The sequence below is a fragment of the Pseudoalteromonas sp. NCIMB 1079 genome (assembly GCF_040567695.1).
Taxonomy (GTDB): Bacteria; Pseudomonadota; Gammaproteobacteria; order Enterobacterales; family Alteromonadaceae; genus Pseudoalteromonas; species Pseudoalteromonas distincta.
Genome location: NZ_JBEWZA010000001.1, coordinates 1,787,817 through 1,845,487, shown reverse-complemented (window position 1 = coordinate 1,845,487; position 57,671 = coordinate 1,787,817). Strand labels below are relative to the sequence as shown.

Below are 57,671 nucleotides of genomic sequence, written 5' to 3'. Positions count from 1 at the left end.
TCGGGTTCCATATTGTCGGCAGCAAGCCTGCATGCTAAACCTTCAAGCGAGCTGCGAACTTGATAAACTTCAATCAAACGCTCAGCGGTAAGGGCAACTACGCGGCAACCTACGTTAGCTTTACGCTCAACAAGGTAGCAACTTTCTAAGCGATTTAACGCCTCTCTAAGCGTTGCACGGCTTACACCATAACGTTTGGCAAGCTCAGGCTCTGATATTTTACTGCCTTGAACTATACTGCCTTCAACAATCTCACGGCGCATATCTACAAATACTTGATCTGATGCGGTAGTTATAGGCGCTTCGTTTAAAAATGTGTGTGTCATAAGTTATTTTTTAGATTGTCGACAATTAGTGTGGTTACTATGGGCTTATTAAAAAATCATGTCAACCCTTAAATCTATCAAAATGGCTAAAAAACACGCTTATTGTCGACACTATTAACCTAAAGTCGCATGAAAATGGTTTTAAAATGGACTAAAACAATGAAGTGTCGACAGGCCAATAAATCAGATGTTATGTCTTTAAGCGCTGAAAATGCATTATATAAATGCTATTATCGCGCTTTATTTTTATAGTATGAGCTAACGCGTGAACGCCAACACTTTTATTCCTGAGCACTTTATTGATGACGTAAAAACCTATTTACCAGCGCATCTAAACTTAGATGACTTTTTAAATGCGTGTCGCAGGCCGCTCAGAAAATCTATCCGCGTTAATACATTAAAAATTAGCATCGAAGAATTTGTAAAACGTGCCACTGAAAAAAATTGGCTGCTAACCCCCATCCCTTGGTGCAGTGAAGGCTTTTGGTTAGAGCGCCCAAGCGATGAAGAGCAAAACCTAGCCCTTGGTAATACCGACTTACATCTAAGCGGTGCTATGTACGTACAAGAAGCAAGTTCAATGCTGCCCCCTATCGCATTAAAGCAAAGCATTGAACTCGCAGACTCTCAAAGTAACACCGTGCTTGATATGGCATCAGCACCAGGCTCTAAAACATCGCAACTGGCAGCGCTTATGGGTAACCAAGGCGTACTTGTTGCAAACGAGCTATCGTCGTCTCGTTTAAAAGTGCTTAGCGCAACGCTCAAACGTATGGGGGTTGGCAACTGTGCGCTCTCGCACTTTGATGGTATTATTTTTGGCAACTATATGTTTGAATGCTTTGACAGCATATTGCTAGACGCGCCCTGCTCTGGCGAAGGCACGGTACGTAAAGACGCCGACGCACTAAAAAATTGGTCCATAGAATCAAACATACAAATAGCCCAAGTCCAAAAAGACTTAATTAAAAGCGCTTTTTACGCATTAAAGCCAGGGGGCACGTTAGTGTATTCAACCTGCACACTTACCCCACTCGAAAATCAGCAAGTGTGCGATTATTTACTCAGTGAATTTGGCGACTATATAGCGCCTGAGTCACTCAGTGATTTATTTGAAGGTGCAAGCAAAGCAACAACAAGTGAAGGCTATTTGCATGTTTGGCCGCAAACATTCGATAGCGAAGGCTTTTTTATTGCAAAATTTAAAAAACACACAAGTTGCAACAATCCAAATCAAACAGTTAAAAAAGGCGCATTTCCGTTTAACGAGTTTGATAAAAAACAAAGTACCGCGTTTATGCAATCGCTTAAAAAGCACTTTGGGTTAACTAACCTACCTGGCAGCCTAATGCAACGCGACAAAGAGCTGTGGTTATTTCCTGAGGGGTTTGAAGCCATACAAAATAAAATTAAGTACGCACGTTTAGGTATTCAAATTGGCATTATTCATAAAAATGGCGTAAGACTAACGCACGAATTTGCTACTGTGTTTGGCAACGAGTGCAAAACGAATATTTACGCGTTAAATAACGAGCAAGCCAATGCTTATTTTCAAGGTAAAGATATACGCTTAGCTGAGGCAACTCAAACAATAGGTGAAGTAGTATTAACACTGTGTGGTTGCCCTATTGGGCTCGGGAAATGGCAAAAAAATAAGATTAAAAATTCTCTACCACGCGATCTAGTGCAAAATACGCAGTTAATAAGCTGGGGTTAAACTAAAGTACAAATTACGCATAATTAATCTAATCCTTTGTTATTAAATGTAACTAGGTGGCAAAATTAGTTATGCTTTATTGAGTAGCTTTACTATAGTTTTAAGTACTTTCTTCTTCTCCCTAACGAACCAGAAAGTTTTTAGTTAACGCTAGACTCAATTTAGAGTCATTTTATTGCCCAGAGGTTTTTTATAAACCTCTGGGCAATTTTTTGCGCAGTATAATAACAATTTAGCTTTACCAAAAAACAAGTATTCATAAAGAAGTTATGAGACGCTGCGCTTTTAGAGAAGTGATAAATCAGTTAATTGAATAGATCACTTGGTCTCTGCTCATTTACTCCTCATTCACTTCTCTTTGTGCAATTGGTTTTTCAGATTTAACTTTAACGTGAACCCGCTTCACGATTATAAGTAAGCACAATTCTCTTGTAGAGATACAAGACGCACAGGCAAGCTCACTGACTTCGATGTGATAAATGATAGCTAATCATTTATCAATGAGAGATACAAGACGCACTGCTTGCTGGCGTTTAAAAGCAAAGCTTTTACATTTGAATGCATTAGTAAACAAGTGATTTAATCACCACAGAGAGCACCGAGAAAAAAAGGAGTAGTTATTTTAGAGCTAGTAACTGCTAGCAAATTTAACTTAGCTTTTCTCTGTGTAGCGCAAAGCGCCTCTGTGCTCTCAGTGGTGGGATCCATTTTTAAGTAATAAGAAACTGCGCTTTTACGTTTATGAGTAACTTATTACTTATGCTCTAAATCAAACTCAGTTAAATGGCCATCGCCGTGTATTAACTGGTAGCGGGCTAAATTTCCTTGCTCTAGTGTTATTAAACTAATAGCTGAGTCACTTACTAAGTATTTTTGCCCTTCACCTTTAGTTTGGTGTTTATCTACTTCCATATGCCAGCGTTTAGTAAAAAAGTTTAAGGGACTTTTTGGGCCGTATAAAATTGAGTCGAGCTTATCGAGTATGTTTATTAATTTACGCGGGAACTCGTTTTTAATACCACTGGCGGTAAGTTGCCAAATTCGATTAGGATGATCGCCAAAACGCTTTTGTACCGAAAAGCAAAATGAGTAATGTACGTCTCCCGATAAAATAAGCGTTTCGTTAGGTGTGTCGGTTCGTCTAAATGTATCAAGTAGCTTTTTGGCTGAGCCTTCGTGCGCCATCCAGTTTTCTACGTCAACCATAAGAGGTTGCCCGCAAATATTAAACATGGCTTGAATGGCTTCTATTGATTTAACACCAAATACGGGGGCTGGCGATACAATAATAACCTGATCGTAGCTTAATAGGCTTTCTTCAAGCTCTGTTAAACGCTCCCAATCAAGTAGACCTGAAGGCTCATTAAAGTTTTGCTCATTTCGCCAACGGTGCGTACGTGTATCTAGCACCACTACTTTTGGGGTTGTTGTTAACTCATAATGCCAAAAACTAAAATCGTTTAGTGGTTTATCAAATGCTTTAAACTGCCATAAATTATTAGCAGTACGGCTTTGCTTAAAAGGTGTTAGTAACTCGCCTGTTTTATTTAGTGCATCGTTCCCCATTCCTTGAAAAAGCCAATAACTAATTAAGCCGTTATTGATGATCCGTTTACTACTTGGGTTTTCATTTATAGCTTGCTCCCACCCAGGGGTGAGGTTCCAATCATCAGTTACATCGTGATCGTCAAACATCATTAATGTCGATACATTGGCAAACAATCGCTCTACTTCACTTAATCCTTTTGCATAATCAATCAGTGCTGTTTTTTCAGCGTCAAAAATAGTTTTGTTTTGCTTGTTTTGACCTGAATACATTGTGTTTTGTATATCAACGCATTGCCAAGCAGCAGCACTAAAATTTAATAAATACAGTGCAATGTATTCTTCAAAATGAATAAGGTGATTGTAGGCTTTTACGCTTGAAAAATGAGGTTCGTCTTTTTTTAGCCAGTAACCAACACCTAACTTTGAGCGTTTTTGCCAAGGTGTTTTTGGTAAATATAAGTGGCGATTATAAAGTTGCTCATTTATATCATCCGGCAGCTCAATGGCAAGTGGTTGCTCTTTATAAATACCTAACGCTTTAATTAACTGATGAATAGCTAATAACATGGGGCCTGCTACATCATCGGCGTAAACCTGGTCACCACTCAGTAATAATAATTGTGCGCCTTGGCTATTATTACCGCGCTGAGTATTGTGCCAGTGACTTGCAGACACTAAGCTGTCTTTTGCTGGGTGATGTGCATTACGGCACGAGCCATGCAAAATATCACTGAGTTTATTAGGAATTACAAATGCAGGCGTTGTTTGATTGCTATAGCACCAAGGCGATAAATCGATTGCTGTATCGTCAATTACAAGCTCATAGCTTAATAAGCTATCTAGAGGAAGTTTATTGTCAATAGGCTTTATAATAACGAAATGCAGGTATAAATGTTCGCCCAAAGAAACAGTATGTTGATCGCTATAACACTCAACATTTAATAAGTTTATTTGGCAGTTTGCAGGCTTGGAGGTAGCAAACTGAATGCAGACTCCAGTTTGCTCTGCACGGCGCACCATTGGCCCCATTAGTAAAATAGGAAGGTTTGCCGTGTGAGTAATCATGTATTTAGCCTTTAGCTGCTAATTTAAATAAAGAATAAAAGTTCTCGGTAGTCGCTCTAGCTAGTTCATTAAAGCTAATGCCTTTAAGTTCGCTAATGTAATAAGCTACATCTTCTACGTACGCTGGCTGGTTTGTTTGCCCACGATACGGTACCGGTGCTAAATAAGGCGAGTCGGTTTCTATTAATAATCTATCTAGCGGTATTTGTTTTACTACTTCTTTTAGCTCAATAGCATTTTTAAAGGTAACAATGCCCGAAATAGAAATATAAAAACCCATATCAATCGCTTTTTTTGCCATATCCCAATCTTCGGTAAAGCAATGTAATACACCACCGCAGTTTTCGGCCTTATGCTCACGCATTAAATTAATGGTATCGCTACGGGCATCACGTGTATGAATAATTAACGGTTTTTGTAATTCGTTAGCCACTTCAATATGCCCAACAAAGCTGGCTTGCTGCACTGCGTGAGTATCTTTTGAGTAGTAGTAATCAAGACCCGTTTCGCCAATAGCTACAACTTTTTCGTGTGAAGCTAAGTCAATTAGTTGCTGTTTATTAAGGGCGTCTTTTTGATCAAGTGGATGTACACCACATGAGGCTGATACATCGTCGTAGTGCTTAATTTTATCAAGCATGCTCGGAAACTGATCAAGCGTTACGCTTACACATAAAAAGTGCTCTATTTGCTTTGCACGCGCTTTATCAAGAACTTGGTCAAGGTTTAAGTCTAGTTTATCAAAATCAAGACGATCTAAATGGCAATGAGAATCTACAATCACTATAAGGCCTGTAATATGTTCAGGGTTTAAATTTGTTCTTTTAATTTATTATGTTAGCAATTAAAAGAACCCAATATAGGGCGGCGTTAATCTCAATGAAAAACCAACCCTATAACTACATGGTATATGTTTGATCGCCTGAGTTTAACATAGTCCCAAGCAGCTTTTCGATTTTAGCGTTTAGGTTTGTTTTATCATCTAAAAAACTAATACCAATACCTGGAGGATTAGAGCTTTGTGCACCTTGTGGCGTGATCCACGACACTTTACCTGTCACTACGTCATCTTCTAAGGCATCGGGCAAAGTGACTCTAAGCGCTAATGAATGCCCTGCTTCGTAACGCATATTAGTGCGTACAAATAAGCCACCTTTTTTTAAGTAAGGCATATAACAACGGTATAACTCGTCTAAATCGTCTATGTCTACTAGTAGTTCTTGCATGATTAATCCTTTTAAGAATTTCGCAATGTGTATGCTAATCGTGATACAGCAAGCGGTAAATTAAGGCCAAGTACTTGTGTGTTATTTTGTAAAAACTCGCCTAATGCATTTTGCGCACTTTGATAAGCGTCAAAACTCATGCCTTGCAGTAATTGCTGCTTTAGTTGCACGCTTAAAAACAAAGTAAATATACGAACAAGTTCAGGCTGTTTATTTATTATATCGACTAACGCTTTGAAATTATGGCTTTGTTTAAACTCAGTTGCAAACTTATACAGTGTATCAATATTTTTTAGCTGGTCTTGCTGTTGCCAATGCTTTACTTGCAGCGGTTGGTTATAAAAAAGTGCTAACCAACTATAGTTAGGAATATCTAATGTCTCTAGCCATTGCTGAGCAAGTGCTGTATTAGTTATTTTTACATCACTTTTAGCGCATCGACTTAAAATAGTTGCAGGGAGCTGCTGTGGTTGGCTTGTGGTTAATATTAAAAAGCGGCTATTAGTTGGCTCTTCAAGTGTTTTTAATAATGCGTTAGCTGCTGCTGTGGTCATTTTTTCGCAATTTTCGATCATCGCGACTTTATTGCCATTTTGCGCTGCAGAGTGATTCATAAAATCACTAATACCACGAATATCATCTACACCAATACTTTGCCCATCAACTTGCGTTAAACGTTTGTCGGGGTGAGTGCCAGCCAGGGTAAGTAAACAGCTTTTACACTGTCCGCAAGGTTTTAGCATACTGTTTTGCGCAGCTACCTGCTTAGCTATATTTTGGCATAACAAAGCATTCCCAAGCTCATCACTTAACTCAAACTTACCTACGCCAACAGGCCCACAAAATAATTGCGCATGATGAAAACGCTCTGCGCGATAACTTTTCGCTAAACGTGCTTGAGTATCATGTAGCCAAGGCAATGGCATATTATTTTAAGCCTTCAAAAAATGAATGCAGTACATTGGTAATATCGCGATGTACTTTATCAATACTTTGGTTTGCATCAACGGTTTTAATTGTATTGTCGTCATTAGCAAGTTCAACATAACGCATACGTGTACGCTGAAAAAACTCAATGGCTTCTTGTTCAATACGGTCAAGCTCACCACGCCCTTTTGCACGCTCAAGACCTATTACTGGGTCAATATCAAGGTAAATAGTTAAATCAGGCTTTAAGCCTTTTAACACCATTGACGAAAGTGAAGCTAATGTATTTGAGCTAATGCCACGCCCACCACCTTGATACGCCTGAGATGATAAATCATGACGATCGGCAAGTACCCATTGGCCTTTATCAAGCGCTGGGGTAATAACATTGTGCATTAGCTGCGAGCGAGCTGCGTACATAATAAGCAACTCGGTTTCAAAGGCAATTTCTTCTTCATGCTCTGCTTTTACAAGCGTACGAAGTGATTCTGCCAATGGTGTGCCGCCAGGTTCACGGACGTTAATAAAGTCTATTTTTTGTTTGTTTAAAAAGTCTTGGCATAACGAAATAGCGGTTGATTTACCCGCGCCTTCTAGCCCTTCTATTACTATAAATTTTGGTTTCATAAAATATTAATTCTTTTTATTTAATATATACGTTTTAACTGCTGCGTTATGCTGTTTTAACGTGGTTGAAAATTGGTGGCTACCATCGCCTTTTGATACAAAGTAAACATATTCACTTTGCGGCGGATTAACTGCAGCTAAAATAGCGGCTTTTGATGGCATTGCAATCGGTGTTGGCGGTAAACCATTAATACGATACGTATTGTAAGGCGTATAATCGCGCAAATCTTTACGTTTAATATCACCATCAAAATCAGCGCCTAGCCCGTATATTACGGTTGGATCGGTTTGCAGGCGCATATTAGTGTTTAATCGATTAACAAACGCTGATGCAATTAACGGACGCTCACTGGCAAGGCCTGTTTCTTTTTCAATAATTGAAGCCATTATTAGTGCTTCGTATGCTGTTTTATAGGGTAGATTAGCAGCGCGCTGCTGCCAAGCATCATCTAATGTTTGCTGCATTTTTTGTGCTGCACGTTTTAATACACTGCTTGCAGTATCGTTATTATGATAATGGTAAGTGTCGGGGAATAACCAGCCTTCTAAGTGCGTGTCATTACCCAGTATTTGAGTACTTAGTTCGTCAGTTTTTAAATCGTTTTGTAAATTATCAGCTTTTTTAATAGCACTTAGTACTTCACGTAAGTTTTGACCTTCAATTATGGTAAAACTAAAACTAATTTGCTGACCTTGGTTAATTTTTTTTACGTTGTTAATAACGCTATCGGCTGTTAGCTCGTAAAGCCCCGCTTTTAAGTCGGTAAGTGTGGGATCTAATTTGGCAATTACCTGATAACGCCAACAACTTTCTACCCAGTTTTTAGCTTGCCATTGTTGGCATAACTTATTAAAGCCAGTGCCATGCTTAACTTCAAATTGTGTGTTTTGTGCTACCTTTAACGGGCTATTTATTGTTGCTTGTAATTGCTGGTAACCAACAGCAGTGGTTATAACAGCTAAAAAAAGTACCGATAAAATAACTTTTAACACTCAGCCTCCTTGGCTAATAATTTAGTTAGTAATGCGTGGCTGTCGTCTGTATTAAATACCTGTTGCTCAATACGTTTTACAGGTACTGCTCCCATTAAGCTATTACACACAAATACGGCGTCTGCTTGGGTTAAGTGTTCTACTTTCACGCGTTTAAATTCAACAGGCAATTTATCACATAACGATTGCAGATAAACGCCCTTAATTCCGCACTCATCAAGCAATGGCGTAAACACACACTTATTTTTAATCGCAAAAATATTAGCTGCAGAAGCTTCAATTACATTGTTATTGTAATCAAGCACTAACACATCGTCGCAGTTTTGCGTTTGCATTGCTTTTTTAACTAGTACTTGCTCAAGCCGGTTTAGTGTTTTAAGACCCGCTAAATAAGGCTGTGCTGCTAATTTAATTGGGCTTATTTCGAGATTTACACCCTTTTTAACAAGCGCTTCGTAATTACTAGGGTAATCTAATATGCTCAATAAAATAGTAATATTACACTCACTTGGCAGCCCATAACCACGTCCGCCTTCGCCTCGCGTTACAAGTATTTTAAGCACGTTGAGTGGTGCAGCTTTTATATGCAAAGCAATTTGGTTTTCAAGGCGATTAAAATCTAGCTCAGGAAAACCCAAACGCTGTGCGCATTCAATCAAACGCGCTTTATGATGAGCCCAATACTGTACTTGCCCATCAACAACTTTAGCCGTTGTAAAAAAGCCGTCACCGTAATTTAAGCCTCTGTCACGCGTGCTTAAAGTGCTGTTTTGATCTACTGCTATTATTGTTTGCATTTTATTTGGCATATAAAAAAAGCCCAGTTAAACAACTGAGCTCTTATAATTTGATTCGTTGTTAAAAAAGATTATACCTTTTTAAATAGCAACGAGCCATTAGTACCACCAAAACCGAACGAGTTACACAGTGCAAAGTCTAACTTTGCATCACGTGCAGTGTGAGCAATATAATCTAAGTCACACCCTTCGTCTGGGTTATCAAGGTTGATAGTTGGCGACACTTTTTGATCTGTCAGTGATAAAATCGAAATAATCGATTCAACCGAGCCTGCAGCACCTAACAAGTGACCCATCATCGATTTAGACGAGCCTACCATTACATCTTTAGCTGCATTACCAAAAATAGACTTAACAGCGGCAGTTTCTGCTTTATCGCCTGCATTTGTAGATGTACCGTGTGCGTTAATGTAACCAATTTGCTCAGCGTTTACTTGCGCATCATTTAGTGCGTTTTGCATTGCAAGGGCAGCACCCGCTCCATCTTCTGGTGGTGATGTCATGTGGTACGCATCGCCGCTCATACCAAAGCCTACAAGCTCAGCATAAATTTTAGCGCCACGTGCTTTAGCATGTTCGTACTCTTCAACTACAACAACACCTGCACCGTCAGAAAGCACAAAGCCATCGCGGTCTTTATCCCAAGGGCGAGAAGCCGCTTGTGGATCGTCATTGCGGGTTGAAAGTGCACGTGCAGCATTAAAGCCACCCATACCAATAGGCGTACAGGCTTTTTCTGCACCGCCAGCAACCATGGCATCTGCATCACCGTAGGCAATCATGCGCGCGGCATGGCCAATATTATGCAAACCAGTAGTACAGGCTGTTACAATTGAAATATTTGGACCACGAAGTCCATGCATCATTGATAAGTGACCTGAGATCATATTAATAATAGTAGACGGCACATAAAATGGCGATAACTTGCGCGGACCACTATTTAATAACTTAATGTGGTTTTCTTCGATAAGCGTTAAGCCACCAATACCAGAGCCCACAGCAACACCTATACGTGTTGCGTTTTGCTCAGTAATTTCAAGGCCTGAATCTTTAAAGGCTTGAACACCCGCTGCTATGCCGTACTGAATAAACAAGTCCATTTTTTTAGTATCTTTCGCTGACATATATGCTGTTGCATCAAAGTCATTTATTAAGCCAGCGAATTTAGTACCAAATTTTGATGTATCAAAGTGGGTTATTGTTTGAATGCCACTTTTGCCATCTAATAAGCCTTGCCAGGTTGATTGAACATCATTACCTAGCGGCGTCAACATTCCTAAGCCAGTTACGACGACTCGACGTTTAGCCACGGTTTGCCTCCAATAAGGGATATTTACAAGGGGATGACATACCCAAGCTACCTCAAAGTGCTAGTCCCAAAATAGATTAAAAACGCATAACACAATCAAAATTAATTTTTAGCTAAAATTGAGCATTGAGGCTTAAGTTTTGAATCACGAACTTTGAGGTGGTTTGGATATAAAAAATTAAAGGCAGCGGATGCTGCCTTTAACGTGCGATTAATTACTCAGCGTGTGCTGTTACGTAATCGATAGCAGTTTGTACTGTAGTGATCTTCTCAGCTTCTTCATCTGGGATCTCAGTATCAAACTCTTCTTCAAGAGCCATTACTAGTTCAACAGTATCAAGAGAATCTGCACCTAGGTCATCTACGAAAGAAGATTCATTTTTAACTTCTTCTTCTTTAACACCTAGTTGTTCAATGATAATTTTCTTTACGCGTTCTTGGATATCGCTCATTCTTCTTTCCTTTATTAAAAACGCCGATGCGTTATTTTCAGATTGCCGCGTAGTTTACGCGGCATAATTCTCTGATTCAATGATTTGACCATAAATAATTGTCTGGTCAAACCTCTGAGTGTGTATTTTGTCTTTTATCGCTTATTTTCGCAGCGATTTCAAGTATGTTTAAAGCAAGTTCACAAATAATTCAATGTTTTTGAGGTAACTTACTTAACTTTATTAGGTAATAATGTGGGTACAATGGTTATTAAACCATGTACATCGCGCCATTTACATGCAAAGTTTCACCTGATACGTACGCAGCAGCGTCAGATGCTAAATAACATACCGCAGCTGCAATTTCGTCTGGTTGACCTAAACGCCCTGCTGGAACATTTGCAAGTGTTGCTGCTTTTTGCTCTTCAGTTAAATCATCAGTCATATCAGTTTGAATAAAACCAGGTGCCACTACGTTTACTGTAATACCACGTGATGCCACTTCGCGTGCAAGTGACTTAGAAAAACCAATGACGCCTGCTTTAGCCGCTGCATAATTAGCTTGCCCTGCATTACCCATAGTGCCCACTACTGAGCCAATATTGATAATACGGCCTTTCTTTTTCTTCATCATTGGACGAAGTACCGCTTTAGATAAACGGAAAATCGAGCTTAAGTTAGTGTCGATTATATCGTCCCACTCAGCCTCTTTCATACGCATTAATAGGTTGTCACGTGTGATACCTGCGTTATTAACAAGTACGTCAATATCGCCAAAATCAGCTTTTATTGCGGCAAGTGTCGCTTCAATAGATGCAGGATCCGTTACGTTTAATGCATAACCTTTACCATTGTCACCTAGGTACTCGCTGATTTTAGCAGCGCCTGACTCGCTTGTTGCAGTGCCTGCTACTTTTGCACCTTGCGCAACTAATGTTGTTGCAATTGCTTTACCAATACCACGGCTAGCGCCAGTAATTAGGACAATTTTGCCCTCTAAAGAAAATAAATTAGACATTTTATATACTCTTATTTAGCTGCAGCGATTGAAGCGGCATCGTTTACTGAGCCACAAACCATTGCTTTATCAATTCGTTTAGCAAGTCCTGTTAATACTTTACCAGGACCAAATTCGTAGCTTTGCGTTACATCTTGTGCAACCAAGGCTTGTACTGTTTCTGTCCAGCGAACTGGGCTGTATAGTTGACGTACTAGTGCATCTTTAATTGCATCAGCGGTCGATTCAGCTTTTACATCAACATTATTAATTACATCACACTTAGGTGTATTAAATGTTAAAGCGGCCAAGTCTACCGCTAGCTTATCAGCAGCTGGCTTCATTAGTTCACAATGTGAAGGTACGCTAACCGAAAGTGGTAATGCGCGTTTAGCACCAGCATCTTTACATGCTTGTGATGCTCTATCTACTGCCGCTTTATGCCCTGCGATAACAACTTGACCAGGAGAATTGTAGTTAACAGGAGATACAACCTCACCTTGCGCTGAGGCAGCACATGCCGCTTTTATTTCTTCATCGCCTAAGCCAATAATCGCAGCCATTGAACCTACGCCTGCAGGTACAGCTTCTTGCATGTATAAACCACGGTTTTCAACAAGCTTAACAGCTTCGCTCAAGCTTAGTACGTCGCTACATACTAGTGCTGAATATTCACCTAAGCTGTGACCGGCCATAACAACGTCTGCATCTGGGTTTGCTGCAAGCCAATCACGGTAAATAGCAACACTTGCAGTTAATAATGCAGGTTGTGTACGATGAGTTTGATTTAATTTTTCTTCTGGGCCGTTAAGAACTAGCTCTGCTAAGTCGTAACCCAGTGCATCTGATGCTTCTGCAAATGTTGCTTTAACAATGTCAGAACTCTCTAGTAGCTCTTGTAACATACCAACGCTTTGCGAGCCTTGACCTGGGAATAGAAGTGCAATTTTTTGTGCCATACTTTGCTCTTTTTAATTAAACAAATAAATAATGAAATACACGGCACATCAATTATTGATTAACCGCCGTGTCTTTAGAATGTGTTTTTTCGAAAATAGCGGCTATTTTATCAGGAAGTTGACGTTCAACCTCTTTTACCGCTTCATCAATTGCTGCTTGAAATGCTTTAGCTGACGCATTTCCATGGCTTTTAACGACAATACCGCGCAATCCTACCAGAGAAGCACCGTTATACTGGTCGGGGTTCACCCTTTTATAGAGTTTTTTTATTATTGGACGCAATATAAACGCCATACATTTATATAAAAGGTGCTTTTCGAGCGCAGCTGTAAACTTATTCATAATCAGCTTGGCAATGCCTTCGCATGTTTTAAGCGCCACGTTACCCACAAACCCTTCGCATACAATAACATCAGCCTTACCAGAAAAAATATCACTTCCTTCGCTATAACCAATGTAATTAATATGTGGGCTTTGCTGCATTAATTGTGCAGCCTGTTTAATATCATCGTGGCCTTTAATGTCCTCAGCGCCAATATTTAATAAGCTAACGCGAGGGTTATCGCAGCCAAGTGCTTGGCCAGCAACTACAGAGCCCATAATCCCAAACTGATACAGCATTTGCGCATCGCAGTGCACATTAGCACCTAAGTCGAGTAAATATACTGGGTTTTGGCTTTCTGTAGGAACAGATGAAATGAGTGCGGCACGTTTAACACCTGGCAGCATTTTTAATACGTAGTGAGCCATAAAAAATAAAGCGCCGGTATTACCTGAGCTAACACACGCTTGAGCTTCGCCCGACTTAACTAAATCAAGGGCAACACGCATAGATGAATCTTTTTTTGAACGTACAGCAATTGCGGGTTCGCAGGCGTTAGTGACTATTTCACTACAATGACGAATTATGAGTCTTGGATGAGATAAAGAATCGAGAGATTCGAGTTCTTTAGATATAACGTCTTCATTGCCACATAAAATGAGACTTAAATTGGCATGAGCGTTTACCGCATGAACGGCAGCAGGAATAGATGAACGGGGGCCGTAATCGCCCCCCATCATATCTAACGCTATGGTTAGATCTTTCAGCATATAAGTAATCTCTTATTTAGAAATTACTTGAACGCCTTTGTAGTAACCATCTGCAGTCACATGGTGACGACGATGAGTCTCACCAGATGTTTGATCTACAGTTAAAGTTGGACCACTGATCGCATCGTGTGAACGGCGCATGCCGCGTCTTGCACGAGACTTTTTGCTTTTTTGTACAGCCATAGTCTTCTCCTAAGAATCTTTCTTAAGTTGTTTCAAAATATCAAATGGATTAGGTTTATCATCTTCCGCCTTTAATACACCAAAGCTGGCAGGCTTTGCTGAATAACTGCATGAAGCTTCGTTGTGGGTAGCCACTAATGGAATTGCTAAAATTAGTTCGTCTTCAATTAAATCAAAAACGTTAACTTCACCATTTTCATCAAGTGCAACTTCGTCGTAGTCTTCAGGAAAAATATCTAACTCTGTATCTTCACCTACTGGTGAATATGCAAAGTCTTGAACCAAATCCAACCCTAAATCACCATTACAACGTTGACAAATGACAGTAACATGTGTGGACAAATTGCCTCTAATCACAGCGAAACCTTGATCATCGTTTTTGCAATGTATTTTTACCGCTATTTCACCTACTTCTTCCTGCACAACTTTCTCTAAACGAGTAAGTTTTTCAAGCGGTACAATCCCGTCATACTTTAAACGGTGCTGCGCTGCTTTGCCTGGATGAAGAGTGATGGGAATTTTCACCTTTTGCATAGGGGCTGCATCATATAGATAGTTAGTTTGTTAGTCAAAGTAAAAAACCATTTTTACTTGGTTTTTAACGTGTTTTACTCTCGGATCTGATTTATCCTAACTCAATCTGAATTATCGTAGGAAAACAGTCCATGAAGCTTCCACTCATTTTAGCGTCAAGCTCGCCTTTTAGGCAGTCTTTATTACAAAAATTTAATTTACCCTTTGATACGTTTTCACCCGACGTTGACGAATCAGCACTTGAATGCGAAACACCTACTGAACTGGTTAAGCGTTTAAGTGAGTTAAAAGCCTCAGCAGCTAATAAACACTTTAAAAAAGGGTTAGCAATTGGATCAGACCAAGTCGCTGTGTTTAACAATCAAATTTTAGGTAAACCGCACAATAAACAAAATGCTCTAAAACAACTAAATTTATTTAGCGGTAATACTGTAACATTTTTAACTGGGCTTTGTGTTTACGATATTGTAACTGGAACAAAAAAAACCTGCGTAGAACCTTTTAATGTGACATTTAAAACACTCAGTGATGCACAAATTAGTGCTTATTGCGACGCAGAGCAGCCTTATAATTGTGCTGGCAGCTTTAAAAGTGAAGGGTTAGGTATCTGTTTATTTGAAAAACTAAGCGGAGACGATCCTAATAGCTTAATTGGATTACCATTAATTAAACTCAGCCAATTATTGGCTGAGTTTGGTATTGATGTGCTTACCGCTCAAAACAAGTTCTAGTTAAATAAATTAGCCAAGCAAAACCTGTTGCAATTGCAGATAATTATCTACCGTTGCAACAGAGCTAAGCTTATTTAGCTGCTGTGCGTTATGTACACCCATTGTTACGCCAATTCTATCCATACCTGCAGCTTTTGCCATTGTCATGTCTATTTGAGTGTCACCAATCATTACAGCGTCTTGAGCACTTATGCCAAGTTCTTCAAGTAATTGATACAGCATATTTGGAGAGGGCTTAGACAGTGCGTCGTCGCTTGTACGTGTTGCACTAAAAAAATGTCTAAGTTGGCTTTGATCAAGCAAACGCTCTAATCCATCTCGACCTTTACCTGTTGCAACCGCTAAAACAATGCCCTGCTCTTTTAAGGCACCTAAAACGCTAACAGCATTATCAAATACAGGAGTTGGCGTGGTATCAACACTATATTGGTGTTTATACCCTTTAATTAGGGCTTGATGCTGCGCGACATTATCGGGAAATAAAACATCAATTGCTTTTTCAAGCGACATACCAATGATATTTTTAATTGCTAAATCACTTGGCGCCACTAAATTAAGTGACTCAGCACTACTACGAATACAGTTAACTATTTTAGTTACTGAATCCATAACGGTGCCATCCCAATCAAAAATGACGAGCTTATATTTTTTAATCGGCGTCACTGCAATCACTGTTTTGCGTCTCGTAATTTTAGTAATGTATTTTTAAGCGTTTTATCAAGGGGCGCTTCAATACGCATCGTTGTTTCGTTTTTAGGATGATAAAAACTTAAATCGTGTGCATGTAAGAATAAGCGGTTTAACCCAACTTTACGCATAGATTCATCAAACCCCTGGTCACCGTATTTATCATCGCACGCGATAGGATGACCTTTACATTGCGTATGAACACGAATTTGGTGCGTACGTCCTGTAACAGGAGATGCTTGTACAAGTGAGCAATCGTTAAAACGTTCAAGTACTTTAAAACGCGTATGCGAAGGCTTGCCCTCAGTGTTATCTACACGTACTACGCGTTCACCCGATTTAAGTGTATTTTTACGCAGCCCTTCGGTAACGTTTTTAGTTTTAGAGTCCCACTGCCCTTCTACAAGTGCCCAGTAATTTTTTTCCATGGTTTTTTCACGAAGCTGTTCATGCAATGCTGTTAACACCGAACGGCGCTTTGCAATAAGTAAACAGCCCGATGTATCGCGGTCAAGCCTGTGAACTAGCTCAAGATTGCGCTCTTCTGGGCGAAGTGCGCGCAGCGCTTCAATTAAACCATAACTTAAACCACTGCCACCATGAACAGCCATACCTGAAGGTTTATTTATGACGATAAGGTATTTATCTTCAAATAAAATATCGTTTTCTAGGCGAGTTACTTTGTCTAACTTTGATGGTACAAACTCTTCACGCTCAGCAACTCTGATAGGTGCAATACGCAGTACATCGTCAAGCTGTAGTTTATATACAGGCTTAATACGCTTTTTATTAACGCGTACCTCACCTTTGCGCAAAAGTTTATAAATAGCGCTTTTAGGCACCCCTTTTAAATGGGTAATAAGAAAGTTATCAATACGCTGACCTAAATGGTCTTCATTGATCGTGACATAAGTTACTTGTAAGTCGTTTTTTTCTGACATTGCCTAATCACTAATTTAAGTAAAATAATTTAGTTGCTAACACTGTAATAATAGTGGGATAATCAGCAGCGCAAATATTTAGTATTTGCAAATAACAACGGTGCTTTTTAACACATTAAAACATTCGTGATGCACATTCTGGGTAGCCGATCATACAGATCCGAGTTAAGTTTTCCAAAGCTTTTATGCCTCCTCAGTTAACACGTGCGATCAATTAACGGCAATGCGCGTAATATATTGCTGGTTAAGTTTGAACATGAAGCGATTTTTAATGTGCTAGAGAAAGCAATGAACAGATAATTTGTCTGATAGTGACGACGTAAAAAACGTCGTTCAGCACTAGCTCAATTATTGTAGTACCGTACAGCAGCTTATTTAGAATTAAAAAAATCTAATAAATAAGCGTTCATTAACATCGGCAGCGATTTTTGCTCTTAAAACGGATATTAGCGATACATCAGTATGTATTGCTCACCAACTTAATGAGCCCTACGCGCCTAATATGAATGATATTTAGTAAGATTAATATGACAGGCCGACTTCTGGGTAAAACTTGTAAACGTAGCTGAAAAGCCGACAGTTTTAGCACCATTAAGAATTTAATAGCGGTAATAATCGCTATTGTTTGCCAGCATTTAAAATACTGCATACGAGATACAGAGCCGTTCCGTTAAAGACCCAGTCGTGAGGCTGCACATTCTAAAAATAGGGACAACTGAACAGGCGAGAAAAACATCGTCATGTCAGCGACATAAATAAGTAGAGTAACAATATGAAACGTATGCTAATCAATGCAACGCAGCAAGAAGAAATGCGCGTAGCACTGGTTGATGGCCAGCGCCTTTATGATTTAGATATCGAAAGCCCAGGTCACGAACAGAAAAAAGCCAATATTTATAAAGGCAAAATCACTCGCATTGAACCATCTCTTGAAGCAGCATTTGTTGATTACGGTGCTGACCGCCATGGTTTCCTTCCTTTAAAAGAAATTGCACGTACTTACTTCCCTGCAGGTTACACTTTTCATGGTCGCCCTAACATTCGCGACGTAATAAAAGAAGGTCAAGAAGTAATAGTACAAGTTGATAAAGAAGAACGCGGCCAAAAAGGCGCAGCGTTAACTACTTTTATCAGTGTTGCTGGTAGCTATTTAGTTCTTATGCCTAATAACCCTCGTGCTGGCGGTATTTCTCGTCGTATTGAAGGTGATGAGCGAACTGAACTTAAAGAAGCATTAGGTCGTTTAGAACTACCTAAAGGTATGGGCTTAATTGTTCGTACAGCGGGTGTTGGTAAATCATTTGAAGAACTTAACTACGATTTAAAAGCACTATTAGTACATTGGGATGCAATTAAACAAGCAGCCGATAGTGCTAAAGCACCGTTTTTGATTCACCAAGAAAGCAACGTGATTTTCCGCGCAATACGCGATTATTTACGTCGTGACATTGGCGAAATTTTAATTGATAAACCACGTGTTTTTGAAGAAGCTAAAGCGCACATTGAGCGTTTTCGTCCTGACTTTATGAGCCGTGTTAAGCTTTATCAAGGTGACACGCCTTTATTTACACATTACCAAATTGAAAGCCAAATTGAGTCTGCATTCCAACGTGAAGTACGTCTTCCTTCTGGTGGTTCAATTGTAATTGACCCTACCGAAGCACTGACATCTATTGATATCAACTCGTCTAAGGCAACTAAAGGCGGCGATATTGAAGAGACAGCACTTAATACAAACTTAGAAGCGGCCGATGAAATTGCACGTCAATTACGTCTTCGTGACCTAGGTGGTTTAATTGTAATCGACTTTATCGATATGACTCCTCCACGCCATCAACGTGAAGTAGAGAATCGTTTAAAAGATGCAGCGCGCCCAGACCGTGCTCGCGTTCAAATTGGTAAAATCTCACGCTTTGGTTTACTTGAAATGTCGCGCCAGCGTTTGCGTCCTTCATTAGGTGAAGCAAGCCAAGGCCCATGTCCACGTTGTAGTGGCCAAGGTACTATTCGTTCAAACGAATCAATAGCACTTTCAATTCTTCGCTTAATTGAAGAAGAAGCAATTAAAGACAATACAGCACAAGTAAATGCACAAGTGCCTGTTGCTGTTGCTGCTTATTTATTAAATGAGCAACGTCGTAGTGTTCATCGCATTGAAAAACATCATAAATGTGACGTAGTGATTATTCCAAATCAACATATGGAAACACCACACTATGAAGTTATGCGCTTACGTAAAGACGAAACACTTGAAACTGTAAGTTACGGACAAGTTGTTGCACCAGAGCCTGAAGTATTCGAGATGTCAAAATCTCCAAGTACGCCAGTCCGTGAAGAGCCAATGCTAAAAGGCGTAGTTATGCCTTCTACTCCTGCTCCACAAGCAGCGCCAGCTAAAGCAGTAGAGCCTGCTGCGGTAGCACAAACTAAAACTGAAGGTGGCTTACTAGCTGCTATTGGTAATTGGTTTAAGTCGTTATTTGCAAGTGAATCTGAAGAAGAGAAAAAAGAAGCTGTAGAAAAAGAGCAGCAAGAAACGCGCAATAATGCGCGTCGTGGTAACGATAACCGTCGTCGTAATAACAATCAACGTCGTCGTAATAATAACCCACGCACTAACAAGCCGCGCAATGAGCGTCCAGCCGCTGAAGAGGAAGCTAAAACTGACTCAGCAGCAAGCACCGAGACTCAAGAGAGAAGCGAGAACCGCAACAAGCGCCGTCGTAATCCTAACTCTCGTAAGCGCCCAGAGCATAAAAACCAAGAAAAAGATCAAGTTAAAACTGAAACCCCTGCAAAGGTGGAAGTAGAAACTGATTCTAAGCCAGCACAAGCTGCAGAGCCTAAAGAACAGAAGCCTAAAGTTCGCCGTCAACGTCGTAACATACGTAAAAAAGTACGTCTGCAAGATGAAAAAGCTGAGCAAGCTAACTCAACAGAGCAAGTACCTGAGCAAACAGCTGTAACTGAAACTCCACAAGTTCAAGAGCAAGCTCCTGCTGTAGAAAAGCAAAAGCAAACTCCGGCAGAAAAAACAGCTCACATTAAAGAAGAGAAAGTTGATGTTGTTGATTCTAACGATGAAACAGCAGCTCACATTAAAGAAGAGAAAGTTGATGTTGTTGATTCTAACGATGAAACAGCAGCTACTGAAGACGAACAAGAGCAAACACGTACACGTTCACGTCGTTCTCCTCGTCATCTTCGTGCATCTGGCCAACGTCGTCGTCGCCCTGAAGGTGAAGCAGAAGTTAAATCTGATGAAGCTCCTGCATTTATTCCAGTTGCTGATCAAGCTGCTGCAGAATACGAAGCAGAACTTAAAGCTAAATCAGAAGAAACACCGGTAGATGCGTCGCAACAAGTTGAACAAGCCGTTGCGGTTGAAGACTTAGCAAAAGTTGAAGCTGTAGAAGAGCCAGTAAAAGCTAAAGAACCGGCTAAAGCTGAAACGCCAGTAGCCACTGAAGAGCCTGCTAAAGCTGAAACGCCAGTAGCCACTGAAGAGCCTGCTAAAGTTGAAACACCAGTAGCCACTGAAGAGCCTGCTAAAGTTGAAACGCCAGTAGCAACTGAAGAGCCTGCTAAAGTTGAAACGCCAGTAGCAACTGAAGAGCCTGCTAAAGTTGAAACGCCAGTAGCAATTGAAGAGCTTGCTAAAGTTGAAACACCAGTAGCAACTGAAAAGTCTGCTAAAGCTGAAACATCAGTAGTAACTGAAGAGCCTGCTAAAGTTGAAACGCCAGTAGCAACTGAAAAGTCTGCTAAAGCTGAAGCAAAAGTGAAAACTGAAAAATCAGCACCGCATGTTAAAACAGCGGTTACTCAAGGGTCAGCAAGTGCGCCAATGGCACAACCTACTCCTGTAGCTGATAGCGAAGTGAAACATACGTCTGTAGCAATGGCTCACGATAAACGTGAACTAGTTCCAGACAGTGGTTTACGTGCAGGTTCAATCAAACCTGCTGGTCGTGCAAGTTCTGCAATGACTAAAACAATGAGTGTTGATTAATAACTAACATTCATTTAAAAGCCCCGCTATTTAATAAATAGCGGGGCTTTTTTGTTTATATGATTTGAATAATCAAAAAATGACTTCACGCCCGTAAAAAGCGATTTAGTCACAAAGAGGTTAAGAGACGCTGCGCTTTTAGAGGTAGTAAAAAGTCTAAGTCTTGCTAACTTTAAAAAGCCCCACTAGTAAACCATCGCTTGTGTTTCTCATTTACTCCTCTTTCACTTCTCTATGTGAAATAAATCTTTAAGGTTTTTTCCGATGCAACGAATTTATATACCGATACAAAAAAGCGCGATATAGATACCGCGCTCTTAAATCAGATTTTTAACTTAACTTGTTAAATTTACTCGCTTTCACTTTCCATAAAACGTTGTAACTGATCTTTTAAGTTTGGTGGAATACCTTTAATTACAAGCGTGTCCGTTGCCTCGTTGTAAGTTACGCGCTCACCTAAGTGTTTACGTTCAAAACTTACACTCACACCACCACCAAGACCTGAGAACTTAACCATGCTGGTTACGGTTTTCTTATCAACAGGGAAAGTTTCTTCTAAGTCATAGCTTTGTTCTTTACAAAAACTATCAAACGGGCTGTCATCGCCTTTTGTAAGCGTTGCAGATAGCTCGCTTACGCTTGCATCTTCACCAGTTGTCACACAGTCATTACAGTAGTCAAAGACTTGTTTACGTAAATCGTCTTTTTCTGATTTATCAAATTGTTGCTCAGATAAATAATCCTCTACTGCGCTAAGCATTACTTGGCTTTGCTGTTTTGAATCAATACCCTCTTCACAACCTAAAAAGTCTAAGAAAAAGTCAGCAACTTTACGTCCAGCTCGCCCTTTGATAAATGAAATATAACGGTTGTCGTCAGCTTGTGTATCCCACGCTGTTAAATCGATACGAGCAGCAAGTTGCATGCGTGATATGTCTAAATGACGAGAAGCGGCTAAATCAAGCTCTGAGGTCATAGAATAATGCTCTTTGATGTTAATCATCGCAATTAGCATGTAATCAGTTGCAACGTACTGGTAATGACAAAATACTAAATAGCCTGTTTCACTAAATGCATACTTATCAAGCTCTTCTTTTAAAAGCGTCGAGGCTTGCTCGGTCATATGCCAAAAGCCTAACTCATCATTACGGTAACTTTGCATTGCAGATGCTACAACACTGTTTTTGTCACCACAGAAAGCACAATAACCTTTACCAGGTTTACCATTGTATGCATGATGTAATTGTTCGATAAAAACGGCTACTTTATCGTTAATTACCATCTCATCATTTCGAAGGTGAATTTGCGTATCGTCGTCTTTTTTGTCTACATAGTGAACGACTAATTTTTTAACGTCTGTTGTCATCTTTGTTTTTCACGCCTCTAGTGTTAAAATACGAGAATATAACTATTTTATTGAACCAACTAATGCCAATCTTATCAAAATACTCTAATGAAGAAGTAGAACAAATCGTCGATCAGCTTATTGATGTGCTAACTAAACACAATGCGCCGGTTGATTTAAGTCTTATGTGTTTAGGAAATTCTATCACGCATATCTTAAAAGAGCATGTACCAACAGGGAAAAGACAAGCTGTAACCGAGAACTTTGCAAAAGCGCTCGCGCAGTCGGTTAAATAAAATTTATGAATTTATCGCAGCACAATCAATTTTCATCAAAAGCGAGTCAACTGCTAAGTTGGGGGCATTGGTTTACCTTTGCCAATATCGGCTTAGCCCTACTTATTAGCTTAAGCTATTTATTTGCAGACTCGCCACCTACAAGCTTTTTAGGCATTACTTATATGCTAGTTACTTGGCTAAGCCACACTAGTTTTATAGCCTTTTTAGCGTTTGTGCTGACGGTATTTCCGCTTAGTTTAATATTCCCCTACCCACGACACATTCGTGGCATGGCCGCTGTAATAGCCACTGTAGGCGCATCATTGCTTACTCTTGATGCTTATGTGTATGTTAATTTAGGTTATCACCTAAGTATATCTGCCTTACCTGAAATCATTTCATTGTTGTGGCATCGTTTAACAAGCTCTCCTGCTTTAACAACAATTTTAGCCAGTGGTATTGTTGTTGTTATTTTAGGCTTTCAGCTACTTGTGAGTAATTACACATGGCACCACCTTGAGCGTTTAAAGCAATATAAATTTGCACGTTACGCAATTTCTTTCTTAATCGTGTGTTTTTCGCTTAGCCACAGTATTCATATTTGGGCTGACGCCAATTTAAACTTTGATGTAACAAAACAAGATAATGTTTTGCCACTTTCATACCCTACTACCGCTAAAAGCTTGTTAGCTAAAAATGATCTGCTAGATATAGAAAGCTACGAGCAAGCACACAACGTAAAAATTAATAACCAAAATATTAGTTATCAAATGCCAAGCCCGCTTGAAAAATGCGAGGACTACACACAAGCCAATGTAGATATATTTGTATTTGAAACTCAACAACAACTCGAAAAGTTTGTTGCCGAGAAAAAAAACATGCACAAAACAGAGCAGTTTTTACAGCCAACAAATCATGACGATACGTTATTTAGCTTAGTGTATGGTTTACCCGCTTTTTATAAAGCAGCAATTTTAACCGAGCAGACACTCCCAGTTTGGCAAAGTCAGCGCCGTAGCATTGAACTAACTGGCATTGAAGAACTAAGCTTTATTAATGATCAAGCACATAGCTCTAGTGCTATTCGAGTAATTAAAGCGAGTGATACCCCTACTGTTCGAGATGATGAAACACAGGTTTTTGCTTTTAGTCTTGCCAATAACAAGCAAGAAGTAGTAACCACCTCAACGTTATACAGCTCTGACAAACGTATTTCTAAAGTAGATGGGCTAATTCAACCTAGCGACTTAATTGCAACAAGCGTTGGGCAATATTTAAATTGCAAAGCTATTGCCAAGCAAACAATGCTAGGCGTTAATCTATACAAGAAAAAAGACGATATGGGCGTGAACTACTCTCAGGGTGTTGTTATAGCCTATAAAAAAGATAGGATTACCTTAATAGATTCAGATGGTAACTTTAAAAACATCTCTGCCGCTGAAGGTTTTTCTATTGAACAAGGTTTAGATATACCATTTTTAGTACAAAGTATTAAAAAGCTCAAAACCTTTACCCAATAACAGTTATCCTAACCTAGCTTGATATACCACCAAGCTAGGTTATAGTTTTATATTGTTGTTAGATATAAAAACCAAGGATGACATGTATGTTTAAAACTTCTCGTTATATTCTCCATTCTAGCTTTTTACTTATCAGTTTTTTTAGCTTTAGCGATACCACTTACTACAAATGTGTAACAGAAAAAGGCACTGTCTTTTCTCAACTGCCGTGTGACGACGAAGCAACGACTTATAAAGTTAACACAACGGGTAATCAGTATTCTGGTCCTAAGGTTGACTACACTAAACAACTAAACGAACTTGAGCGTGAAAGGCTTCTATATGGCTTACAGGCAGAGCTTCGCAGTAATAACCATAAACTAACAATACTTGATCGTAATAAAGAGCGTGCTGAATACAAACAACAAGAGCGGTTAAATCATATCTTAGCCATTGATGATAAAAAACGTATTACTAAAGACATTACTAAAAAACTAAAAGCAATTAATCAAACATATAAGAAAAACGTATCGGCTGTGACTAAACAAATTAAAATTCTCGAAAAAAAGATAGCTCAATTCCAATAAGTTACTCTTAGTTAGTAAGTAACATTTATCTTGGTTTTAAACTTAAAATAACATACCCTTAACACAATAGAGTATAAACTCTAGGGACTTTTAAGGAGTGCAAATGCAACCTCGCCATATTGCTGAATTAATTTTAACGGGTTTTAAAAGGCACTATCAGTTATTTCAAAAAACAACAGCCAAAGCCCCTCTTGCCTTTGCAAAAAAAGATTGGCAAGCAATTAATGATATCAGCCGTTTGCGTATCAGCTATTATGATGATCGTGTTAACGAAACCACGCAAGCGCTAAAAAAAGAAACCCCAACCGAACAACTCGATGAAAGCCTATGGCTTGAAGTTAAAAAGATATATCAGCATTTTTTATGTTTTCATCCCCAAGCAGAGCTCGCCGAAACTTTTTATAACTCTGTATTTTGCCGGCTGTACCATAGGCGCTATTTTCATAATGACTTTATATTTGTAGAAGCAACCTTAAAAGATGCTCCTTCAGTGCCTGTAGAAGCAGAATATAGAACATACTTTCCTGTAGTTGATGGCCTAAAACCAACAATAAAACGCATTATTAGTCATTTTGATTTTAAGGCCCCATTTGTAAATTTAGAGCGTGATATCCGCCTCCTTGTTAAAGCTTTTTATAAACAAGCCCCCGATACACATCACCAACCTTGGCAAATGCGCTTTGATATTTTACACACACCTTTTTATCGAAATAAAGCAGCCTATATTGTTGGTCGTGTTGTTTCAAAAAGTGGGGTTCAGCCCTTTATAATCGCTGTATTACACGATGGAGATAACGGATTATATTTAGATGCACTTTTAACTAAGTCATCTCAAATGCGTGTTATTTTTGGCTTTGCCCGCGCCTACTTTATGGTAGAGACTCACGCACCTTCAGCACTTGTTCGGTTTTTAAATCAACTTATGCCAAACAAAACACTTGCTGAGCTCTATAACGCAGTGGGTTTTCATAAGCAGGGTAAAACTGAGTTTTACCGAGAGTTTTTAAATCATTTATCTCACTCTAGTGATGAGTTTACAATTGCACCGGGGACTCCCGGTATGGTGATGATGGTATTTACCCTCCCCTCATTTGGCTATGTTTTTAAAGTAATAAAAGACAAATTTGGTGAGAGTAAACCCTTTGGCCGTGATACCGTATTAAAGCGCTATCAACTAGTAAAAAACCATGATCGCGTTGGCAGAATGGCCGATACCATAGAATATTCTAACGTCGTATTTCCTTTAGCGCGTTTTGATAGTAATTTACTTGCGCAATTACATAAAACAATTGGCTCATCAATGGTAATTGAGGGCGATTGGTTGATCATCAAGCACTTGTATATTGAACGGCGAATGACACCTCTTAACTTGTTTTTAGAAAATGCTGATGAAGAAAGTGTCGCCGACGCGATTGAAGAATATGGGCAAGCCCTAAAAGAAATGATTGCTGTTAATATATTCCCTGGTGATATGCTCTTAAAAAACTTTGGTGTAAGTAAGCACAAACGTATTATTTTTTACGATTACGATGAAGTTCAATACCTAACCGATATGAACTTTAGAGCATTACCAAAAGCAAAGAGCTATGACGACTATTTAATGGATGAACAAAGTTACTCTGTTGCACCACAGGACGTATTTCCTGAGCAGCTTTGTACATTTGTAATGCCAAACCCTATGTATAAAAAGTTTTTACTCAGCACTCATCCTGAGCTTATAGATGTTAGCTTTTGGAAGCAGGCACAACAAAATATAAAAAATGGTCAGGTAAGTCATATTTACCCATACCCGACAGCACAGCGCTTTATTCACCACTGGTAAGCGCTAAAGGACACACAATGAATATAAGCAAAATAGATTTAAATTTACTCGTTTACCTCGATACATTGCTTCGAGAATGCAACGTAACACGCGCTGCTAATCAATTGAGTATAACGCAACCTGCAATGAGTAATGGCCTTAAACGTCTTCGTAACTTATTTAACGACCCTATTTTAGTTCGTACCAGCGATGGTATGGTGCCTACCGAGCGTGCTTTGGAGTTACAACCCGTTATTCGTGGCATATTAATGACCCTTGAAGAAACTCTAGCTCCTAATCGAGAATTTGAGGCAAGCCAAAGTAAGCGTGTGTTTAGAATAATGGCCAGTGATTACGCTGCAAGTACATTAGCACCAAAGCTTTTAAGTAAATTGCACGAAGAAGCCCCTGATACTACTTTAGATATACTCACACCAAGTGATGTCACCTTTCATGATGTAGAAAACGGTAAAGTAGATATGGCAATCAACCGTTTTGAAAACTTACCACAGTCTTTTCATCATAAACGTATTTGGAAAGATAGTTTTTGCTGCTTAGTAAAAGCCGATAATCCTATAATTGAAAACTTTAGCCTCGACAGCTATTTAAAAGCGCGCCATATATGGGTAAGCAAAACAGGTTTTGGTGTAGGTGTGGGCATGGACCCTAAAGATGTGCAAAAACTTGGCTGGGTTGACGAAGCACTTGCTCACTTTGGTAAGCATCGTAATATTGCCACTTTTACGCGTAACTACCATGTAGCAATTCATTTAGCTAAAGAGAAAAATTTGATTGCGACCCTTCCTTCAAAAGCCGCAAATATATATTTAGATGATCCGGGGCTTAAAATTTTAGAGCCACCATTTCCAATTCCTCCTTTTGAGCTTGATATGATTTGGAGCCCACTGTTACATCGCGATGCGAGTCACATTTGGTTACGTCAAAAAGTAGCTGAAGTAGCTGAAGAGCTAAAATAACTTTATTACACAATATAATGTAAAAATTGCTAGGTTAATTTTTTGCCTGTTAACTTAGCACCCTACTGAGACAAAATTAAACCAATAAAATCAAACAACTACATAACCATTGAAACGTGGAACATACATTGCTTTTATTAAATTGAACTATACATTCATTTAATTAAAGAGGTCATTATGAACACCCATCAAGGATCAGAAGTAAATCATATTACTGACATCATTCAAGTTATGAACAGCGGCATCGATTTTTATCAAAAAGCACAGGAAAAAGTTGAAGACCCTGCTATTGGTGCACTTTTTCAGCGTATGATAGATGCCCGAAAAGTGAGTGTTGAGCGCTTGCAGCCATATGCAATTAATGAAAAAGGCGAACGCGAAGATGGCTCATCTTTCGCAGTTGAAGCACGACGTGCGTACACAGCCCTATTGACTACTTTCACCTCACACAACGACAGCACGTATGTAAAAGAGCTTGAAGAAGTAGAAGATAAAACCCTTGAAGAAATTAAAGCAGCAATGGATAAACCGCAACCAGCTGACTGCGAAGCTGCACTGGCTAAAACATTATTAACAATGCAAAGCTGCCATGCAGAAATGAGCCGTATGCAAAAGCATTAAGCTTACATAGCGCATAACTAGAACCCAGCCTCGAGCTGGGTTTTTTATTGCCTCTAATACCAATCTGCATAGTTTTTTAAGCAATTTAACAAATTGCATTACATTATAACGATACTAAATAGACCCCATATATAAGCATAACGGTATAAACACCACCTTATTTCACCACATTTTAAAAACATAATTAGTACAAATATTTAATGTTATTAGAATATTTATTTAACCACGCTTTATTTTTGCTGTGCTAATTTTGCTGTGCTAATTTTGTTAATAGGTACCTAAAACCTTGCTGTGGCGCCGCAGCATTTAATTAAAAATAAGGTCCAATATGAAAAGCAAACTAACCAAGCTGCAAAAAAATGCTGATGTAGATATGACCCCGATATTAGACATAGTGTTCATATTACTAATTTTCTTTATTGTAACTACATCTTTTGTAAAACCTGTGGCTATTGAATTAAACCGACCACTCGACAGCCCTCAAATAGATAAGCCTGTTAAAAATGCTTTATTTAGAATTGATGAAAGTAACGGAGTATATTTTTCTGGGAGGTTAATTGATTTAGAGCAAGTTGCGACTAATTTAGCTATGTTCGCGGCTGAATATGAAATAAGTTCAGTACTTATAACCGCAGACGAAAACAGTACACATAATACTTTAATAAATGTAATGAATAATATTAAGCAATACGATGATTATTCAATAAGTTTGATTTCTAAATAAAATCAGCCCAAACTAAAACCAAAAAAAGGGCCTTACGGCTAATGCCAGTCAGTTAAGCTGACTGGCATTTTTCTTTTTATGGGGATACTTAGATGGTTTTGGCTTAACCCATCGGGCTGAGGGATCCCCACTTTATCCAGCGGCCTCTTTTTCGTAATTCAAAATAAAGTTTTTTAAACTTTTTTCTATATAGCTTTGTGTAATACGTCTCTTACATAGCTTTATGACTTGCTTGGCTAAGGTTAAAAATGAAAGAACTCGGCGATTCTTAACGCTATTTGCTTGAAATTTTATATGCCACTTTCTTTTTTCTGCTTCACACCCTATAAACCATAACGCAGTGCTCGCTATTGTGGCTATCAAGCATAATATTCCTATTCTATTTATGCCGGTGCTTTTACTAAAACGCCACGAAAAACCATATCTCAAACTTTTGTCATCGCGGAAATTTTGCTCTATTTGCATTCTTTTACTATATAAACCAACTACTCGCTTACTCGTCATTGTATTGTCTGATGTCGCGAGTAACCATGGCTCTTTAGCTAAGTTTTGATACATTTTTGTATCTTTCGTAAATCTGCTTTTTCCTTTTCTTCCTTTATTTTTTCCATGATATACGTGTAAAAATGCATCGCATGCTGCCGGGCTGGACTGAGTTAGTCGTGCTTGACCTAACGCCTTAGGTATATCGCTGGCACCAGCCCTAAGTTGTTTTAATGTATGCCATTGTGATTGCATGGCTAGTTTACACTTCATTGAGCCTCTTAATCGACCTATCATATGCCAACCAAGTTCGCGTACTTTACTATACCAAGGCGTAAGAAAGCCGCCGTCTGTTACAATATAGACACTAGGATGTCGTCCAAGCACTTCATAAAATTCATCTAAAAACAGGCTGTTGGTTGCTGGGCTATCAAAATCCTTCTGCTCAACAATCATGTTATAAATCACGATAGAGCGCCCATCCACAAGTAAGCTTGCTCGCAGTAAGTGATAGTCGTGACCACAGGCACCGCTCCAGTCAACGGCAATTGCAAGCATGGGTAAAGAGTCAATAATAGGATGAGCTAATGCTTCATAGATAGCGACCCTTTCATTGTAGAGGTGAGTATTTTTTAAGAAGCGATCAACGCGTTTTATTTTATGTTTTACATCCACAGCGCCAGACAAATTTCTGCCGATTTCAGTTAAGGTAAGTTTATTGCCCGAAATTAATGCATTACTGCAGCTTAGTAATGTTTTTACTCTGGCATTATTGAATGGCGCTAATGCATGTTTAAAGTACTTATGGCAAACTGATGTCTCAGGCATAGCAGTTGTGACTTATGTGGGTTGTGGTGATTTACATAAGATCATAAATTGCTGTGCCTGTCACGTTTTGGGGATTCGTCAGCCCAAAGGGCAGCGCATGTTTGGCATTTATGCTGCGTTATCACCTATTTATGGGGAATAACCACACTACATAGGCTCTGCCTTGCCCAAATACCAAACATACTGCTGCAAATTCAACCACGAAAGGTCAACACGCCCTGACAATTAGACTAATATTTAGGACGTTTAAATAATACACATTTAAACTATGTGTGTTATTTTAAATTAATGCATTTTATTGGAGCAAACGTAATGAAAAATATACTTATTGTTGCAGCGCTAGCACTTCTTACAGCCTGTACACAAACCCCTGATTGGGATTACGATAAATCAGCCAACTTTAGTAATTTTAAAACATTTGCTTGGGTAGAAAACGCCAGCCTAACTAAAGACACAAATAACTACCATATTAATGGCCTAATGGAAAAACGTGTTCGCACTGCCGTTAACGCAGAACTGAGCCAAACACTAGGTATGAAATTAGTTGATGCAGCAAATGCTGATGTACTTGTTAACTATCATGCATCGGTAGATAAAGAGCTTGAAGTAGATACATTTAATGTAAACTACCGCCCGCATTGGGGTTATTGGGGTACTGGTTTTCAACGTGACACAACCGCGCGTGAATACGAAGTGGGCACACTGATTATTGATATTGTGGATCGTGAATCTAACCAGCTAGTATGGCGCGGTGCAAAAGAAGGCCGATTAAAGAAAAACCAATCGCCAGAACAACGTGAAGCATCAATTAATAAAACAGTGAGCGAAATTTTAAGTAACTTCCCGCCGCAAAAGCAGCAGTAAGTTAAAATTAGCTATAAGTAAGTTTTAAAAAAGCTCACAGTACGTGAGCTTTTTTGTGGATGTGTATTTTTGGAACTTTTAAAATAAAGTAATTACGAGCTGCGCTCGTCACGTCAGCAAGCTGCACGTCTACAAAAAAACACCGTGTTAAATTTACGATTTATACTTATGCAATAACTCAAGCGGTATATGGCAGTAATCATCAGGGTGATTAGTTAGTCGGTCTTGATGCTCAGGATCGCTTGGCACGTAGTTAGTTAGCAGCTCTACCCCTACCACAATTTTATCGGCATCACTGCGCTTATTTATATAATTGCTTGCTGCATCTAAATGGGTTTGGTTTTTGCTGTAAATAGCAGTGCGGTATTTAGGGCCTACGTCATCCCCTTGTTTATTAATGCTGTATGGGTCAATAATTTCAAAAAAGTAGTCAAATAACTCGTTTAAGCTAACCGCTTTTGGATCAGAAATGACCTTTACGCATTCGGCATAACCATCATATTCGCCGTTAGTGGTTTTGCTTGTACCATTAGCGCGCCCTGCTTCAGTACTTATTACACCAGGTAAGTGCTTTAAAAACTCTTGTACGCCCCACAGGCAGCCACCAGCAAAGTAAATAGTATTATATTCTTTAGTATCCATTATAAATGTTACCTAATAAGTAATTATACCGATTGCATTAAAATAGTGTTCTATTATAGCGCCAAGAAAATAGCGCAATAACAAGGCGAAAATTATGACATATAGTTGTTCTATATAAATAATTTTTAACGCAGTGAGTGCGCTATTTAATACGATAGAATGACCATGTTTTTAATAAAGCCGGTATTACGTAAATGGTTATCAAATGCAGTTATTAACAAATTAATGTACAATCGCGCACAAAATGACTGCTGTTACATTTAGTTATTTTATCATGCTCAAATATAAGCTTTGAAATTAATTGTAACCGCAGCTACAAATAAAAAATGACGAGAAACACATGAATCGCACACCACACCTTATAATACCTGCAATATTATGCAGCGTTACTGCATTTGCTAATGCTAATACGCTATCTGATGAGTCACCAATCGAGAAAATAACGGTTGAGGCCTCACCCACTGCAAATAAGTTGCCAGTAGGTACATTCGACTCACCTATTTCTAATTTAGAATATGACCCTCGTGTTGACCTTCAATCGCGTAATATGGCTGAGGCGCAAGCTGATGTAACTATTCGTGGTGGGATTTTTGAAAACACCGGCTTTAGAGTAGGAAGCGCTACTCTACTTGACCCGCAATCTGGCCATTATTTTGCTGAAATACCCATTGCACCGCAAATGCTAACCGGCCCAGATGTTTTAACTGGTGCCGATAACGCACTTTACGGTATGAATAGCTCTGTAGGTACAGTTTCGTTTGATTGGAAACCGATTATTACTGGCGGTAGTGTATCCCTTGGTACTGGTACAAACGACTTTAATCTGCAAAGTATTCACGCTGCTAAAAACACACAACTTGATAGCTTAGCTAACTATACTCTGGGCTTTGAAGGTGAGTATTCTCATTCGCAAAGTGATGGCACCATTGATAATGGCGATCATGACTTCTCGCGCGCCTCAGCTCGCGTGCAATTAGCAAGCGAGCACAGCCAAACAGATTTGTTTTTTGGCTCACAAGATAAGTTTTTTGGCTGGCCTAACTTGTACACTCCTTTTGGCGTTAACGAAACTGAAGATTTAGAAACCCGCCTTTGGATGCTTAACCACAAGCAAAGCTACGCTGATAACAGTCACTTTGAAGTATCTGCTTATTATCGTACCCATGACGATCACTATATTTACTCGCGCGAAAATCCAAGTGCATTTGAAGCTTTTCATAAAAGCGAAGTTAAATCGCTTGGACTTTCAGGTCGTCATGAACAAAGCGATGCACTGGCAATAAATTACTCTGCACAATTTATTGATGACTCGATAGAATCAACAACACTTGAAAACAACTTTACTTCACGAAAGTATTATAAGCTGAGTATATTGCCTGAATACACAATAGCGCAAAAAAACCAACAACTTACCTTTCGTTTAGGCGCAGCCTACGACGATACAAATCGTGATGACGCTGAAGTATCAGCTATTGGTGATATAACCTTAAACACCCAAAATAGTGACGGCACAGCGCAAACTATTTATTTATCATACGCGCAGGCGAGCCAAGTTGCAGGCTACACAGCCATTGGCGGCAGCGATTCTGGGGGATTATTTAGAAGTAATTACAATCTTGAGCGCGAAACCACTTCAAACTTAGAGCTAGGGTTATTGCTTGAAGAACAAAGCTGGCAGTTAAATTCGGCTATTTTTTATCGAAAAGATAATAACTTAACCGATTGGACCTTTAATTTTGATTCAACATCAGCGCGCTTTGCAAACCCGGTTGATATTGATACAGCTGGGGTTGAATTTTTAGCGACTAAGCACTTTGATACAGCAAAACTTATAGCAAGCTACACGTATTTACATAAATCAGAAAACTACGGCGCAGCCGATATTGATGCCAGCTTTTACGCGTTAAACTTTCCTGATCACCGTTTAACAATTGGCGCTGTGTACAACCCAACTGATATTTTAGAATTTAGAATAGATAACGAATGGCGTACACAACACAAAAATGCACTTAGAAACGGCAGTGACAACGCGTTATTTACCCAACTAACGCTTAAAATAACCCCGCCACAGTTGAGTAATTTATTTATCACCTTAGCGGCAGATAACTTATGGGATGAGTCGTTTGAAGAAATACCAGGTACACCTGGGCGCGGTGAGCAATATACGTTAAGCGCAACGTATAGTTGGTAGAGTTGAGCTATCACGTTCAAAGACCTGTTTATTTAAAATAGGTCTTTGAATAAATATTTAGCAAGGAATAAACACCATACTAAATATTAAGAGCTTTGATTACTCAGCTTATATTGAACCAGAACGACATTGTCTTTTTCTTAGCTCATTATCAACTTGTAAAGGGCGACTAAGCTCATCTGTAAGAACCTTTGAAACAACCGTACCGGTTTCAACTTCTTGTATCCAGATTGATATTTTATTCCCATCCCTTTTTCTATTTAACATGTAGCTTTTATTAGGGAATCTAAATTAACGTTAAAATTAACAAAAGCTTCTTTTTGACTATTTAAAGCATCAGGGTTTGAAACACTCGCCTTTACCCATAAATGATGCTTACCACTGATATACTGCTTTGGTTCAGCCCATTGTGTAGGTTTTTTGTTAAAGCACATCAAGTGGACATATTCTAGATCTACTCCCTGCTCTCTTTTAAAGTTTTCGAGTCTGAAGTGATCTTCTTTAATATCGGTTTTAATGGGTAAGTTTGAACAACCTAATAAAGTCACACCTAATGTAAATGCTGTAAGTAAATTTTTCATTTTTCTTTCCTTTTAAAAATTAAGATTGAACGAAATCACCTATAAATGAGATTTATAAAAAGTATCTTACAGTTACCTATATTAGCAACAAAGTTAAATATATCTAATATTTCGCCATAAAATATATTAACGACTGCTTTTAATAACCTTGTGAAGATTTTTATTAATAATATATTGTAAATAGATGTGTATTAAAATGAGGATTAAGTTAGCTCTTCAAGCTCTGTAATAAGTGCTAAAGCTTGTGCATTTGTTGACCCGCACACATCAAGCGTGGCGCTAAAATCACTGCATACTTTAGGTCGGCTTGAATCACCAAATAACTTACATAAATTACGTTCATCTAGCTGAATACAGCGCTCTCCGGCTTTTTTACCATTTGGCATACCTAGAATAGGCGAACTAATACTAGGCGCAATACAACATGCGCCGCAGCCTAGCCTGCAATTCATCGATTCGGTTTTCATAATTTCCTCGGTATAAAAAACACTTACTTTAATTTCTTTTTAGGAACTTAATTAGTCGCATAGTAAGTTGTAACACACACATGTAATGCTTTGTTACATCTTAAAACAGCTTGTAAACACTTTATTGCGTATTATTGCTCTGTCACCACCAATTATGAAGGAATGCCTTGTGGCTACTACAAAACAAATAATACTCCCAATCGCTGTTTTAGCAGGCGGTATTGCTTTAGCTTTCGCCTTTATGGCAATGAAAAAACCACCCGAAGAAAAGCCAGAGCAAGATTTACGTCCTTTAGTAGCAACACAAAGCGTACTTTTAGATTCTATAACGCTAGATGTTAAATCGTACGGCATTGTTAAACCAAAGTATCGTACCGAGCTAATAGCACAAGTTAGCGGGCAAGTTATTTCGGTATCAGATCAATTTGTTGAAGGCGCGTTTGTAAAGCAAGGCGATATTTTAGCACGAATTGATGCAAATGATTACGAGGCAGACTTTATTGAAGCGCAAGCGGGTTTAGCACAAGCAAGCTCAGCACTTGAAATAGAACGCGCGCAAGCACATGTCGCTCAAGCTGAGTGGGAGCGCATTAAGTCAGACTCAAGCGACGCTATTGCATCAGAACTTTATTTGCGAAAACCACAACTGGCAGAAAAATTAGCGCGTTACCGCTCTGCTCAAGCAAGTGTTAAGCGTGCTAGCCGCAATCTTGAACGTACTTATATTAAAGCCCCTTATGATGCCATTATTAATGAGCGCACAATTAGCTTGGGTTCAGTAGTAAACCCAGGTAACAGTTTTGGCGCACTAAGCGCAACCTCAGTTGCAGAGGTACGTTTACCCGTTGCCGACCAAGAACTACAATATTTAAAAAATGGCGGCGTAGGCTCAAATGTTACATTTAACGCAGAATACGCGGGTAAGCAAACAATGTGGCAAGCCAAAGTAATTCGCACCGAAGGTGTGGTTGATCAAACAAGCCGTATGAGCTACTTGGTTGCACAACTTGCAACACCTTATGGCGATAAAACACGCCCTCTTCGTTTTGGTTCATACATTAACGCTACCATTGAAGGTCGCCCGCTTGATAACGCAATAATTGTTGCGCATCATTTAGTTAAAGATAATAAAATTGTAATTTTAAATGACGATTTAACATTATCGTTTAAAACTCTCAATATTATACGCGAACAAAACGGCATGATTATAGCTAGCCAAGGGCTAAAAAATGGCGAGCAAATTATTACCTCAGCGCTTGAGTATCCAACTGAAGGTATGGCAGTAAAAGTTGAAGATATTGCGCCTGATAAAACTGATGTAACTCAACTTGCGCTGAAAGAGGAATAATCATGAACACTCGTGAAACAGGGTTAATAGCATGGTTTGCCCGAAATCCCGTTGCTGCCAACCTACTAATGATATTTATATTAGTGGGCGGTATTTTAATGGCGATGACCATTCGCAAACAAATGTTCCCACAGTTTGAAAGCAACTGGATAAGCGTACAAGCAGTTTACCCAGGTGCTGCCCCGCAAGAGGTTGAAGAAGGAATAACCATAAAAGTTGAAGAAAACCTCGAAGGTATTGAAGGCATTAAACGCCTAATTACTTACTCTAACCGTGGTTTTTCACAAGCGTGGATTGAAATAGAAGAACAATACAATCCACAAGAAGTACTTGATGAAATTAAAGTACAAGTTGATTCAATAAACACCTTTCCAGCGGGAATGGAGCGCCCTGTTGTGCGCCGCGATAAGTTTGAGCAAGAAGTAATGATACTCGCGCTTTACGGCGACATGAGTAACTACCAGTTAAAAGAGCTTGGTAACGATATAAAAGACGAGCTACAAGCACTGCCTCACGTTAACCTTGTTAATTTTAACGGCGGCTTAGAATACGAAATTGGTATAGAAGTCAGCCCCGATAAACTGCGCGAATATGGCTTAACATTTAGAGATATTGCAGGCGCGGTGCAAAACTTTTCGGCAAATATGTCGGCGGGGCAAATACGCTCTGAAAATGGTTATATTTCGATGCGTGTTGAAAAACAAGCCTACCGTGGTTTTGAGTTTGAAAATCTGCCACTTATTACCCTTGTTGATGGCGCACAAATTTATTTAGGCGATGTTGCAACTATTAATGATGGCTTTGAAGAAGGTCTTCAATATTCAAAATACAATGGTAAAAACTCACTCTCGTTTGAAGTAAACGCATCAAAAGATCAAGACATTACCGATGTAGCAAAAGTACTTAAAAGCTACATGGCAGCTAAAGAGCCGCTTTTACCTGCAGGCGTTAAGCTATCTCCTATTGTTGATTTAACTTACTACCTTGAAGGTCGACTCGATATGATGGTCGATAACATGATTTGGGGTGGCTTGTTAGTAATGATAGTACTGGCACTATTTTTACCGTTACGCTTGGCATTTTGGGTAATGATGGGCTTACCGGTGTCTTTTCTAGGCGCCTTTTTGTTTATGCCTATTGGCTTTTTAGATGTAACAATTAACCTAGCCTCTCTTTTTGCCTTTATACTTGTACTCGGGATTGTTGTTGATGACGCCATAGTTGTGGGCGAGTCAGCCAGTGCCGAAATAGAAAAATACGGTCACACACTTGATAACGTTGTACGCGGTGTAAAACGCGTCGCGATGCCAGCAACCTTTGGTGTATTAACTACCATTGCGGCATTTTTACCGCAAACAATGGCAACCGGCCCTGGCGCTGCTTTTTCTAAAGCAATTGGTGGCGTGATTATTTTATGTTTGATTTTTTCACTCATTGAATCAAAACTTATTTTGCCTGCACATATCGCAGCAATGAACCCACGTAAACCAAACCCTAAAAATCTATTACATCGCTTACGTATGGTGATTGATAGCAGTTTAAAAAGCTTTGTAAATAACTACTACCTTCCTTTTGTTGGCCGCTGTATTCATTATCGCTATACAGTGATTGTCGGCTTTATGTGTTTGCTTATTGTAAGCGCAGGTATGTTTGCAGGTGGTTTAGTTAAGTTTGTACCAAACCCTAAAATACCGCACGACTTTCCACGTATTGATATAGAAATGAACCTTGCCTCATCTGAGCAAGCAACGCTTGAAACCGCACGTAAAATAGAAAGCGTGTTGTTAAAAGTCGATCAGCAACTACAAGAGCAGTACGGTAAACCGATGATCCGCGATTTATCGGTAAGTCTGCGCGGACGAACGCAAGCAAATATTATGGCCATTTTGGTAGAGCCTGATTTACGCCCTATCGATACCTTTGCCCTAAGTGCATTATGGCGTGAGCAAATGCCCGCCCTACCTGGCATTAAAACCATGACCATTCAAGACAGTATAATGAATGGCGGTCGAGATGATGGCGACGTTAGCTTTAAACTTGAAGGTAAAAATGCTGACGAGCTAAAAGAGGTGGCTGGTAAATTAAAAGCCAAATTACAAACAATGGAAGGCGTTGGCGACGTAAACGACTCAATGCAAAGCGCTACCGACGAAGTGCAACTTGATTTAAAACCACTCGCTTACAGCATGGGTTTAACGCTTGCTGATGTAGCATCGCAAGTTAGCTTTAGTTACTACGGCTTAGAAGCGCAGCGAATATTGCGTGAAGGCGAAGAAATTAAAGTTATGATCCGCTACCCAGAAGACGAACGTAACTCAATTAGTGACATAGCAAGTGTGCGTATTATTACGCCTACTGGCGCTGAAGTTCCGCTAAGTGAAGTCGCTGAAGTTAAATTGGTTGACGGTGTAAACCGTATTCGCCGCGAAAACTCTAAACGTACTGTAAACGTATGGGCTGCGGTAAATACCGACCAAGCCGAACCATTTGCAATTGCAGAAGAAATTCGTGATGAATACTTACCAACATTACTTAAAAGCTACCCTGGCGTTACAAGTGATGTAGCTGGGCGCATTCAAGAAGAGATGGACAGCGCTTCAGAGCAGCTTCGTGACTTTGGTATATCAATGATGATTATATTTGCCTTGTTAGCGATTCCGCTTCGCTCTTACTCGCAGCCACTTATTATAATGTCGGTTATTCCGTTTGGTGTAGTTGGCGCGATGTTTGGCCATATGATTTTAGGTATGACTATGAGCAGCTTATCGATGTTTGGCATTATTGCTGTAGCGGGTGTGGTCGTAAATGACTCCCTCGTTATGGTTGATTTTGTAAACAAAGCACGCGCTGAAGGCGTTGCGATTAAGGATGCTGTAATGCAAGCCGGTGCTCGTCGCTTTAGAGCGATATTACTGACCTCAATCACTACCTTTATTGGTGTAATGCCAATTATTTTTGAAACAAGTTTACAAGCTAAAATTGTTATCCCAATGGCTGTATCACTTGCTTTTGGTGTGTTATTTGCCACAGTAATTACACTGATACTTATACCGTGCCAGTATGTTGCACTAGAAGATGCTAAACGATTAGTACGTAAAATGCGTGGCAAGCCACCACTAGTAGATGCCCAACCAGCGCCTACAAATAGCTAAATTAAGTAACATCCCAACCAAAAAAGCTCGGCATATTATATGCCGAGCTTTTTATTTTTAGCTTAAAAATAATATTCACCTATTTGCTAACAATACTTCTATTACTTATTTTTTAACACGCAGGATAACTTTGGCAACAGTCCTAATAATTGAGAGAAATATTGCTCGTTTTTTATCCCTAATACGTTATGGTATTTAAATAAATAGACATAATAAAATTAAGGAACAGCCATGAATACATCTCCCTCTGATCACATTCCTCAAGAAGCCTTTGATTGGTATGACGAATACGCCCACGGTTTAATGGACCGACGTACTTTTATGAAAAAACTCGGTGGCCTTGCTGCTCTTGGCTTTTCGATGGCTGTACTTACATCAGCATTATTACCTAACTATGCACTTGCTGAACAAGTATCGTTTAATGACGATGATATTAAAGCAACATACGAAGAATTTGATTCGCCAGACGGGCACGGTAAAGGCAAAGGTTACTTAGCAACCCCTAAAAACATAGAAGGTAAGCTTCCAGTTGTGCTTGTGGTCCACGAAAACCGTGGATTAAACCCGTACGTAAAGGATGTAGCAAGGCGCTTAGCTAAAGTGGGCTTTATTGCATTTGCACCCGACGCGCTTTTTCCACTGGGTGGCTACCCTGGTAACGATGATGAAGGACGCGCTATGCAAAAAACTATGGACAGAGCTAAAATTCAAAACGATTTTGTAGCTGCTGCGCACTTTTTAAAATCGCATGCTAACAGTAGCGGTAAGTTAGGCGCTGTCGGTTTTTGTTTTGGTGGCTACATTGTTAATTACTTAGCGGCAGTAGATAGCAACTTACTCAGTGCCGGCGTACCTTTTTACGGCACTCCTGCCAGTGAAAGTTTACGTAAAAATATTAAAGCGCCGCTAATGATTCAATTAGGCGAACTGGATAAACGTGTAAACGCGTCGTGGCCACAGTACGAACAAGATTTAAAAGCTAATAATGTTGAATACACTATGCATATGTATAAAGGGGCAAATCATGGTTTTCATAACGACTCTACAGGTAGATATGATAAAGACAATGCCGAGCTTGCATGGCAACGTACCGTTGAGTTTTTTAATAAAAAAGCTAAGTTAACGAATACGATAAATGCCACCAGCTCTAAGCCAGTGGCATTATTAAGTAGACTAATTAGCTCAGAGCGCTTTTATCAATAATTCCTTTATTTACCAACTGCTGCAAAATAGCTTGGGATTTTGCTCTGCATGCATCACGTAGTAAACGCACCGCCGGGGTTATTGACTGCCTACTTGGGCAAATAAGCCAAAGTTCACCATTAACATGTTGATAATCTTGCATTACAGTAATCACCCTGCCATTGAGTAAATCATCAGCTATATCAAGGGCTGATTTTACAGCCAAGCCTTTACCCGCAACGCACCAGCGCCTTACTAAATCGCCATCGTTTGAGGCGCGCCTACCGTCCATTTTAACTTTATATTTTGACTCACCATCGGTGAATTCCCACGTATTATTTATAATATCCTGCAACTGATAAAACAAACCTTGATGCGATGCTAAATCATCAGGATGCACGGGAGCCCCATTTCGTAAGAGGTATTCGTCAGTTGCACATAACAAGCGCGGTACGTTACAAATTTTGAAACCATAAACGCTAGCATCATTAGGCGAGCCATAACGAAGCGCTATATCAACTGAGTCACGGTAAAAGTCGATATTACTATCACTTATATGCGTTCTTAAACTTAGCTTTGGATAAGTGTCCATAAGTTCATCAATCCATGGGATCACTAAGTTACGCCCTAAGTCAGATGAAAGGGCAACACGCAATTCGCCTTCTATTTCGTCGTGCTCACCTTTAAGGTTTTGCTTTGCAAGCTCAAGTACTGCCAAAGCCTGCTCACATTGTGGTATGTAGCGCTCCCCAGCAGCCGATAGCCTCAAATGACGTGTTGTACGAACAAACAGTTCACTACCAAGGGCTGACTCAACACGTTTAATAGCAGCGCTTGCTGTGGCTGTACGCATATCTAACTTAGCAGCTGCGAGCGTAATACTTCTAAACTCAGCGACTTTTAAAATAAGTTTTAAATCTTCTATGTTCATGTTATCTATTTATATTTGATAATGATTCAACAATTATGCGGTTTATCTATGTTAAAGCAAGGTCTATTATATATATATCAGCTCGCCAAAGCATGGCTTGCACCTTATATGTAAACAAACTAGGACATTTATTATGAAAGCCATTGGTTATAAAAAATCTCTTCCTATTACTAACCCTGAATCGTTAATTGATGTTGAATTACCACAGCCAGTTGCAACAGGTCGCGATTTACTTATAAAAGTTAAAGCTATTGCAGTTAACCCAGTAGATTACAAAGTGCGTGCATCTATGCCCCCTGCTGAGGGTGAAGTAAAAGTTATTGGTTGGGATGCCGTTGGTGAAGTTGTTGCAATCGGCGATGCTGTAACGGCATTTAAACTCGGTGATGCGGTTTATTACGCTGGTGATATTACTCGCCCAGGTAGTAATGCAGAATTTCAATTAGTGGATGAGCGCATTGTAGGATTTAAACCGCAGAGCTTAAACGATGCTGAAGCTGCTGCATTACCCCTTACCGCAATAACAGCGTATGAATTATTATTTGAGCATTTAAACATTGTAAAACAAGCTGCTGATGCAACAACAAAATCAGACGAAGTTATTTTAGTAACAGGTGCCGCAGGCGGCGTTGGCTCTATTTTTATTCAAATTGCTAAAGCGATTACTGGCGCAACGGTGATTGCCACTGCATCGCGTGAAAGCTCACAAGCATGGGTTAAAAAACTAGGTGCTGATTATGTTGTTGATCATACAAAACCATTACCCGCTCAAATTGACGCATTAAACATTGGCTCGGTAACACATGTAGCAAGCCTGCACAGTACTGATACTTACTTAGAAGCATATACAGAGGTACTTGCACCATTTGGTAAAATTGCAATGATTGACGATCCTGAGTCACTCGATGTAAGTAAATTAAAAATGAAGAGTTTATCTCTACATTGGGAATTTATGTTTGCCCGCTCAATGTTTAACGCCAAAGATTTAATTGAGCAAAGTAAGTTATTAAATCATGTTGCCGATTTGATTGACCAAGGCTACATTCAAACAACGATTGGTAAAAATTTAGGCATTATAAATGCGGCTAACCTGCGTATTGCACACGCAGAACTTGAAGAAGGTCGCTCTATTGGCAAAATAGTGTTGGAAGGTTTTTAATTCCATAAATACTAAACACGCGCTGCCTGAATTAATTGAAGGCACCAATGCAATTGGTGTCTTCAGCCAATATTTCGGGGTGGCTATTAGTGTATTTATATTTATTAAAGAAACTATTACCTAATAATATTTGATAATGATTCAACCATATACCTGTTTATCCTATTGTAATAACCCACTACTATCCGTACCTAGCTATATTGATAGGCCTTATTTTACGTAGATATCAATTGAATCAAATAAGTAGAGTGATTTAAAAACACGATATTATTTTTGTAATAAATTTTTAAAAGGGTTTGTTTTTACTAAAACTGACTCAACATAGTAAATACTGGTAAAACACCTACTCAATGGAGAAACTAATGACTCACCCTATTATTAATGACTTAGAAAAGCGTTACACAGCAAAACGTTACGATGCAACGAAACGTGTATCTCAAGACGATTTAGCCGTTATTTACGAAGCTATGCGCCTATCTCCATCATCTATTAACTCGCAGCCTTGGAAATTCATCGTAATTGAATCAGATGAGGCTAAAGAGCGTATGCATAGTACATTTGCTAATAAATTTGCGTTTAACCAGCCACATATTAAAACAGCTTCGCATATAATATTATTCGCTCACAATCCTAAATATACCCGCGATGACTACGCACAAGTAATTGATGCAGACATTAAAAATGGTCGTACACAAGCAGAAAACCGCGAACAAGCTTTTGGTGCTTATGCGTTTGTTGATATGAATACTGATGAGCAAGGCGTTAATGAAGAGTGGACTAAAGCACAAACTTACATTGCACTGGGTAACACTATGCATGCCGCTGCACGTTTAGGCATTGATTCAACCCCAATGGAAGGCGTAGATGCACAGCTGATTGGCGAAGTCTTTGAAAAAGAACTTGATGGTTACGTATGCGACGTCGCATTAGTACTTGGCTATCATGATAGCGCTGAAGATTATAATGCTAAATTACCTAAATCTCGCTTAGCAAAAGAGCAAGTTATTCAGGTTTTATAAGTAATACGTTATAAACTTAAATGATAACAATATTAAAAAACCACTTATTTAAATAAGTGGTTTTTTTGCTTTAAAGCAGTTTAACTTACTTTGCGCTGTGCAGCCTGAATGTATTGCACTAAATCTTCAATAGAAACCACGGTCATATTATGTTTATTAGCATAATCACTCACCTCAGGTAAGCGCGCCATTGAACCATCAGGATTTGTTAGTTCGCAAATTACGCCAAATGGTTTTAAGCCGGCAAGTTGCATTAAGTCAACGGATGCCTCGGTATGACCTCGGCGTACAAGTACACCACCGGTTTGTGCTTTTAAACCAAATACATGGCCAGGGCGCGATAAATCGCTTGGTTTTGCATTATCGGCTGTCGCTGCTTTTATAGTAGTTACTCTATCAGCAGCTGACACGCCCGTTGTAACGCCATGCTTAGCTTCAATAGTGACTGTATAAGCGGTATTATTTTGACTGGTGTTGTGGGTTACCATTTGCGGTAAGTCGAGCTGGTTAATGCGCTCCTCTCCCATGCATAAACAAACAATGCCGCTGCCTTCGCGGATCATTTCAGCCATTTGAGAAGTAGTTAAGTGCTCAGCTGAAAAAACAAAGTCGCCTTCATTTTCACGGTTTTCATCATCAACAACAAGTACGCCTTGCCCTTGCTGTAGTGCAATAATTGCGCTTTGTACGCGGGTATGGCTTTCGCCGAATTGAGTAAGTAGAGACTGAATCATCATTATATTCCAAATAAAAAATAATAGATTCAGGACTGTGAAAGGATCAGTAATTTATCGCCTAAAATTTAAAGCGAACACTACCAAAATAGCTTAAATAAAATAACAAAAAGCACGCAGCAAAATGCAGCGCACACTGTTATACCAATAACATTAAATTAGTGACTAAATATAGCGCTAAGAAAATAGCTCACTTAATGCGATACAACGATCATGTCTTTAACAAAATTGGTATTAGTATAATAAGCCATATTCTCTTTCATCCGGACTGTAACCGTCGGCTCTGGCATCTCACCAGATCTGCTTGACCTTTACTTAACCTAATTACTGTAAAAATAAGTTAAATAAAGCGCTCGCGGGCTCATTTAAGTTACAAATAACATTAAACATACCGCCGGTGGGGAATTTCACCCCGCCCTGAGAATTTACAGTAAGCGTTAGCACTTACTGTAAGCCTATTATACGCTTGTATTTATTTGTTTTTCAAAACTAAACACAATAAAAACTACGAAAGTTGAATATTTAACGATGCGCACTCTACAATACCTTCGTTTATATCTGCAACTAGCGTACAGGTAGCACCATTGACCAAATTTAAGTTAGGTTGAACGTGCCCTATATCTGCATCAAAAATTACAGGAAATAAACACCCACCTAACGCTACATCTAACGCATGGCGATAGTCAAAGGCATCGTAATGACCTTGTGTTATTTCACTTCGCCCTAAAACCAAGCCATTGATGTCATCAAATATACCGGCTAATTTTAATGACAGTAAAAATCGTGCAACGGTTGTGGGTGTAAGCTCTGAGTTTTCGAGGTATAAAATAAGCCCTTCGGGCGCACTGTCCTTTTTAAACTCATGCAGCGCTAAAAATGGCGAGTCGAGCAATAAACCTACGGTATCTAAACACCCACCAAATAACCGACCAGACATTTCTATGGTACGTTTATCTGTGTAGTTTAAACATTGCCAGTTTGTGGGCTCACTCGGGCTGAGTAATTCGTTCGGGTTTTGCGCGTAATTAGGCTTATTTTTTTGGTATAAAGAAGAAGGACCTTGCTCAAATTTACTACTGGCTTCGTAGGTCAGAGTTTCAAATATTTGTAGGCTATACGGATTTTTTTCATCTGGGTGTAACTGCATAAGATTGGCGCTGTGAAGGGTTGCCCATTGGCACTTAGCAGTGAGTGCACATGCAATAGTACTCACATCAGAAAAACCAACTAACCACTTAGGCTTTGCTTCTTTAATGGCGTTAAAATCAAGTAGTGGTAGTATTTCCATTGCCAGCTCACCACCCATTGGCGGCATAATCGCATCTATTTCATCATCTAATAAAAAACCCATTAGCTGCTTAGCATGCGCTTTAGCATTAAGCTGTTCACGTGGTTTGTTTTGACGTAAAAACTCGCCTTCAACAACATCATACCCTCGTTGTTGTAGTCCATTTATAACTATATCTAATCGTCCGTGATACTTTTCTTTTAGCCCAGATGAAAGCGAGCAAATAGCAATTTTAGAGCCTACTTTTAAAGGCGCTGGGTAAAGTATATTAGCCATTGAGTGTTCCTTTTTAATAATACCAACCTGCATAAATCTTTGATCAATTTAACGAATTAAATTGCACTATAACGTCGTTAAAAGTTTTTTATTTAGAACACTAGATATAAAAACTTTTGCCTAGTTCTAGCGTAATTTTCTTAACGTTAAATAGACCCCATATATAAGCAGATTGGTATAAAGTGATTATGTACCTATATCATCATGCTTACTCTTTATACAATATGAACGCTCTTATTAGTATAGTGATTTATTTAAGGCATAAAAAAACCGATGTAAATACATCGGTTTTTATTTAAAACGTTAAAGTGAGTTATGCGTTAAAGATACTCAACTTCAATGATTTCGTACTCAACGATACCTTTTGGCGTTTGAATAGACACTGCGTCGTCCATTTGTTTACCAATTAAGCCACGTGCAATCGGTGAATTAACAGAAATTAAGTTGTTTTTAATATCTGCTTCATCATCGCCTACGATACGGTATTTTACTTCTGCATCAGTATCTACATTTACTATAGTTACTGTTGTGCCAAAAATAACTTTGCCCGTATTTGGCATTTTAGTTACATCGATAATTTGAACATTTGAAAGCTTTGCTTCAATTTCTTGAATACGACCTTCACAAAAACCCTGTTGCTCACGCGCAGCGTGGTACTCAGCGTTTTCTTTTAAGTCACCATGTTCACGTGCAACCGCAATATCACTTACGATTTTAGGACGGGTAACTGTTTTTAATTCGTTAAGCTCTTTGCGCAGTAAATCTGCGCCACGAACTGTCATCGGAATTGATTGCATACTTTTCTCACTTAACACCAAGGCCCTAGTTGGCCTTGGCACATTTCCTTAGTTCAATCGCAGGTGTAGCTCTTGAACTGACGTTACTTTACTACGGTCATCTGCTTTGTTAGCAGTACAGTTAGCAAAAGCTGCGTTCAAGGTTGTCGTATAGTTGGTTTTATTTTGCAATGCACCACGACGTAACACCTTCGAATCTTCGATCGCTTGGCGACCTTCGGTGGTATTAACGATATAGCTGTACTCTTTATTCTTGATATAATCAAGAATATGCGGTCGGCCTTCATATACTTTGTTTACACGTCGTACTTCAATGCCAGCTTCTTCAAGAGCTTGTGCCGTGCCACCTGTTGCGTCAAGTTCAAAACCTAAGTCGGTCATGATCTTGGCTAATTCAACAATGCGTGGCTTATCGCTATTACGAACAGATAATAACGCGCGACCACCGCGTGGTAAAGTGTTGCTTGCACCTAATTGTGCTTTTGCGAATGCTTCGGCGAAAGTATCACCAACACCCATCACTTCACCCGTTGAGCGCATCTCAGGGCCACGAATTGGATCCACCCCCTGAAACTTAGCAAATGGTAAAACAACTTCTTTAACGCTGTAATAAGGAGGGATCACTTCTTTAGTAATACCTTGGCTTGCCAAAGACTGACCCGCCATACAACGAGCCGCCACTTTTGCAAGCGCTACACCGGTTGCTTTTGATACAAACGGTACAGTACGTGCGGCACGCGGGTTAACTTCAATTAAGTACACTTTGCCATCTTTTACAGCAAACTGTGTATTCATTAAGCCAACAACACCAAGCTCAAGCGCCATATCGGTTACTTGCTTGCGCATCACATCTTGCACTTCTTGCGATAAAGAATGTGCTGGTAATGAACATGCTGAGTCACCAGAGTGAACACCGGCTTGCTCAATGTGCTCCATGATACCGCCAATAATTACTTGCTCGCCGTCGCAAATCGCGTCAACGTCAACTTCAATTGCGTTATCTAAGAAACGGTCCAGTAATACAGGTGCTTCGTTTGATGCAGATACAGCTTCGGTCATGTAGCGACGCAAATCGTCTTCATCGTATACAATTTCCATTGCACGACCACCTAGTACATACGACGGACGTACAACGAGTGGAAAACCAATTTCAACTGATTTAAGTAGTGCTTCTTCAGTTGAAGTTACTGTTGCATTTTCTGGCTGAAGTAAGTTCAAACGCTCAACAAGTTGTTGGAAACGTTCGCGATCTTCTGCACGGTCAATCGCATCAGGTGAGGTACCTATTACTGGCACGCCATTGGCTTCAAGCTCACGCGCTAATTTAAGTGGTGTTTGACCACCGTACTGCACGATAACGCCTTTTGGCTTTTCAACACGTACGATTTCAAGTACGTCTTCAAGTGTAATTGGCTCAAAGTATAGTCTATCAGATGTATCGTAATCGGTAGAAACCGTTTCAGGGTTACAGTTAACCATAATGGTTTCATAGCCGTCTTCGCGAAGCGCAAGCGAGGCATGTACACAGCAGTAATCAAATTCAATACCTTGGCCGATACGGTTAGGACCGCCACCAATAACCATGATTTTGTCTTTATCTGTTGGGTTTGCTTCACACTCTTCATCGTAAGATGAGTACATGTAAGCTGTGTCTGAGCTAAATTCTGCGGCGCACGTATCAACACGCTTGTATACTGGCACGATGTTTAATAGGTGACGTTTTTTACGAATTTCAGCTTCAGATACACCAGCAATTTCAGCTATACGTGGATCTGCGAAACCTTTGCGTTTGAGTTTACGTAGGAAGTCGGCATTTAAACCAGCCATACCTACTTCACCAATTTTTGCTTCGTCTTTTAAAATATCTTCTATTTGTACTAAGAACCAGCGATTAACTTTAGTCAGCTCATAAACATCATCAACGCTCATACCATGGCGCATTGCATCGGCAATGTACCAGATACGCTCAGCACCTGGCTCGCGTAATTCGCGGATGATTTTTTCTTTAGCTTTAGGGTCATCAAGTGCAACTATTGGGTTAAAACCTGTTGCGCCCACTTCAAGACCACGTAATGCTTTGTGTAATGATTCTTGTTGGTTACGACCAATCGCCATTACTTCGCCAACCGATTTCATTTGCGTAGTTAAGCGGTCGTTAGCACCGGCAAATTTTTCAAAGTTAAAGCGAGGAATTTTTGTTACAACGTAATCGATTGAAGGCTCAAAAGACGCTGGAGTTTTACCGCCAGTAATATCGTTTTGAAGCTCGTCAAGCGTGTAACCTACTGCTAGCTTTGCAGCAATTTTAGCAATTGGGAAACCCGTTGCTTTTGATGCAAGTGCAGATGAACGTGATACGCGTGGGTTCATCTCAATGATAACCATACGGCCATCTTCAGGATTAATACCAAACTGCACGTTAGAACCGCCAGTTTCTACACCAATTTCACGTAATACCGCCATAGAGGCGTTACGCATAATTTGGTATTCTTTGTCGGTTAGCGTTTGCGCTGGTGCAACGGTGATTGAATCGCCAGTGTGAACACCCATAGGGTCAAAGTTTTCAATGGTACAAACAATAATACAGTTATCGTTTTTATCACGTACAACTTCTGTTTCGTACTCTTTCCAACCAATCAGTGATTCATCAATCAATAATTCGTTTGTTGGCGATAAGTCTAAACCGCGCTCACAAATTTCTTCAAACTCTTCCATGTTGTAAGCAACACCGCCACCGGTGCCACCCATGGTGAAAGAAGGACGAATGATACATGGTAAGCCAATTCGGCTCATTGTATCTTTAGCTTCTTCCATTGAGTGAGCAATTTCAGCACGAGGACATTCAAGGCCAATGTTTTTCATTGCTACGTCAAAGCGTTCACGGTTTTCTGCTTTGTCGATTGCATCCGCCGTTGCGCCAATTAGCTCAACGCCGTGCTTAGCCAATACACCGTGCTTGTCTAAATCAAGTGCACAGTTTAATGCTGTTTGACCACCCATTGTAGGCAGTACTGCATCTGGCTTTTCTTTTTCAATAATTTTTTCTACCACTTCCCAGTGAATTGGTTCGATGTAGGTAGCATCGGCCATTTCAGGATCGGTCATGATAGTTGCAGGGTTTGAGTTAACTAATATAACTCTATAGCCTTCTTCTCTAAGTGCTTTACACGCTTGAGCACCAGAGTAGTCAAATTCACAAGCTTGACCAATTACAATTGGGCCTGCGCCTAAGATAAGAATGCTTTTTATGTCGGTACGTTTTGGCATTATTACTCCAGTTAAATTAGTGTTTACGCGCTTGCATCAAATCGATGAAGTGGTCAAATAATGGTGCTGCATCGTGTGGACCTGGACTTGCTTCAGGGTGACCCTGGAAGCTAAACGCAGGCTTATCAGTACGATGAATACCTTGAAGCGTTCCATCAAATAACGATTTATGCGTGGCACGAAGCGTACTTGGTAGGCTTGATTCTTGAGCTGCAAAACCATGGTTTTGAGCTGTGATCATAACTACATTACGGTCTAGGTCTTTAACTGGGTGGTTACCACCGTGGTGACCAAATTTCATTTTTTCTGTTTTAGCACCTGAGGCAAGGGCTAATAACTGATGACCTAAACAGATACCAAAAATAGGTGTGTCGGTTTCTAAAAAGGCTTGAATGGCTTCAATAGCGTAAGTACATGGCTCAGGATCACCAGGGCCATTAGATAGGAAGATACCATCAGGGTTTAAAGCAAGTACGTCAGCGGCAGAAGTTTGCGCTGGTACTACTGTAAGTTTACAACCACGGTCTACAAGCATACGTAAAATATTACGTTTTACACCGAAGTCGTAGGCAACAACATGAAACTTTTCATCAGCAGCGTCAAGGGTTTTAAATCCTTCACCTAATGTCCAGCTTGATTCGCGCCACTCAAAATTTTCCTTGGTTGAGACAACTTTTGCTAAATCCATACCTTTTAAGCCTGGGAAGGCTTGCGCGGCTTGTAACGCTTTATTTTCGTCTAGCTCGTCACCGGCAACAATACACCCGTTTTGTGCGCCTTTATCACGCAAAATTCGAGTTAGCTTTCTGGTGTCGATGTCCGCAATACCTAAAATATTACGTTCTTTTAAGTAATCATCTAACGATTGCTCGTTACGAAAGTTACTTGCTAGCAGTGGCAAATCACGGATCACTAGGCCTTTAGCCCAAATTTGATTCGCTTCTTCGTCTTCGCTGTTGGTACCCGTATTACCGATATGTGGGTACGTCAAAGTTACGATTTGTTCCGCGTATGATGGATCAGTCAAAATTTCTTGATAACCAGTCATAGACGTATTGAATACCACTTCACCGACTGACATGCCGTCAGCGCCGATTGCAGTACCGCGAAACACTGTGCCGTCTTCTAGGACTAACAGAGCGGATTTAGTCAAGTTAAACCTCCTAACAGTAAAAAACGGGAGTAAGCAATTGCTTAACACCCCGCCAATACCCAGAGGGATCGTCAAAACCAGATTTTTGTGGGCTTAAATTGTTTTACGCAGTCTTAAATGATGCAGATGTAAAGCATTCAACCTTCAATCATTTTTCTTGCCTAAAACTATTTTCATTCCCACTGAAACCCTGGATTTACTAGCCACTTGGGTATAATTGGAAACACGCATTTAGTAATTTTTGGCAAATTGGCTGCATATTACATGAAGTTGTTATTTAGGTCTAACATTATTTGGTTAATTGTTACAAATAAGTCACTGTAGGTAAAATTAGACCCAAACAGTTAAAATAGTAACTAAACTACTTAAGATCTAGCACATCTTGCATATCATAAAGTCCAGCAGGTTTGTTTTTCAACCAGCTTGCAGCCCTTATAGCACCTAGAGCGAACGTCATTCTCGAACTTGCTTTATGTGTTAATTCAAGCCTTTCGCCCATTGTAGCGAAGTATGCGGTATGTTCACCTACTATATCGCCACCTCTTAGGACAGAATAACCAATCTCATTTTGAGATTTCGCTGTTTCTACTTGGCTTCGGTCATATACCGCAACCTCGTCGTGATCCCAGCCTTTCGCTTGCGCGATTGACTCACCTATTGCCAGTGCAGTACCCGATGGTGCATCTATTTTATGACGGTGATGCGCTTCAAATATTTCGATATCTAAATCGTCACCAAACTTAGTCGCTGCAGTTTGCACAAGGTTAAGTAATACATTGACACCTACGCTGTAATTTCGCGCAAATACAATAGGGATATGTTTGGCGGCATTGTGTAATAGCGCCATATCATCATTTGTTAAACCTGTTGTGCCAATTACCATAGGAATTTTTTGTGCAACAGCTGTTTTTAAATGGTTTTTCATACCCGCTGGCAGCGTAAAGTCGATTAAAACATCTACATTATCTATTGTACTTTCGTCGCTAAAGCTAACACTGTTATCGGCTGCGCTATTTACTTGATTTACATTAATGCCTAATAGCGATGAACCACTACGAACATATGCGCCTGTAAGTTGTGTTTGCTCTTTAATTGTCACGGCTTCTAATAGGGCTAAGCCCATTCTGCCGTTAGCACCAAAAACACCTATTCGATTTGTAGTCATGGTTTTTACCTAATTTAATTTGAATCCGTTTATTAGCCATATATCCGGGCATTACAAAATACGCAGGTGGGTATTTTTATGCAGTTGGATAAATATTAATCGCTGAAAATCGCGTTGCTTTATAGATATTATCTAAAAGTCATGCAATAGTCAGGTGACCTTTTAATTTAATAATAATAACAATACCAGTTTACTTTAGCCATCTATACATTTAAACTTCTATTTCGCGTCGATTTGGTCTTTGGCTTGCGGACGCTGCGGCTAACAACTTTTTAAAATAAAAAGTTGTACTGCTAAATTCAGCTAAAAGAGGAGTTTTGGCTGTGATAAATTTTACTGGTTATGAGGATTATGATGCAGCCATCATTTAATAAAAACAAAGCAATACTTTCTTTACTTCCCCTACTTACCTTTGTAGCGATATTTTTAGGCTCAGGTTTGTATTTGCAATCGCAAGGGGTTGATTATGCTTTTTACCAACTACCTGCACCTGTTGCTATATTGCCCGCCATCATGCTTGCGTTTATTTTAAATAAAGGCACGGTAAACCAATGTGTAGAGACCTTTATTAAAGGTGCCGGACACAACAATATTATTACCATGTGTTTAATCTACTTACTTGCAGGTGCTTTTTCGGCTGTGGCAAGTGCAACCGGTGGTGTAGATGCGGTAGTAAATGCAGGCTTATCGCTTATTCCACCTTCGTTATTGCTCCCTGGTTTGTTTTTAATTGCGGCCGTTGTTTCTACTGCAATGGGAACGTCAATGGGAACAATTGGCGCCATTGGCCCTATCGCTTATGTGGTATCAATTAAAACGGGTATAGATCCAGCATTAATGGCCGGTACGATTGTATCTGGCGCTATGTTTGGCGATAACTTATCTATTATTTCAGACACCACTATTGCAGCTACGCGCACGCAAGGTTGTGAAATGAAAGACAAGTTTAAAGAAAATCTTAAAATTGCAGTCCCTGCAGCCATTCTAACAATCGCCCTGTTGTTTTATTTAACACCTGCTGCACAAGTAGTTGAAACTAAAGACTATGACATTTGGTTAGTACTTCCTTATGCCTTTATTTTAGTGTTAGCAGTTGCTGGCTTGAACGTATTTGTAGTGTTGTTTAGCGGTATTATTTTTGCCGCATTAATGGGCTTTACAGGAAGTTACGAAGGCGCAAGCTTTGTGAAAGACATTTACAAAGGCTTTACTGATATGCAGGAAATATTTTTACTTTCTATGTTTATTGGTGGCTTATCTGAATTTATTCGTATCAACGGTGGTCTTGATTACATTGCTCAAAAAATTCAAGCAATTACTAAAATCATTGCAAAATGGCACCGTAAAGTGGCAGATCAATTAGGTATCGCTGCGTTAGTTTTAACAAGTAATGTATGTATTGCTAATAATACAGTGTCTATTATTGTCGCGGGTCCTATTGCTAAAAAGCTAGCAGATGACGGTGAAATAAGCGGTAAACGCTCTGCCAGTTTACTTGATATATTTGCCTGTGTTACACAGGGTTCATTGCCATACGGTGCCCAAGCATTGTTATTAGGTGCTACGTTTAAAATTAGCCCGTGGGAAGTATCTACCTCGTCATACTACTGTTTTATTTTAGCATTTACAGCCATTGCAGTTATTTGCTTACGCCGTAATAAAGCATAATTTAAACACCGATACTATGTTGCAGCTTAATAAGTAAGCTGCAACATATGTTAAAATAATACTCTACATATCAATCACTTTTGCTATAATGCGCGCCTTCGCGTGTCACTAAGATTATAGTTAAATACAGATATGAAATTTAAAAAATTACTTCCTCTCGTTACTTTTACATCAATTGCTTTATCGTCTTCTGCTTTTGCGGCTAATTGGAGCAGCACAGCACTACATATTAATAATGGCAACCAAAAAAACCCATTCACTGAGCAAGAGTCAAACACCACTGTTTACTCGGTTCAACATGCATCGGGTTACGATTACGGCGATAACTTCTTTTTTATCGATTACAGTAAAGACGATACCGATGATGGTTACCAAGATGCTGATTTTTATGGTGAGTGGTATTCAACGGTAAGCTTATCGGCCATTAGCGGCGAAAAAATTGGCGCAGGCGCATTATTAGATGTGGGCCTTACCGGTGGTATTAACGTTGCTGGCGACGCTAAAGTAATGAAATACTTGCCTGGTGTTAAATTAAGCTGGGATGTACCTGGGTTTAACTTTTTTCAAACGCTATTCACAGCTTACATTGACGATAGTGAAGGTGTAGCAAAAGGCGGGGCTCCTATTGAAACAAATAGCTGGATGCTTGATGTTGCCTTTGAATACCCTTTCACTATTGGCTCACAAAAATTTAGCTTTAAAGGCCACGCTGAATACATTGCAGAACGTGAAGATGAATTTGGTAACGATGTAGAGGCGTGGATACTCGCACAGCCTATTTTAGTATGGGATATGGGCCACGCTCTTCAAATGAAAGAAAACACACTACTGTTGGGTATGGAATTACAATACTGGCACAATAAACTAGGTACTGAAGTCACTGAGTCAGTGCCACAAATCCATATTGAGTGGACGTTTTAAGCTTTAACGATACTCGTTTTACCCTACATTAATAAGCGAAGCTCTCTTTTAGCTTCGCTTTTTTCATCTCCAAATTAAACAACGTTGAGCATGACAAAGCCTCAATTGAATAGTACTTAATGTTTGGTTACTATAATGAATTATTCTGAGTTTTATATATTAGAGCTCATATTATTTGTCCTTAATTGGAGTAACCAAATGTCGTCGATTAAAGTTATTTGCTTTTCTACTTTATTGTTATTAACAAACAATGCATTAGCGAGCACAACGCAAGATACCTCTTCACTTTCTTATGATGCGCTTTTAAGCAGTTACCAGTACGACTTTAAAGTAAATTACTTTAACATTGAGTCACAAAAACAGTCTCTTAAAATGGCCTATATTTACTTAAAGCCTACCAAATCCGACATGCCTACAGTGACGCTTATGCACGGCAAAAATTTTAATGCAGATTACTGGACTACCACTGCGCAATACCTGCAATCTTTAGGCTACGGCGTATTAATTCCTGATCAAATTGGTTTTGGAAAATCATCTAAACCAACTAATTACCAGTATTCATTTGCGGCTCTTGCTCATCATACTCATGCGTTAATGGACTCACTTAATATAAAAGAGTCAATTGTATTAGGGCACTCTATAGGTGGGATGCTAGCGAGTCGTTTTGCATTAATGTACCCAAACACAACAAGTAAATTAATTTTACTTAACCCTATTGGGCTTGAAAACTACCTGCAGTATGTTGATTACAAAGATACAAATTTTTTCTATAAAAACGAATTTTCAAAAACGCCAGAAGGCGTAAGAAAATACCAACAAAAAAATTACTACGATGGTAAGTGGAATGCCACATATTCAGCCTTAACCGACTTTATAACAGGGCAAATACAAGGCCCGGATAAAGAACAAATGGCATGGGTAAATGCAAAAACATACGATATGATTTTCACTCAACCTGTAATAACCGAATTTAAAGATTTAACTGTACCGGTTAAATTAATTATTGGTACACGCGATAGAACCGGCCCTGGCCGTAACTGGAAAAAAGACGGTGTTGATTACGAGCTTGGTCGATATGATAAATTAGGCAAACACGCTGCAACACTTATCCCTGACGCACAATTATTTGAACTGGATAATTTAGGGCACCTGCCGCACATTGAAGATTTCGAACGCTTTAAAAATGTATTTAAACAAGCACTTGCTGCTGAATAACCACGCTTAAAAACTAAAATAAAACCCCTGTAGGTAAAATACTTACAGGGGTTTTATTTTAATTACGCATTAATACTAAACGTACACTACTTCAAATAGTAAAGCGCTTAGCTACAGTGTGCATTGTGGGTTTTTACCCTGTGCTTTAGCAGTGCCTTGCTCGCTAAGTGCTTTACTCATTTGCGCTTGTAAATTTTTAATACGGTTACTTGGCGCTGGGTGAGTAGATAAAAACTCAGGGGTTGTACCGCTGCCCGCTGCACTCATATTTTCCCAAAGTGTAACCGACTCTTGTGGATTAAAACCCGCCTGTGCCATTAAATCCAGACCTATAGTATCGGCTTCTGATTCGTGAGAGCGGCTAAATGGTAAAACAACTCCATATTGTGCGCCCAAACCTAAGCCTTGCATAATTTCGTTACGGTATTGAATATTACCCATTTCAAGTGCCGCGCTGCCCAGCTGCATACCGGTATCTAAAATAGAGCTTTGTGAAACACGCTCATTAGAATGCTCAGCTATTACGTGCCCTACTTCGTGACCTAGTACTGTTGCTAGTTGGTCTTGATTGGTGGCTATTTTTAATAAGCCCGTATGAACCCCAATGTAACCCCCAGGTAGTGCAAAAGCGTTAGCAGATTCATCTTCAAATACCACTACTTCCCAATTTTGCGACGCGTATTCTTTTGGTAATACAGCGACTACTTTTTCAGCAATGCAATTTACATATGCATTTGTTTTTGGATCTTTATTAATTGGTTGGCTTTTTTTCATATCTGCAAAGCTAGCTGTGCCCATTTCACTCATTTGTTGATCTGAGTAAAGCGCTATTTGAGTACGTCCTGTTGGTGACGTTTTACAACCGGCTAAAACGGCTGTCGCTAATACTGCAAGTACTAGTTTTTTCATGATAATTCTCTTAAGTAATGAATTTTTTATTGCTTGTAGAATAGCAAACACAGTACCAATTTAAAATATTTGCTTTATGTACCGTTATATTAAAAAAAAACAATATGACGATAAACTTAGCGGGCAAACTAAGTTTATTCAAATACAATGCCCTGTTACACTATAACCATTGTTTTTAGTGATTGTTGAGTTTACACATGGACGCCTCAGCCTCGTCTTTTAATACCCGTATTTTATTGCCTTTATTGGCCAGTATAGTGGCGATTACGCCATTGGCGATAGATATGTACTTACCTGCCATGCTGGTAATTGCAAACGATTTACACACTAATATGCCCAATGTACAAATATCGTTGAGTATTTACTTAGCAGGCTATTCATTAGGGATGCTATTTTTTGGCCCCATTGCCGATCAAATTGGCCGCCGTAAGCTTGCACGTATCGGCTTAACCTTATTTGGTGCAAGCTCACTTGCACTGGCATTTACCACCGAAGT

Annotated in this window: 50 protein-coding genes, 1 pseudogene and 1 riboswitch (2 of these 52 cut by a window edge); of the genes and pseudogenes, 21 read left to right on the top strand and 30 right to left on the bottom strand. The window is 39.5% G+C overall.

What is annotated here, in order from left to right; genetic code table 11:
* Positions 1-326 carry the 5' end (the start) of a GntR family transcriptional regulator gene (locus ABX891_RS08585; protein ID WP_024590401.1) on the bottom strand. It extends 364 nt beyond the left edge of the window, so only the first 326 of its 690 coding nucleotides appear in the window; it begins with the start codon at positions 324-326; the stop codon falls past the left edge of the window.
* Between the two features lie 265 nt (positions 327-591).
* Here ABX891_RS08585 and rsmF point away from each other — a divergent pair, with 265 nt between their 5' ends.
* Positions 592-2,043, top strand: coding sequence for a 16S rRNA (cytosine(1407)-C(5))-methyltransferase RsmF (gene rsmF / locus ABX891_RS08580; protein ID WP_354629293.1), 1,452 nt, complete (start codon positions 592-594; stop codon positions 2,041-2,043).
* A 753-nt stretch (positions 2,044-2,796) separates the two neighbouring features.
* Here the strand turns inward: rsmF and ABX891_RS08575 are convergent.
* From ABX891_RS08575 to yceD, 14 genes are all read right to left on the bottom strand, one after another.
* On the bottom strand, positions 2,797-4,656 hold the full coding sequence (locus tag ABX891_RS08575) for an alkaline phosphatase D family protein (RefSeq protein ID WP_354629292.1): 1,860 nt from the start codon (positions 4,654-4,656) through the stop codon (positions 2,797-2,799).
* 4 nt (positions 4,657-4,660) lie between these two features.
* Complete coding sequence (locus ABX891_RS08570; RefSeq protein WP_354629291.1) at positions 4,661-5,440, bottom strand: TatD family hydrolase; 780 nt, start codon at positions 5,438-5,440, stop codon at positions 4,661-4,663.
* A 115-nt stretch (positions 5,441-5,555) separates the two neighbouring features.
* Positions 5,556-5,882 carry a PilZ domain-containing protein gene (locus tag ABX891_RS08565; RefSeq protein ID WP_002962367.1) on the bottom strand — a complete coding sequence of 109 codons (327 nt, stop codon included), beginning with the start codon at positions 5,880-5,882 and terminating at the stop codon, positions 5,556-5,558.
* An 11-nt stretch (positions 5,883-5,893) separates the two neighbouring features.
* Positions 5,894-6,808 carry a DNA polymerase III delta subunit-related protein gene (locus ABX891_RS08560; protein WP_354629290.1) on the bottom strand — a complete coding sequence of 305 codons (915 nt, stop codon included), beginning with the start codon at positions 6,806-6,808 and terminating at the stop codon, positions 5,894-5,896.
* A gap of 1 nt (position 6,809) precedes the next feature.
* The gene (gene tmk / locus ABX891_RS08555; RefSeq protein WP_002962371.1) at positions 6,810-7,436 is read right to left on the bottom strand and encodes a dTMP kinase; all 627 of its coding nucleotides are present in this window, start codon (positions 7,434-7,436) and stop codon (positions 6,810-6,812) included.
* A gap of 6 nt (positions 7,437-7,442) precedes the next feature.
* Entirely contained in the window at positions 7,443-8,429 is a 987-nt protein-coding gene (mltG, locus tag ABX891_RS08550; protein ID WP_335676222.1) for an endolytic transglycosylase MltG, read from the bottom strand.
* On the bottom strand, positions 8,423-9,238 hold the full coding sequence (gene pabC, locus ABX891_RS08545; RefSeq protein WP_354629289.1) for an aminodeoxychorismate lyase: 816 nt from the start codon (positions 9,236-9,238) through the stop codon (positions 8,423-8,425). The genes mltG and pabC overlap by 7 nt, the downstream gene beginning before the upstream one ends.
* 59 nt (positions 9,239-9,297) lie before the next feature.
* Positions 9,298-10,536 carry a beta-ketoacyl-ACP synthase II gene (gene fabF / locus ABX891_RS08540; RefSeq protein ID WP_002962376.1) on the bottom strand — a complete coding sequence of 413 codons (1,239 nt, stop codon included), beginning with the start codon at positions 10,534-10,536 and terminating at the stop codon, positions 9,298-9,300.
* 214 nt (positions 10,537-10,750) lie between these two features.
* Positions 10,751-10,987 carry an acyl carrier protein gene (acpP, locus tag ABX891_RS08535; protein WP_002962377.1) on the bottom strand — a complete coding sequence of 79 codons (237 nt, stop codon included), beginning with the start codon at positions 10,985-10,987 and terminating at the stop codon, positions 10,751-10,753.
* 250 nt (positions 10,988-11,237) lie between these two features.
* On the bottom strand, positions 11,238-11,984 hold the full coding sequence (gene fabG, locus ABX891_RS08530) for a 3-oxoacyl-ACP reductase FabG (protein WP_197098358.1): 747 nt from the start codon (positions 11,982-11,984) through the stop codon (positions 11,238-11,240).
* Positions 11,985-11,995: 11 nt separating this feature from the next.
* Complete coding sequence (gene fabD / locus ABX891_RS08525) at positions 11,996-12,922, bottom strand: ACP S-malonyltransferase (protein WP_039490050.1); 927 nt, start codon at positions 12,920-12,922, stop codon at positions 11,996-11,998.
* Between the two features lie 52 nt (positions 12,923-12,974).
* Positions 12,975-14,015 (bottom strand): phosphate acyltransferase PlsX, encoded by a 1,041-nt coding sequence (gene plsX, locus ABX891_RS08520; RefSeq protein WP_002962380.1) that lies wholly within the window; start codon positions 14,013-14,015, stop codon positions 12,975-12,977.
* A gap of 12 nt (positions 14,016-14,027) precedes the next feature.
* Positions 14,028-14,198 carry a 50S ribosomal protein L32 gene (rpmF, locus tag ABX891_RS08515; protein WP_002962381.1) on the bottom strand — a complete coding sequence of 57 codons (171 nt, stop codon included), beginning with the start codon at positions 14,196-14,198 and terminating at the stop codon, positions 14,028-14,030.
* A 9-nt stretch (positions 14,199-14,207) separates the two neighbouring features.
* On the bottom strand, positions 14,208-14,732 hold the full coding sequence (yceD, locus tag ABX891_RS08510) for a 23S rRNA accumulation protein YceD (RefSeq protein WP_007375269.1): 525 nt from the start codon (positions 14,730-14,732) through the stop codon (positions 14,208-14,210).
* A gap of 131 nt (positions 14,733-14,863) precedes the next feature.
* On the opposite strand from yceD, the gene ABX891_RS08505 reads away from it, so the two are divergent.
* On the top strand, positions 14,864-15,463 hold the full coding sequence (locus tag ABX891_RS08505; protein WP_182694138.1) for a Maf family protein: 600 nt from the start codon (positions 14,864-14,866) through the stop codon (positions 15,461-15,463).
* Between the two features lie 9 nt (positions 15,464-15,472).
* Here the strand turns inward: ABX891_RS08505 and ABX891_RS08500 are convergent, their stop codons facing one another.
* Both ABX891_RS08500 and rluC read right to left on the bottom strand, forming a co-directional pair.
* On the bottom strand, positions 15,473-16,135 hold the full coding sequence (locus ABX891_RS08500) for an HAD-IA family hydrolase (protein ID WP_354629288.1): 663 nt from the start codon (positions 16,133-16,135) through the stop codon (positions 15,473-15,475).
* Positions 16,132-17,091, bottom strand: a complete 960-nt coding sequence (gene rluC / locus ABX891_RS08495) for a 23S rRNA pseudouridine(955/2504/2580) synthase RluC (protein WP_024596136.1) — start codon at positions 17,089-17,091, stop codon at positions 16,132-16,134. The genes ABX891_RS08500 and rluC overlap by 4 nt, the downstream gene beginning before the upstream one ends.
* Before the next feature lie 772 nt (positions 17,092-17,863).
* On the opposite strand from rluC, the gene rne reads away from it, so the two are divergent.
* Positions 17,864-21,103, top strand: coding sequence for a ribonuclease E (gene rne, locus ABX891_RS08490; RefSeq protein WP_354629287.1), 3,240 nt, complete (start codon positions 17,864-17,866; stop codon positions 21,101-21,103).
* 349 nt (positions 21,104-21,452) lie between these two features.
* Here the strand turns inward: rne and yejK are convergent, their stop codons facing one another.
* Positions 21,453-22,469 carry a nucleoid-associated protein YejK gene (gene yejK, locus ABX891_RS08485; RefSeq protein ID WP_354629286.1) on the bottom strand — a complete coding sequence of 339 codons (1,017 nt, stop codon included), beginning with the start codon at positions 22,467-22,469 and terminating at the stop codon, positions 21,453-21,455.
* 62 nt (positions 22,470-22,531) lie between these two features.
* Here yejK and ABX891_RS08480 point away from each other — a divergent pair, with 62 nt between their 5' ends.
* The 7 genes from ABX891_RS08480 (at position 22,532) to ABX891_RS08450 (ending at position 28,935) form a co-directional block, all read left to right on the top strand.
* Complete coding sequence (locus ABX891_RS08480) at positions 22,532-22,744, top strand: YejL family protein (protein WP_002961475.1); 213 nt, start codon at positions 22,532-22,534, stop codon at positions 22,742-22,744.
* A 5-nt stretch (positions 22,745-22,749) separates the two neighbouring features.
* On the top strand, positions 22,750-24,246 hold the full coding sequence (locus tag ABX891_RS08475) for a DUF3413 domain-containing protein (protein ID WP_354629285.1): 1,497 nt from the start codon (positions 22,750-22,752) through the stop codon (positions 24,244-24,246).
* Between the two features lie 86 nt (positions 24,247-24,332).
* On the top strand, positions 24,333-24,812 hold the full coding sequence (locus tag ABX891_RS08470; RefSeq protein ID WP_197098353.1) for a DUF4124 domain-containing protein: 480 nt from the start codon (positions 24,333-24,335) through the stop codon (positions 24,810-24,812).
* Positions 24,813-24,915: 103 nt separating this feature from the next.
* Complete coding sequence (aceK, locus tag ABX891_RS08465; RefSeq protein ID WP_197098352.1) at positions 24,916-26,634, top strand: bifunctional isocitrate dehydrogenase kinase/phosphatase; 1,719 nt, start codon at positions 24,916-24,918, stop codon at positions 26,632-26,634.
* A 17-nt stretch (positions 26,635-26,651) separates the two neighbouring features.
* Entirely contained in the window at positions 26,652-27,590 is a 939-nt protein-coding gene (locus tag ABX891_RS08460) for a LysR family transcriptional regulator (RefSeq protein WP_002961484.1), read from the top strand.
* Positions 27,591-27,767: 177 nt separating this feature from the next.
* On the top strand, positions 27,768-28,211 hold the full coding sequence (locus ABX891_RS08455) for a ferritin-like domain-containing protein (protein WP_002961486.1): 444 nt from the start codon (positions 27,768-27,770) through the stop codon (positions 28,209-28,211).
* A gap of 328 nt (positions 28,212-28,539) precedes the next feature.
* The gene (locus tag ABX891_RS08450; RefSeq protein WP_354629284.1) at positions 28,540-28,935 is read left to right on the top strand and encodes an ExbD/TolR family protein; all 396 of its coding nucleotides are present in this window, start codon (positions 28,540-28,542) and stop codon (positions 28,933-28,935) included.
* Between the two features lie 132 nt (positions 28,936-29,067).
* Here the strand turns inward: ABX891_RS08450 and ABX891_RS08445 are convergent, their stop codons facing one another.
* Positions 29,068-30,246, bottom strand: coding sequence for an IS4 family transposase (locus ABX891_RS08445; RefSeq protein ID WP_354629283.1), 1,179 nt, complete (start codon positions 30,244-30,246; stop codon positions 29,068-29,070).
* Between the two features lie 312 nt (positions 30,247-30,558).
* Here ABX891_RS08445 and ABX891_RS08440 point away from each other — a divergent pair, with 312 nt between their 5' ends.
* Positions 30,559-31,110 (top strand): DUF4136 domain-containing protein, encoded by a 552-nt coding sequence (locus tag ABX891_RS08440; RefSeq protein WP_354629282.1) that lies wholly within the window; start codon positions 30,559-30,561, stop codon positions 31,108-31,110.
* 153 nt (positions 31,111-31,263) lie between these two features.
* On the opposite strand, the gene ABX891_RS08435 is transcribed toward ABX891_RS08440, so the two are convergent.
* A complete protein-coding gene (locus tag ABX891_RS08435; protein ID WP_290192564.1) occupies positions 31,264-31,752 on the bottom strand; it encodes a peptide-methionine (S)-S-oxide reductase in 489 nt (162 codons plus the stop codon).
* A 340-nt stretch (positions 31,753-32,092) separates the two neighbouring features.
* Between ABX891_RS08435 and ABX891_RS08430 the strand changes: the two genes are divergently transcribed.
* Complete coding sequence (locus ABX891_RS08430) at positions 32,093-33,943, top strand: TonB-dependent receptor plug domain-containing protein (protein WP_354629281.1); 1,851 nt, start codon at positions 32,093-32,095, stop codon at positions 33,941-33,943.
* A 260-nt stretch (positions 33,944-34,203) separates the two neighbouring features.
* Here the strand turns inward: ABX891_RS08430 and ABX891_RS08425 are convergent, their stop codons facing one another.
* Positions 34,204-34,524, bottom strand: a complete 321-nt coding sequence (locus ABX891_RS08425; protein WP_354629280.1) for a hypothetical protein — start codon at positions 34,522-34,524, stop codon at positions 34,204-34,206.
* Positions 34,525-34,727: 203 nt separating this feature from the next.
* Complete coding sequence (locus ABX891_RS08420) at positions 34,728-34,991, bottom strand: YkgJ family cysteine cluster protein (RefSeq protein ID WP_354629279.1); 264 nt, start codon at positions 34,989-34,991, stop codon at positions 34,728-34,730.
* A gap of 169 nt (positions 34,992-35,160) precedes the next feature.
* Here ABX891_RS08420 and ABX891_RS08415 point away from each other — a divergent pair, with 169 nt between their 5' ends.
* The 3 genes and pseudogenes from ABX891_RS08415 to ABX891_RS08405 all read left to right on the top strand — a co-directional run.
* Entirely contained in the window at positions 35,161-36,339 is a 1,179-nt protein-coding gene (locus ABX891_RS08415) for an efflux RND transporter periplasmic adaptor subunit (protein ID WP_354629278.1), read from the top strand.
* Positions 36,340-36,341: 2 nt separating this feature from the next.
* A complete protein-coding gene (locus ABX891_RS08410; protein WP_354629277.1) occupies positions 36,342-39,491 on the top strand; it encodes an efflux RND transporter permease subunit in 3,150 nt (1,049 codons plus the stop codon).
* Positions 39,492-39,722: 231 nt separating this feature from the next.
* Positions 39,723-40,604 (top strand): annotated as a pseudogene (locus tag ABX891_RS08405) (dienelactone hydrolase family protein); the annotation flags it as partial.
* Between the two features lie 64 nt (positions 40,605-40,668).
* Here the strand turns inward: ABX891_RS08405 and ABX891_RS08400 are convergent.
* Positions 40,669-41,604, bottom strand: a complete 936-nt coding sequence (locus ABX891_RS08400) for a LysR family transcriptional regulator (RefSeq protein WP_354629276.1) — start codon at positions 41,602-41,604, stop codon at positions 40,669-40,671.
* Between the two features lie 133 nt (positions 41,605-41,737).
* On the opposite strand from ABX891_RS08400, the gene ABX891_RS08395 reads away from it, so the two are divergent.
* On the top strand, positions 41,738-42,763 hold the full coding sequence (locus ABX891_RS08395; protein WP_354629275.1) for a zinc-binding alcohol dehydrogenase family protein: 1,026 nt from the start codon (positions 41,738-41,740) through the stop codon (positions 42,761-42,763).
* 362 nt (positions 42,764-43,125) lie between these two features.
* Positions 43,126-43,782: a nitroreductase family protein gene (locus tag ABX891_RS08390; RefSeq protein ID WP_354629274.1), complete on the top strand. Its 657-nt coding sequence runs from the start codon at positions 43,126-43,128 to the stop codon at positions 43,780-43,782.
* Positions 43,783-43,862: 80 nt separating this feature from the next.
* Here ABX891_RS08390 and ribB read toward each other — a convergent pair whose 3' ends face one another.
* The 6 genes from ribB to dapB form a co-directional block, all read right to left on the bottom strand.
* Positions 43,863-44,516: a 3,4-dihydroxy-2-butanone-4-phosphate synthase gene (gene ribB / locus ABX891_RS08385; RefSeq protein WP_290192574.1), complete on the bottom strand. Its 654-nt coding sequence runs from the start codon at positions 44,514-44,516 to the stop codon at positions 43,863-43,865.
* Positions 44,517-44,763: 247 nt separating this feature from the next.
* Positions 44,764-44,945, bottom strand: a riboswitch (FMN riboswitch).
* A gap of 76 nt (positions 44,946-45,021) precedes the next feature.
* Positions 45,022-46,080: a S66 family peptidase gene (locus tag ABX891_RS08380; RefSeq protein ID WP_354629273.1), complete on the bottom strand. Its 1,059-nt coding sequence runs from the start codon at positions 46,078-46,080 to the stop codon at positions 45,022-45,024.
* Positions 46,081-46,400: 320 nt separating this feature from the next.
* A complete protein-coding gene (gene greA / locus ABX891_RS08375; RefSeq protein ID WP_149592013.1) occupies positions 46,401-46,877 on the bottom strand; it encodes a transcription elongation factor GreA in 477 nt (158 codons plus the stop codon).
* Positions 46,878-46,925: 48 nt separating this feature from the next.
* Complete coding sequence (gene carB / locus ABX891_RS08370) at positions 46,926-50,144, bottom strand: carbamoyl-phosphate synthase large subunit (RefSeq protein ID WP_039487473.1); 3,219 nt, start codon at positions 50,142-50,144, stop codon at positions 46,926-46,928.
* Positions 50,145-50,160: 16 nt separating this feature from the next.
* Entirely contained in the window at positions 50,161-51,297 is a 1,137-nt protein-coding gene (carA, locus tag ABX891_RS08365; RefSeq protein ID WP_004335400.1) for a glutamine-hydrolyzing carbamoyl-phosphate synthase small subunit, read from the bottom strand.
* 361 nt (positions 51,298-51,658) lie between these two features.
* A complete protein-coding gene (gene dapB / locus ABX891_RS08360) occupies positions 51,659-52,462 on the bottom strand; it encodes a 4-hydroxy-tetrahydrodipicolinate reductase (RefSeq protein WP_309168660.1) in 804 nt (267 codons plus the stop codon).
* Positions 52,463-52,816: 354 nt separating this feature from the next.
* On the opposite strand from dapB, the gene ABX891_RS08355 reads away from it, so the two are divergent.
* The 3 genes from ABX891_RS08355 (at position 52,817) to ABX891_RS08345 (ending at position 56,266) form a co-directional block, all read left to right on the top strand.
* Positions 52,817-54,130 carry a Na+/H+ antiporter NhaC family protein gene (locus ABX891_RS08355; protein WP_354630128.1) on the top strand — a complete coding sequence of 438 codons (1,314 nt, stop codon included), beginning with the start codon at positions 52,817-52,819 and terminating at the stop codon, positions 54,128-54,130.
* 132 nt (positions 54,131-54,262) lie between these two features.
* Positions 54,263-55,051, top strand: coding sequence for a nucleoside-binding outer membrane protein (locus tag ABX891_RS08350; protein ID WP_024604219.1), 789 nt, complete (start codon positions 54,263-54,265; stop codon positions 55,049-55,051).
* 198 nt (positions 55,052-55,249) lie between these two features.
* Positions 55,250-56,266 carry an alpha/beta fold hydrolase gene (locus ABX891_RS08345; protein ID WP_165742785.1) on the top strand — a complete coding sequence of 339 codons (1,017 nt, stop codon included), beginning with the start codon at positions 55,250-55,252 and terminating at the stop codon, positions 56,264-56,266.
* A 111-nt stretch (positions 56,267-56,377) separates the two neighbouring features.
* On the opposite strand, the gene ABX891_RS08340 is transcribed toward ABX891_RS08345, so the two are convergent.
* Positions 56,378-57,175 carry a M48 family metallopeptidase gene (locus ABX891_RS08340; RefSeq protein ID WP_165742784.1) on the bottom strand — a complete coding sequence of 266 codons (798 nt, stop codon included), beginning with the start codon at positions 57,173-57,175 and terminating at the stop codon, positions 56,378-56,380.
* A 197-nt stretch (positions 57,176-57,372) separates the two neighbouring features.
* Here ABX891_RS08340 and ABX891_RS08335 point away from each other — a divergent pair, with 197 nt between their 5' ends.
* Positions 57,373-57,671: the beginning of a Bcr/CflA family efflux MFS transporter gene (locus ABX891_RS08335; RefSeq protein WP_165742783.1), read on the top strand. Its footprint extends 904 nt past the window's final position; only the first 299 of its 1,203 coding nucleotides appear in the window; its start codon is at positions 57,373-57,375; the stop codon falls past the right edge of the window.

Bases quoted from the DNA above. Each gene is read 5' to 3' on its own strand.
- ABX891_RS08345 (WP_165742785.1), top strand. From the start codon at position 55,250: ATGTCGTCGATTAAAGTTATTTGCTTTTCTACTTTATTGTTATTAACA.
- rne (WP_354629287.1), top strand. From the start codon at position 17,864: ATGAAACGTATGCTAATCAATGCAACGCAGCAAGAAGAAATGCGCGTA.
- ABX891_RS08395 (WP_354629275.1), top strand. From the start codon at position 41,738: ATGAAAGCCATTGGTTATAAAAAATCTCTTCCTATTACTAACCCTGAA.
- ABX891_RS08380 (WP_354629273.1), bottom strand. From the start codon at position 46,080: ATGGCTAATATACTTTACCCAGCGCCTTTAAAAGTAGGCTCTAAAATT.
- ABX891_RS08450 (WP_354629284.1), top strand. From the start codon at position 28,540: ATGAAAAGCAAACTAACCAAGCTGCAAAAAAATGCTGATGTAGATATG.
- ABX891_RS08355 (WP_354630128.1), top strand. From the start codon at position 52,817: ATGCAGCCATCATTTAATAAAAACAAAGCAATACTTTCTTTACTTCCC.
- ABX891_RS08420 (WP_354629279.1), bottom strand. From the start codon at position 34,991: ATGAAAACCGAATCGATGAATTGCAGGCTAGGCTGCGGCGCATGTTGT.
- ABX891_RS08575 (WP_354629292.1), bottom strand. From the start codon at position 4,656: ATGATTACTCACACGGCAAACCTTCCTATTTTACTAATGGGGCCAATG.
- ABX891_RS08425 (WP_354629280.1), bottom strand. From the start codon at position 34,524: ATGAAAAATTTACTTACAGCATTTACATTAGGTGTGACTTTATTAGGT.
- ABX891_RS08480 (WP_002961475.1), top strand. From the start codon at position 22,532: ATGCCAATCTTATCAAAATACTCTAATGAAGAAGTAGAACAAATCGTC.
- ABX891_RS08390 (WP_354629274.1), top strand. From the start codon at position 43,126: ATGACTCACCCTATTATTAATGACTTAGAAAAGCGTTACACAGCAAAA.
- yceD (WP_007375269.1), bottom strand. From the start codon at position 14,732: ATGCAAAAGGTGAAAATTCCCATCACTCTTCATCCAGGCAAAGCAGCG.
- ABX891_RS08505 (WP_182694138.1), top strand. From the start codon at position 14,864: ATGAAGCTTCCACTCATTTTAGCGTCAAGCTCGCCTTTTAGGCAGTCT.
- ABX891_RS08460 (WP_002961484.1), top strand. From the start codon at position 26,652: ATGAATATAAGCAAAATAGATTTAAATTTACTCGTTTACCTCGATACA.
- greA (WP_149592013.1), bottom strand. From the start codon at position 46,877: ATGCAATCAATTCCGATGACAGTTCGTGGCGCAGATTTACTGCGCAAA.
- acpP (WP_002962377.1), bottom strand. From the start codon at position 10,987: ATGAGCGATATCCAAGAACGCGTAAAGAAAATTATCATTGAACAACTA.
- tmk (WP_002962371.1), bottom strand. From the start codon at position 7,436: ATGAAACCAAAATTTATAGTAATAGAAGGGCTAGAAGGCGCGGGTAAA.
- ABX891_RS08445 (WP_354629283.1), bottom strand. From the start codon at position 30,246: ATGCCTGAGACATCAGTTTGCCATAAGTACTTTAAACATGCATTAGCG.
- rpmF (WP_002962381.1), bottom strand. From the start codon at position 14,198: ATGGCTGTACAAAAAAGCAAAAAGTCTCGTGCAAGACGCGGCATGCGC.
- ABX891_RS08340 (WP_165742784.1), bottom strand. From the start codon at position 57,175: ATGAAAAAACTAGTACTTGCAGTATTAGCGACAGCCGTTTTAGCCGGT.
- plsX (WP_002962380.1), bottom strand. From the start codon at position 14,015: ATGCTGAAAGATCTAACCATAGCGTTAGATATGATGGGGGGCGATTAC.
- ribB (WP_290192574.1), bottom strand. From the start codon at position 44,516: ATGATTCAGTCTCTACTTACTCAATTCGGCGAAAGCCATACCCGCGTA.
- yejK (WP_354629286.1), bottom strand. From the start codon at position 22,469: ATGACAACAGACGTTAAAAAATTAGTCGTTCACTATGTAGACAAAAAA.
- rluC (WP_024596136.1), bottom strand. From the start codon at position 17,091: ATGTCAGAAAAAAACGACTTACAAGTAACTTATGTCACGATCAATGAA.
- ABX891_RS08470 (WP_197098353.1), top strand. From the start codon at position 24,333: ATGTTTAAAACTTCTCGTTATATTCTCCATTCTAGCTTTTTACTTATC.
- ABX891_RS08400 (WP_354629276.1), bottom strand. From the start codon at position 41,604: ATGAACATAGAAGATTTAAAACTTATTTTAAAAGTCGCTGAGTTTAGA.
- ABX891_RS08410 (WP_354629277.1), top strand. From the start codon at position 36,342: ATGAACACTCGTGAAACAGGGTTAATAGCATGGTTTGCCCGAAATCCC.
- fabG (WP_197098358.1), bottom strand. From the start codon at position 11,984: ATGTCTAATTTATTTTCTTTAGAGGGCAAAATTGTCCTAATTACTGGC.
- dapB (WP_309168660.1), bottom strand. From the start codon at position 52,462: ATGACTACAAATCGAATAGGTGTTTTTGGTGCTAACGGCAGAATGGGC.
- ABX891_RS08350 (WP_024604219.1), top strand. From the start codon at position 54,263: ATGAAATTTAAAAAATTACTTCCTCTCGTTACTTTTACATCAATTGCT.
- ABX891_RS08455 (WP_002961486.1), top strand. From the start codon at position 27,768: ATGAACACCCATCAAGGATCAGAAGTAAATCATATTACTGACATCATT.
- carB (WP_039487473.1), bottom strand. From the start codon at position 50,144: ATGCCAAAACGTACCGACATAAAAAGCATTCTTATCTTAGGCGCAGGC.
- aceK (WP_197098352.1), top strand. From the start codon at position 24,916: ATGCAACCTCGCCATATTGCTGAATTAATTTTAACGGGTTTTAAAAGG.
- ABX891_RS08435 (WP_290192564.1), bottom strand. From the start codon at position 31,752: ATGGATACTAAAGAATATAATACTATTTACTTTGCTGGTGGCTGCCTG.
- ABX891_RS08440 (WP_354629282.1), top strand. From the start codon at position 30,559: ATGAAAAATATACTTATTGTTGCAGCGCTAGCACTTCTTACAGCCTGT.
- pabC (WP_354629289.1), bottom strand. From the start codon at position 9,238: ATGCCAAATAAAATGCAAACAATAATAGCAGTAGATCAAAACAGCACT.
- fabD (WP_039490050.1), bottom strand. From the start codon at position 12,922: ATGGCACAAAAAATTGCACTTCTATTCCCAGGTCAAGGCTCGCAAAGC.
- ABX891_RS08565 (WP_002962367.1), bottom strand. From the start codon at position 5,882: ATGCAAGAACTACTAGTAGACATAGACGATTTAGACGAGTTATACCGT.
- ABX891_RS08560 (WP_354629290.1), bottom strand. From the start codon at position 6,808: ATGCCATTGCCTTGGCTACATGATACTCAAGCACGTTTAGCGAAAAGT.
- ABX891_RS08430 (WP_354629281.1), top strand. From the start codon at position 32,093: ATGAATCGCACACCACACCTTATAATACCTGCAATATTATGCAGCGTT.
- ABX891_RS08475 (WP_354629285.1), top strand. From the start codon at position 22,750: ATGAATTTATCGCAGCACAATCAATTTTCATCAAAAGCGAGTCAACTG.